We start from the raw sequence: 40,724 nt of genomic DNA, 5'->3' as shown, positions 1-40,724 counted from the left end.
GGTGCTCACGTACGAAAAGTACGCTCCGCTCCGGTTCTCGGAACCCACCATTTTCGACACGGCCTGACCTGAATCTCAACACACCCTAATTCAGATCGACGATCGCCTGCGCCTTGTGCGCCGCCTCGACCACGGCAAGCGCGGTCATGTTGACGACGCCGCGCGAGGTCACCGACGGCGTCAATATGTGCGCCGGCTTGTCGGTGCCGAGCAGGATTGGCCCGACATGCAGCGCGTCCATCATGGCGCGCAGCGCCGTCAGCGTGATGTTGGCCGAATCGAGGTTCGGGAACACCAGCAGGTTGGCTTCGCCCTTCAGCCGCGAATGCGGATAGACGCGCTGGCGCAGATGCTCCGACAGCGCCGTATCGGCATGCATCTCGCCGTCGCATTGCAGGTCGGGCGCGATACGGCCGAGGATTTCCGCGGCGCGGCGCATCTTCAGCGCGCTTGGAGAATCGCGCGAGCCGAAATCCGAATGCGACAGAAGCGCTGCCTTCGGCTCGATGCCGAAGCGCTGGATTTCCTCCGACGCCAGCACCGTCATCTCGGCGATCTCCTCCGCCGTCGGGTCGACCGAGACATGCGTGTCGGTGAGGAAGATGATGCCGCGCTGCGAGATCAGCATCGACAGCGTCGACAGGTCCCGGTCCTTGATGCCCGCGCGGGGACCAATGATGAGGCTGACGTTGCGCAGATGCTTCTCGAAACGGCCTTCGAGGCCGCAGACCATGGCGTCCGCGTCGCCGCGCTTCAGCGCAAGGGCGGCGATCACCGTGTTGTCGGTGCGCACCATCGTGCGGGCGGCTTCCGTCGTCACGCCGCGCCGGCCGGCCAGTTCGATCAGAAGGTCGACATAGTGGCGGTAGCGCGGATCGTCTTCCGGGTTGATCAGAGCGAAATCGACGCCCGGCTTGATGCGCAGCCCGTAGCGCTTCAACCTGACCTCCACCACATGCGGGCGACCGATCAAAGTCGGTTCGGCGATGCCTTCCTCCAGCACAACCTGCGCGGCGCGCAGCACGCGCTCGTCCTCGCCGTCGGCATAGATGACGCGCTTGGCGCTCGAAGCCTTGGCGGACGAGAACACCGGCTTCATCACCAGGCCGGAGCGGAAGACGAAGCGGTTGAGCTTGTCGATATAGGCGGCGAAGTCGGCGATCGGCCGTGTCGCGACACCAGAATCGCAGGCAGCCTTCGCCACCGCCGGCGCGATGCGCAGGATAAGGCGTGGATCGAAGGGCGAGGGGATCAGGAAATCGGGGCCGAACATCGGCGTCTCGCCGGAATAGGCGCGCGCCGCGACATCGGAAGGCTCCTCGCGGGCAAGGGCGGCGATCGCCCGCACGGCCGCCATCTTCATCTCCTCGTTGATGGCGCTGGCGCCGCAATCGAGCGCGCCGCGGAAGATGTAAGGAAAGCAGAGCACGTTATTGACTTGATTGGGAAAATCCGAGCGTCCGGTGCAGATCATGGCATCCGGCCGCGCGGCCCTTGCTGCTTCCGGCATGATCTCGGGATTGGGGTTGGCCAAAGCCAGGATCAGCGGTTTCGGCGCCATGTGCGCCAACAGTTCCGGCTTCAGCACGCCGGCGGCGGAAAGGCCGAGGAAGACGTCGGCGCCCGGAAGGACGTCGGCCAGCGTGCGCGCCTCGGTATCCTTCACATAAGGGTCTTTCCAGCGATCCATCTCCTCGACGCGGCCCTTATGGGCAACGCCGAAACGGTCGGTGACCCAGATGTTTTCGACCCTGGCGCCGAGCGAGACGAGTAGGTTGAGGCAGGCGAGTGCCGCGGCACCCGCGCCGGAAGTGACGATCTTGATGTCGGAAATCGCCTTGCCGGCCAGTTCCAGCCCGTTGAGCACCGCGGCGGCGACGATGATCGCCGTGCCATGCTGGTCGTCGTGGAAGACCGGGATGCCCATGCGAGCCTTCAGCCGCTCCTCGACCTCGAAGCATTCCGGCGCCTTGATGTCCTCGAGATTGATGCCGCCGAAGGTCGGCTCGAGCGCGGCCACCGTCTCGACCATGCGCTCGATTTCCGGCGCGTCGATCTCGATATCGAAGACGTCGATGCCGGCAAATTTCTTGAACAGGACCGCCTTGCCTTCCATCACCGGCTTGGATGCGAGCGGACCGATATTGCCGAGCCCGAGCACGGCGGAGCCGTTGGAGACGACGCCGACCAGATTGGCGCGCGCGGTGTAGTCGGCGGCGGTGGCGGGATCGTCGCGGATCTCGAGGCAGGGCGCGGCCACGCCCGGCGAATACGCAAGCGCGAGATCCCGCTGGTTGCCGAGCGGTTTCGTCGCCTGGATCTCGAGCTTTCCCGGCGTCGGGTGCTTGTGGAAGAAGAGGGCGGCCTCGTCGAGGTCCGACCGGGCCGTTTTCTTGCTCTCGCCGTCCATTGCGGCCCTCCACTGTTCCTTGCTTTCAAGCGTTCTAGCATGCGTCGGCGCGTTTTCGCGACGGCAAATAGCAGGCTCCGGCCTTCACAATGCCGGAGCGAAAATAATCAATTGATTCCAGCCAGTTGGCCTGTGAGGCTCAGGTCTTTTGGATTGCGGGCGGTCAGAATGCGCTGACGTAGAGACCGCCGTCGACGGGGATGTTCTGGCCGGTGAGGTAGCCGGCATGGACCGAACAGAGGAAGGCGCAGATCTGGCCGAATTCCTCCGGCGTGCCGAGACGTTTCGCCGGCACGTCGGCGCTGATGCGGGCCTTGCGCGCGGCGGCCGCGGCCGGGTCTTCCGCGGTGCCGGCCTCATGCGGGCCACGCAGCCGGTCGGTGTCGAGCTTGCCGGGCAGCAGGCTGTTGATGGTGACGTTGCGGTCGATCACCGTGCGCGCCACCCCGGCGAGGAACGAGGTCAGGCCGGCGCGCGCGCCGGACGACAGGTCGAGCCCGGGGATCGGCACATAGACCGAAAGCGAGGTGATGTTGACGATGCGGCCGAAGCCGCGCTTGGCCATGCCGTCGATCACCGCCTGGACGAGCTCGATCGGCGTGACCATGTTCTGCGTCACGCCTTCGAGGATCTTTGTGCGGTCGAGCTCGCGGAAATCGCGCAGCGGCGGGCCGCCATTGTTGTTGACCAGGATGTCGGGATCCGGGCAGGCGGCGAGGATCGCCTTCTGCACCTCGGGCTTCGACACGTCGCCGACGATCTCGGTCACCTTGACCGCGAACCGGTCGCGGATTTCCTTCGCGGTCTTGGCCACGAGCTCGGCGTTGCGGCCATTGACGACGAGATCGACGCCGGCTTCGGCCAGCGCCATGGCGCAACCTTTTCCAAGTCCCTTGCTCGAAGCGCAGACGATGGCCTTCTTGCCGCGAATGCCGAGATCCATGGTGATTTCTCCTGATGAATTGCGGCGCAAGCTAGCGCCTGGGCTGGACCAACCGCAACCGTCATACGGTTGTTGCATGAATCGGGGCATAGGCACGCGAAAGCAAAGGGTAAAATCGTGATGTCGGACCCAGAGCCCCGCACTTTCCGCGCACTGTTCATTTCCGATGTGCATCTCGGCTCGAAAGCGGCCAAGGCCGATTTCCTGATCGACTTCCTGCGTTATCACGACGCCGAAATCATCTATCTGGTCGGCGATATCGTCGATGGCTGGCGGCTGCGGCGCAGCTGGCACTGGCCGCAGAGCCACAACGACGTGGTGCAGAAGCTGCTGCGCAAGGCGCGCAAAGGCGCCTCGATCACCTATATCGCCGGCAATCACGACGAATTCGCCCGCCAGTTCCAGGGTGTGCATTTCGGCGGCATCGTCGTCGCCGACCGCGCCATCCACGAGACCGCCGACGGCCGGCGCCTGCTGGTCATCCATGGCGACCAGTTCGACACGGTGGTGCACAATCAGCGCTGGCTCGCTTATCTCGGCGACTATGCCTATGACACGGCGATGCTGATCAACCGTGCGGTGACCAAGCTGCGCCATCTGCTCGGCCTGCCTTACTGGTCGTTCTCGTCATGGGCCAAGGTAAAGGTCAAGAAGGCGGTGAACTTCATCGGCTCGTTCCAGACCGTGCTTTCGGAAGAAGCGCGGCGCTCGCATGTCGATGGCGTGATCTGCGGCCATATCCATCACGCCGCGATCGAAAGCTATGGCGACGTGCAATACATCAACACCGGCGACTGGGTGGAAAGCTGCACCGCGGTGGTCGAGCATTTCGACGGCCGCATGGAGATCCTGACCTGGGCGCATGTGCTGCCCGAGGCTTCGGCCGGCAACGACGTGCTGGTGCCGGTCGACATCATCGACCTCAAGGGCAGGGCGGCTCAGGCGGCCTGAACGCGGCTGCCTTGTCCCGGTTCAGCCTGCTGCCGCCGTCGCCCTGACATAGGGCGCGCCGCGCTCGCTCCCAGGCATCGTTCGTTCGTCAACAGCTTTGCTCTTGATCGATTGATCCAGCCAGTTCCGCCGCGCTTTGCCGCATGTTAGGGATCGGGACACGTTGCACGGAGTCGAGTGCAGCGAAATTGGATCGATTCATGTCGCTGCCGCCGCTAACGCCCGAACAGCTTGTCAAGCCGAGCCATTTCGAACTGCGCATGAGCCTGATCTTCGCGACCTTGTTCGTGTCGCAGGGCACGCATTTGCCTTACTTTCCGCTCTGGCTGCAGGCGAAAGGGTTCCATGCCGAGCAGATCGCCGTCATCCTGGCGGCGCCGAAGAAGGCGCCGAGCCTGTTCAACGCCTATTTCCTGTATTTCACGCTCGGCGTCGGCATCATCACCGCCAGCCACGCTTTCCTCTACGGCTTCGTGTCGATCTACTGGAAATCGATCGGCATCGGCGATTCCGTCGTCGGCCTGCTATGGGCCTGGGGAGTCGTGTGCGAAGTCGGTATGTTTCTGTTTTTCAATCGTATTTTTGCTTCCATCTCGGTTGCCAGGGTGATGCTGGTGGCCGGCATCGGCGCAATCGTGCGCTGGATCGCCTTTCCGTTGGTCTGGCCGCTCGGCCTGGGTGTAGCCGGCTTCTTCGCCGTTCAGTCGTTGCATGCGGTATCCGTCGCCATGGTGCTGATCGGCTTGCAGAAAATGATCGGCGAGACGGTGTCCGAGGAACGCACCGGCGCCGCGCAAGGCATCGCCTATTTCTTCAACGGCTCCTTCAGCGCGGCGGTGACGCTCGCTTCCGGCCCACTCTATGAGCGGCTCGGCGTGGACGGCTTCCTGGCGATGATCCCGATCGCGGTCATCGGCATGGTGTTGATCGGGCTGGCCTCGCGTTCAGCCCCAAAGCACCCTGTCAGGGGGTGAAACGAGCGATCCCTGGTAGACGAGGCCCGGCTCGCGATCGCGCGCCAGCAGCAGCGGGCCATCCAGGTCGACGAAGTCGGCATCCTGCGCCAAAAGCACCGCCGGCGCCATGGCGAGCGAGGTGCCCACCATGCAGCCCACCATGATCCCGAAGCCGAGATCGCGGGCGCGGTCGCGCAGCTTCAACGCCTCCGTCAGGCCGCCCGATTTGTCGAGCTTGATGTTGACGGCGTCGTAGAGACCGACCAGCGCATCGAGGTCTTTTGCGGCATGCACGCTTTCGTCGGCGCAGATCGGCACCGCATGGGCGATCCGGCGCAGGATGTCGTCCTTGCCGGCCGGCAGCGGCTGCTCGACGAGCGCGATGCCGTGCTGGGCGGCGAAGGCAAGGTTCGTCTCGATAGTCTCGTCGGTCCAGCCCTCATTGGCATCGAGGATGATGCGGCTTTCGGGAGCGGCTTCGGTCACCGCGCGAATCCTCGCCATATCGTTGTCACCGCCGATCTTGACCTTGAGCAAAGGCCGCGTGGCGTTGGCGCGCGCCTGCGCCGCCATGGCCTCCGGTTCGGCGAGCGACAAGGTGTAGGCGGTTTCCAACGGCCTCATCGGAAGGACGCCGATCGCCGCCGCCACCGACATGCCGGTCAGCTTGGCTTCGAGGTCCCAAAGGGCGCAGTCGATGGCGTTTCGGGCGGCGCCCGCGGACATGGCCGCGAGCAAGGCGGTCCGGTCGATGCCGGCGACGATCGGATCGCGCATCGCCTCGATGGCGGCATATACGCCCTCCATGGTCTCGCCGTAGCGCTTGTAAGGCACGCACTCGCCGCGTCCGGAACGTCCCCCGTCAGCGATCGTTACTGTGATGACTTCGGCTTCGGTCTTGGATCCGCGTGAGATGGTAAAGGTGCCGACGATCGGGAATCGCTCCATTTCGACCGAAATGACACGCGCCATGATTTTCTTCTCCAGCTGAGCGACACCGGTCTGCCGGCAAATCGACACGCCAGTCCCGTCACGCTAAACAGGACGCCATGTTGACCATCCGCAAACGCGACGCAAGCGGCGAGGCCGCCAAGGACGCCGAGCACCGGCCGCGCGTCGCCGTGGGCGAGGAAGGCGGCGTGCTGGGCTGTGCCTTTTCCGGTGTATGGACGACGCGCACCGTCGCGCTGGTCGATGCCGACATGCGCAAGATCGAGCAGAAAAGCGGCGCGAAACAGCTGATGCTCGACCTTTCCCACATCGAGAAGATGGATACGGCCGGCGCCTGGCTGATCGACCGGCTGGCCAGCGCCTTCGAGAAGAAAGGCGTCGAGGTCCATTTGCAGGGGCAGAGCGAGATCGCCTCGATCCTGCTCGGCGCGGTCGGCGACGCGGTCCGCCGCGAGCCCGAATCGGGCCCGTCCGGGCCGCCCAACATCGTCCTGCGCGCGCTGGAGCTGGTTGGCCGGCGGGTCTATGAGATGCGCGACGATTTCTTCGCCTCGATGAACATCCTCGGCGCCACGATCCGTGGCGCGCAGATGAAGCTCGGCCGTGGCCATGCGGTCAACCTGGCCGCGATCTTCAACCAGATCGACCGCATGGGCGTAGGCGCGATACCGGTCGTGGTGCTGATGTCGGCCATTGTCGGCGCCATCGTCGCCCAGCAGGGCGCCTACCAGCTCAGCTATTTCGGCGCCAACATCTTCGTCGTCGACCTGGTCGGCGTGCTGATCCTGCGCGAGCTCGGGGTGCTGATGACGGCGATCATGCTTGCCGGACGTTCGGGCAGCGCCATCACCGCCGAGATCGGTTCGATGAAGATGCGCGAGGAGGTCGACGCGCTGAAGGTGATTGGCCTCAATCCGATCGGCGTGCTCGTCTTTCCGCGGCTCGTCGCGCTGGTGATCGGGCTGCCATGCCTTACCATCATCGCCAATTTTGCAGCACTTGCCGGCGGCATCGTCGCCGCCTGGCTCTATTCCGACATCCCGCCGGCCGCGTTCATCGACAGGCTGCGTGTCGCCATCGATCTCAGCACCATCTTTGCCGGTCTGATCAAGGCGCCGTTCATGGCCCTGATCATCGGCATCATCGCGTCGGTCGAGGGCATGAAGGTCGGCGGCAGCGCCGAATCGCTCGGCCTGCACGTCACCGCGTCGGTGGTGAAGTCGATCTTCATCGTCATCATCCTCGATGGGCTTTTCGCCATGTTCTACGCAGCGATCGGGTTCTGAGATGGCGAACGGCAACGGCGCCACGGCAGCGCAGGACGCGAACGACGACGAAATCGTGCTTTCGGTTCGCGACGTCACCGTCGCGATCGAGGACAAGCTGATCCTCGACAAGCTTTCGCTCGACATCAAGCGCGGGGAAATCCTCGGCTTCGTCGGCGCTTCGGGCGCCGGCAAATCGGTGCTGCTGCGCACCATATTGGGATTGATGCCGAAGCAATCGGGAACGATCAGCCTGTTCGGCATCGACGTCGACAAGGCAAGCGACACCGACCGCCTGCGCATCGACATGCGGCTCGGCGTTCTTTTCCAGCACGGCGCGCTGTTTTCGGCGCTGACGGTGCTGGAAAACGTCCAGGTGCCGATGCGTGAGTATCTCGACCTGCCCAGGGCGCTGATGGACGAGCTCGCCATGCTCAAGATCGAGCTGGTCGGATTGCCGGCCGACGCCGCGCAGAAATTCCCCTCCGAGCTGTCCGGCGGCATGATCAAGCGCGCGGCGCTGGCGCGCGCCTTGGCGCTCGATCCGGACATCGTCTTTCTCGACGAGCCGACATCGGGGCTCGATCCGATCAGCGCGGCCGAATTCGACGAGCTTGTCGTCAAGCTGCGCGACACGATGGACCTGACGGTCTACATGGTCACGCACGACCTCGACACGCTGTTCACCGCTTGCGACCACGTCGCGGTGCTCGGCAAGAAGAAGGTACTGGTCGAAGGCACGATCGACGACATGCTGAAAAGCGAGGAGCCGTGGGTGAAATCCTATTTCCGCGGAAAACGCGCCCGGCAACTTGATCTTGCGGCGCGCGCATAGCCATAAGTGGGGCGATGGAAACAAGAGCCAACTACGTAATTGTCGGCATCTTCACGCTAGGTGCGATCCTGGCGGCCTTCGCCTTCGTCTATTGGACCGCGGCGATCGGCGACAGAGGCGAGACGACAATGCTGCGCGTGCGCATTCCGGGTTCGGCCTCAGGTCTCGGCCGCGGCAGCTTCGTGCTGTTCAACGGCGTCAAGGTCGGTGACGTCAAACGGGTTTACATCGACGTCGACAATCCGACGGTGGCCATCGCCGACACCGAGATCGACCGCATGACGCCGATCACCAAGTCGACGCAGGCCGATATCGGCCTCGCCGGCCTGACCGGCCAAGCCAATATCGAACTGCGGGGCGCCGACCCCAAGGAAGTGAAGCTGCTCGACGAGGCGGAGAAGGAGGGCAGGATCCCCGAGATAACCGCCAATCCGTCGGCGGTCACCAACCTGTTGCAAACGGCGCAGAACATCTTCACCCGCGCCGACAAGGTGCTGAGCGAGCTCGAAGGCTTCACCAGGGACGTTCGCGGCCCGCTGACGCAGACGGTCAAGAATGTCGAGACCTTCTCGGACGCGCTGGCCAAGAATTCCGACGGCATCGACAAGTTCCTGACGGCGGTGAGCTCGCTTTCCGATCAGCTGAAGAATGTCTCGGGCCGCCTCGACAGCACGCTGAAGGCCGCCGAAGGCCTGCTCAATTCCGTCGACAAGGACCAGATCAAGAGCATCGTGGCCAATGTCGATACGGTGACGGCGAACCTGAAGGAGACGTCGAAGCAGTTCGATACAGTCATCGGCAACGTCAACACGGCGGTCGGCTCGATCAACGATTTCGCCAAGCAGACGCAAGGCACGTTGGCCAAGGTCAACGGCGTGCTCGACGGCATCGACCCGGCCGACGTCAAGGCCGCCTTGGCGAACATCCAGAAGGCCAGCGCCAGCGCCGACAAGGCGGCCTCCGACATCGCCAAGGTCACCGACAAGATCGCCAACCGTTCCGACGATATCGACCAGACCATCAAGGACGCCCGCCAGCTCGCGCAACGGCTCAACGATGCCTCTGTGCGCGTCGACGGCATCCTGGCCAAGGTCGACAAGATCCTCGGTTCCGGCGAGGCCGACGGCGTGATGGCCGATGCCAGGGCGACGCTGAAATCCTTCAAGCAGGTGGCCGACACGCTGAATGCGCGACTCGGTACCATCACCGACAATCTGGCGCGTTTCTCCGGCCAGGGCCTGCAAAACGTCGAGGCGCTTGTGCAGGACAGCCGGCGCTCGATCAACCGCATCGAGGAAGCGGTGACCGACCTCAGCCGCAATCCGCAGCGCATTCTGTCCGGCGGCGACGGCGAGGTCCGACAGTTCGATGGAAGGACACGGCGTTGACTTCGGCTGCCGCGACCGCCAAGAAAATGGATCGCAAATGCGGGTTGATCGTAAGATCCGGGGACAACGGGGATCACGCGTGAAGTCGGTCAGGGTGGTAGCGGGTCGTTTGAGATTGTCCGCGGCAGCGTTGCTGGTGCTTTCGGTTGCCGGCTGCGCTGCCCTTGGGGGCAAGCCGGCGCCGCTCGACACGTTTGAATTGTCGGCCCCGTCGGTCGACATGCGCGCCCGCAGCCGTCGCCAGATCCTGATCGCCCAGCCGTCGGCGCTCAAGGCACTGGACAGCCAGAACATCGTCATCAGGCCCTCCGACCGGTCGATCCAGTTCCTCAAGGGCGCGCAGTGGGCGGACCGGTTGCCGCTGATCGTACAGGCGAGGCTAGCCGAAACCTTCCAGCGCTCCGGCAGCTTCGCCGGCGTCGGCAAGCCGGGCGAGGGGCTGGCGATCGACTACCAGATCATCGTCGAGGTGCGCTCCTTCGAGGTGCGCGTCGATGGCGGCGAGCATGCCGATGTCGACCTGTTCGTGCGCATCCTCAACGACCGCAATGGCGAGGTGCGCGCCTCGAAGAACTTCACCGCGAGCGCTCCGGTCTCCGGCGGCGGAAATGCGGCTTACGTCGGCGCGCTGGACAACGCCTTTGGCCAGGCGGCGAAGGACATCGTCCGCTGGACGGATTCGACGATCTGAGAATCTGAGCGCGTCGGCCAAGCCGGCAAATCGATCATGGACATGAAAAAGGCGGGCCGAGGCCCGCCTTTTTCGTTCCGACCTGCTTGGCGCGACCTCAGTGCAACCGGCCGCTGGCGTGGGCCAGCATGGTGTAGACCTTGCCGGTGTCGGACGTCAGATAGGTCTGCGCCATGATGTTGTCGCGGTCGTTGCGCGAAACATCCTTGAGCAGCTTCTCGAAATCCTCGCAGTAGCGATCGACCGCGGTGCGGAATTCCACCTCGGCCTGGTACTTGCGGCGGATCTCGTCGAAGGTCTGCTGACCCTTCAGCGTGTAGAGGCGACGCGTAAAGACGTCGCGCTCGCCGCGCCGGTAGCGGTTCCACAGCTCGATCGAAGCGTCATGGTCGATGGCCCGGGCGATGTCGACGGAGAGCGAGTTGAGCGACTCCATGACATGCAGCGGCGAGCGCTGGGCAGGGGTCGCGCGCGGCGCTTCCGCCGGCGCTGCGGGCCGCAGCTCTTCCTCGCGCGAGGCGTTGGTCAGAAGGTCGCGCACCCAGCCGCCCTGCGGCGGCTTGCCGTTCGGGTCGCGGCGCGGCGCTTCGGCGGGACGCTCCAGGTCGAGCGTGCCGCGCAAAGTGGTCTCGGCTAGCGGCGCCTGTGGAGCGCGAGCCGTTGGTTGCGGCTGAGGCTGCGGCTGCGGGGCCGGCGGACGGCGCAGCGGCGGCTCGGCGGCGCGGGCCGGTGCCTGCGGAGCAGGGCGCAGACCGCGTGGTTCGCCCTGTTCGCTGCTGCCGCTGCGGCCGGATTTCGCAACGATATCCGAGAGTTCCTTGAGCGCATTGATCTGTTCGGCGACAGCGCGACGGATGGCCGAGGTGGATTCCTTGGCCTCTTCCGGCATCTCGATGACGCCCTTCTTCAGTTCGGCGCGGGTCAGGTCGAGCTCGCTCTTGATCGAGCCCGCCGTGCGGCGCATCTCCTCGGTGGCGTCGGCAAAGCGACGCGTCGCCGAATCGACGACCTCGGCGATGGCGGTGCGGATCTTTTCCGCCGATTCCATCGTGCGGCCCTCCGCGGTCTGCATCGTCTGGCCTACGAGGCTTTCGAAGGAGCGCATCACCTTCTCGAGGTCTTCCGACTTCTTGACCAGGCCGACGGCGAGGTCTTCCAGCGAGGACTGACGCTCCAGCGTGTGTTCGAGATTGCTCTGCGCGGAGCTGAGCAGGTTAGAGGCGCTGGACAGCAGCCGGCTGTGTTCGTCGAACTTGGTCGCGATCGAAGCCACCTCGCGCAGCGTCGCCGAGGACAGGTCGGTGAGCCGCGTCGTGTTGGAATCGACGAGACGCGCCGAGCTGGCGAAGGTCTGGGCGGCCTTCTCCGTGGTCGTGGCGAAGCTCTGCGTGCTGCCCGAGAGCCGCTCCTCGACCTGGCCGAGGTTGACGGCTGCCTGCTCGATCAACTGGCCGAGCTGCGCGCTGGAGGTCGTCATGCGGCCGATGAGATCGGCCACGCTGTCGGCGAGCGACGAGCGGGCGCCTTCGACGGCCGACAGCGTCTCGGCCGTGCGGCTGGCCAGGGCGTTGACGAGGTTGGTGTTTTCGCTGCGCAGCTTCTCGGCCGCCCGTTCGGTGACCTCTTCCATGCTGCGCTGCAATTCCGAGCCGCCCTGGGCGAAGCGCTCGACCAGCGGCTTGGCCGTCTCGTCGAGGATTTTCGCCATCTCGGCCGAACGTGCCGCAAGCATGGTGTTGAGCTCGCGGGTGTTGGCGCCGATCGTGCGCGCGGCCTCATTGGTGCTCTGGCCGATATGCTGGCCGACCGCCGTGAAGGTCTCCGCGATGACATTGGCGCGCGAGATGAGCTGGGCCTCGGCGCTGGAGACCTGCTCGTTGAGCTTCTGGCCCATGGTCTCGGCGGTGTAGGCTAGGCGGTTTTCCACGCTCGCGACCTGGTCCTCCACGCGTGCGGCGGCGGCCGTGGCACTTGCAGCAAGCCGCTCGTCGGCGCCGGCCAGCGCCTGCTCGATCTCGCGGGCATGCACGGCAAGCTCCTGACCGGTCTGGCGGGCACGGTCGGCGACACGCTGCTCGGTGGCGGTGAAGGCGCCGACGATCGTGTCGGCATGCTCGCCGATGGTCGAGGTGCTCGAGGCGATGCGCGACACCAAGCGGTTGTCGGCGTCGTCGAAGATGCGGCCGATTTCGCCGGCGCGGGCCGAAAGCGCTTCCGAACCCTCGGCGATGCGCGACATAAGCTGCTGGTCGGCGCCGTCGAAGATGCGGCCGAGATCGGAGGCGCGGGCGGCCAGCGCTTCGGCCGATTCCGTGATGCGTACCGACAGCCGCTCGTCGGCACCCTCGAAGTTACGCAGGATGTCTCCGGCGCGGGCGGCCAACGACTGCGCCGTTTCGACGGCGCGGGCAACCAGCTTCTGGTCGGCTGTGTCGAAGGTGTTGGCGATCTCGCCGGCGCGCGTGGCCAGCTTGTCGGCGGTTTCCTCGACGCGGGCCATCATCGCGTTGGACGCATCGTCGGCGCGCGCCATCAGCATGTTGGACGTATCCTGGGCACGCTCGTGCAGGCGGCGGTCCGCTGCCTCGAAGGCCTGGGCAATGTCCTCGGCCCTGGAAAGCAGCGCGGCGGACGTCTGCTCGGCCCGTTCGGCGATCTTGCGATCGGCGTCGCTGAAGGCAGCACCCGCCTGCTCGTGCAGCGTGCTGGTGACCTCCATGACCTTGTCGCGCAGCGCGCCAGCGACGAAGACCGCGGTCTTCTCCAACACGCCGCGGACATTGTCGACACCTGTCGACAGCGCACGTTCCATGGTGCCGGCGCGTTCTTCGATCACACCGGTCTGCCGGCTGAAGGCCTGCTCGATCTTCTCGACGTCGGCGGCAATCGCCGCCGAGATGTCGGTGCTCCTGGCGGCGATCTGGTCGATATGCCCGGAAACCGAACGATCGACGTCCTTGCGCGCGTCGGCGAGCTTGACGAGATCGTCCTCCAGGGCCTTGGCAAGCATGTTGCGGCCCTCGGACAGCTTGCCGACATGGCCGGCGATGACGTCGTCGATCTCCGAGCGGCTCTCGGTCAGCTTCTGGAGGTCGGCTTCGAGGGCGCGCCTGAGGATATCGCGGCCTTCGGCGAGCTTCTCGACCTGGCCGGCGACCAGCCCGTCGATGCCTGAACGGCTTTCGGCAAGCTTGGCGAGGTCGGCTTCAAGAGCACGCGTGAGCACGTCGCGGCCCTCGGCGAGCTTCTCGACCTGGCCGGCGACAAGGCCGTCGATGCCGGAACGGCTTTCGGCGAGCTTGGCGAGGTCGGCTTCCAGCGCGCGCTTGAGGATGTCGCGGCCTTCCGCGAGCTTCTCGACCTGGCCAGACACCAGGCCGTCGATGCCGGAGCGGCTCTCGGCGAGCTTGGCAAGATCGTCCTCGAGCGCCTTGGACAGCGTGGCGCGGTTCTGCAACAGCTGGTCGGCATGGGTCTGCATGAGGCCGTTGGCATTGGCCATATCGGCGTCAAGCGCACGCGAAAGCTCGGCGCGGTGGCCGGTGATCTTCTGCGAATGATCGACGATCGCGCCCTGGATGGTGTTGAGGTCGGCCTCCAGCGCGCGCTTGAGGATATCGCGGCCCTCGGCGAGCTTCTCGACCTGGCCGGCGACCAGCCCATCGATGCTGGAGCGGCTTTCGGCCAGCTTGGCGAGATCGTCCTCCAACGACTTCGACAGCACCGAACGGTCCTGGACGAGCCTATTCTGATGGTCGGCGATAGCGCCGCTTACATTCTGGAGGTCATCCTGCAAGGCCCTCGACAAAGTCGAGCGATCCTGCGCGAGCCTGTTCTGGTGATCGGCGATGGCGCCGCTGACCGTCTGGAGGTCGGCGTCGAGCGCTTTCGAGAGCTGGGCGCGATCCTCCAGCACCTTGTCCGAGTGTCCCGCAATGGCACCCTTGATGGTGTTGAGGTCCGCCTCCAGCGCGCGCTTGAGGATATCGCGGCCTTCGGCGAGCTTCTCGACCTGGCCGGCGACAAGGCCGTCGATCGAGGCTCGGCTTTCGGCGAGCTTGGCGAGGTCGGCCTCCAGCGTCTGCGAGAGCAGGCCGCGGTCGTCCGCGAGCTTGCCTGCGTGGCTGTCGATCAGGCCGCGGATGCCGCTCAGATCGTTTTCGAGCGCGCGGCTGAGTTCGCCGCGATCCTCGGCGAGCTTGGTCGAGTGGGTCTCGATCAGGTTCCTGATGCCGATGATGTCGGTTTCGAGCGCCTTGGCGAGCACGGCACGGCCCTCGGCGATCTTCTCGACCTGACCGGCGACGAGGCCATCGACCGAAGCGCGGCTGTCGGCGAGCTTGCCGAGATCTGCCTCCAGCGCGCGCGCCAGAATGTTGCGGCCCTCGGCCAGCTTCCCGACGTGGCCTGCGACCATTTCATCAATCATCGTACGGGCTTGGACGAGTCTGCCGGAGTCTTCGTTCAAGGCCTGAGACAGGCGATTGCGGCCTTCCTCGAGCTGCTCCAGGTGGCCACCCAGCGACGCATCGATGGCGGCGCGAGACTCGTTGACCTTGCGCAGGTCTTCTTCCAGCGCGCGCGAGATCAGGCCGCGGCCTTCCGCCAGCTTCTGCACCTGGTTGGTGACGGCGGCATCGATCGCCACGCGGCCCTCGGCGAATTTCGCCAGATCCGCCTGCATGGCCGTGGCCATGCGTTCGCGGCTTTCGGAGAGCGCGCGGCTGTGGTTCTCGACGGCTTCCTCGATGCCGACACGGGCATTGGCAAGCCGCTGGATATCGGAATCGAAGGAGCGCGACACCACATGCCGGGCCGCTTCCATGCGGCCGGCGAAGTCGGTGGCGCGGGCTTCGAGCATGGAGGAGGTGGACGAGATGATGTCGGCCATGTCGGCGCCGATCTGGGTCTTGCCCTGATCGATCATCGACGACAGCGTGTCCTTGCTCTCCGCGAAGGCGTGAGCGATTTCCTTCGCGCGCTCCACCATCGTCTCGTTGATCTGGCGCGCGCGCGCCTCGAGGGCGGCGTTGAGCTTCTGCGTGCCGGTGTCGAGCGCCTCGGCGCGGGTCTGGAATTCGCTGATCAGGGCCTGGCCGCGTTCGGCCAGCGTCCGCTCGATGCCGCTAAGGCTCGCCTCGAATTCCGAGCTCAAGGTGCGCGCCGCGCCGCCGAGCAGCGAGACCATGCCATGGGTGCGGTCGTCGAGCAGGTCGGTCAGCGAGCGCGTCAGGCCGTCCGTGGTGTCGGTCAGCTTGGCGATACGGGTGTCGAGCAGGCTTGCGAAAGCCTCGCCGGAGGTCGAAAGCCGGTCGGTGATGTTGTCCAGGCGCGATTCCACGGAATCGAAGATCGACGTCGAGCTTTCATTGATGCGGTCGATCAGCGTGTCGCCGGAATTGTTGATCGTCATCGACAGCTTGGTCGACGCGTTGAGGATGGAGTCGCGGATGATGTCGCTGGCCGAGCCGATCTCGTCGCGCAGCGTCTCGTGCGCGCTGGCAATCGAGGCGCGCACGCGCTCGGCATGCGTGACGACCGCTTCGCGCTCGCTGCCGAGACCATCGACCAGCGAACGGATGCGGGCTTCGTTCTCGGAGTAGGAGCGTTCGATCTGGTTGACTTCGCCGTGGACAAGCGTTTCGAGCTCGACCGCCCGGGCCAGGGTGCGCTCGATGCCTTCGCCCATGGCCGCCACCTCGCGGCGAACGGCCTGGCCGATCATCATGACACGGTCCTGGGCAAGGTTTTCCGGCTCCGCCAGGCGGAAGGCGACCTCGGTCATGGATTGCGCGGCGATGCGCATTTCCTGCGCGCGCCGGATCATGGTGGCGAAGGCCCAGAACAGGATGACGGGAACGATCGCGGCGACCGCCAGGCCGATCAGCTCGGGACGGGCGAAGAACTGGTCGAAGGTGCGAATCTTCCAGATGCCGGGGCCGAACAACAGGTTGGCCAGGCCGCCGGCGCCGGCGATCCAGGCCAGCGAGATAAAGGCGATCACCCAGTAGACGGTGCTCGATGCACGGCGGTTGAGGCTGTGCAGCAGCGTCTTGTAGTCCTTCTGGCGGTCGTCATTGGCGGGGGTGAAGCCGGCGGGAGGCGTGAAGCCGGCCGGCTGTCCGTTGCGCGGTTCGACAGGGCGCAATTCGGCTGGTTTGGCCGCGGGCGCCTTGGGCGGCTGGGGATTGTTTGCCGGCTCCGTCCGCTGGCTGCGACCTTCGCGCGCCAGTTCGTCGGCCGCCGCTGAAATCTGCGCTTCGAGGTCTTCCATCGACGCCGCCATGTCGAGGCCGCCGTCGTCGCCGTTGAGGTCAAGGTCGAGCGCCTTTTCCAGTTCCGCGGCTACGTCGCTGTCGAGAGACTTGGTCGTCGTTGGTTTCTTAGCCATGCCTTCGCTACCCTGTACTAGCTGCCGCGGGACTTATGATTTTGGCCTGATTCTGGCCCGATTTTGGCTTGTCTATCCCGAGCAGGAGGCTGAAAAATGGACCTTCGTATCGTAATGACACACTGGGGTAAAGAAAACATGCATTCCGGGCGATACGTAAAACTTTAAATATAAGGTTAACGCAAGCGTGATGCGGCCGCCTCCGTGACAACATTTTTCCCCTGCAATCGTTAACCCGTTGGCGACTGGAGTCGCCTATTTTCTTGGGCTCGTCTGCCCGCTTGATGGAGTTGCAGTGCGTATGCGTGGCGAAAGTGGTATTGCGTTCTCGATGCCGGGGGGTGACGCCTCCGGAACGGCTGGAGCCCGACCTGTGGATCTCGGCCATCTGGCTCGTCAGACGATGGGGGACCGCGACCTCGAGCGGGAAGTGCTGGCGCTGTTCGTGCACCAGTCGCTCACCGTCCGCGACCAGATCGTCGACGCCGACGCCAGGCAAAGGGTTCTGCTGGCGCATGGCTTGAAGGGCTCGGCCCGCGGCATTGGCGCCTTTGCGGTCGCCGAATGCGCGGCGATCATTGAAAAGCAGCCGGAAGATTTCCGCGCGCTCAAGCGGCTGGGCACGCTGATCGAGGAAGTCCGCGATTTCATCGCCGGCATCAGCCGCTAGAGCGGTTCAGCGTTTCGTGGAATCGCTGGCTCAATCCAGCTCTGTAATTTCTACGCAATTCCGGACGGAAAACCGCTCCGCGCTTTTCCTGGAATTGCTCTAGCATCCACCTTTTTGAAAAACGTCATTTCGTGGCGCTTTCGCGCCGCAGTTGACTTGTCCGGTGGAGTGATTATCTCGGCTGCGACTCCTCAGGTGACTTTAATGACCAAGCTGACTTACATCGCCCATGACGGGACCCGATTTGACGTGGAGGCCGAGAACGGCTCGACCGTCATGGAAAACGCGATCCGCAACGCGGTGCCCGGCATCGAAGCCGAATGCGGCGGCGCCTGCGCCTGCGCGACCTGCCATGTCTATGTCGATGAGGCATGGACGGCCGAGGTCGGCGAACCGGAGGCGATGGAAGAGGACATGCTGGACTTCGCCTACGACGTCCAGCCGAATTCGCGCCTGTCCTGCCAGATCAAGGTGCGCGACGCCCTCGATGGCTTGGTTGTTCGGGTCCCCGAACGCCAGGGTTAAAGCCGACCTCCCAATTTCTTTCACGCTGGCTGCTTGGCAGCAGGCCAGCGCTCATGCAGTCTCGCACCATTTCCCAATGGGGCGCAGCGTATGACCGATACCATCAAAACGGACGTTCTCATTGTCGGGGCAGGGCCGGTCGGCCTGTTCGCCGTGTTCGAGCTCGGTCTGCTCGACATGAAGTGCCATCTCATCGACATTCTCGACCGTCCCGGCGGGCAATGCGCGGAGCTCTACCCGGAGAAGCCGATCTACGACATTCCGGGCTGGCCCACGATCTCGGCCCAGGGTCTTGTCGACAAGCTGATGGAACAGATCCATCCGTTCAAGCCTGAATTCACCTTCAACCGCATGGTGTCGAGCCTGGAAAAGCTCGAGGACGGCACCTTTCGCGTCGCCACCGACGAAGGCGAGCTGTTCGAGGCCAAGGTGGTGGTGATCGCGGCCGGCGGCGGCTCGTTCCAGCCCAAGCGCCCGCCCATTCCGGGCATCGAGGCTTATGAAGGCAAGAGCGTCTTTTATTCCGTCCGGCGCATGGAGGAATTCCGCGGCCACGACCTGGTCATCGTCGGCGGCGGCGATTCGGCGCTCGACTGGACGCTCAACCTGCAGCCGATCGCCAAAAGCGTGACGCTGATCCATCGCCGCCCGGAATTCCGGGCCGCGCCCGACAGCGTCAACAAAATGTACGCCATGCAGGAAATGAAGCAGCTTGAATTCCTGGTCGGTCAGGTCAGCGCCCTTGCCGGCGCCGACGGCCAGCTTGCATCGGCGACCATCAAGGGCGGCCCGGACGGCGACGTCGAGGTGCCATGCACCCGCATGCTGCCATTTTTCGGGCTCACCATGAAGCTCGGGCCGATTGCCGAATGGGGCCTTAACCTCAACGAGAACCTGATTCCGGTGGACACCGAGAAGTTTCAGACCTCGATCCCGGGGATCTTTGCGGTCGGCGACATCAACTGGTATCCCGGCAAGCTGAAGCTGATCCTGTCGGGCTTCCATGAGGCGGCGCTGATGGCCCAGGCAGCCAAGCGCATCGTCAGCCCGGGCGAGCGCATCGTTTTCCAGTACACGACCTCGTCGACGAGCTTGCAGAAGAAGCTCGGCGTCCACGACTGAGGGTATTGAGATTCAAGTGACGCCGGCCTGCGAACGGCAGCTTCCTGCGCTGACCTGAATCTCAACACACCTTCAAGCGATCTACTCCGCGAGCACGGGCGCGGCGTGTTCGTCGGCGCCGCGCAGTTCCTTTTCGGGCATCAGGGCCAGCGTGATCAGCGTCAGGACAAGCGTGATGCCGGCGGTGAGGAAGATCATCACGAACGGCATCGCCGATGTCAGCGGGATATGCGTCTGCGAACCTTCGGCGGCTAAGGGCAGGCCATAGCCAAGCGCAACGGCGCCGAGCATGGCGACGCCCAGCGCGCCGCCCAGCGTGCGCAGAAAGGTCAGCACGCCCGTCGCGACGCCGAGATGCGCGCGGTCGACCGCGTTCTGGACCGAGACCGTGGCGACCGGGAATGTCGTGCCGCTGCCCAGGCCGATCAGCGTCGTTAGGATTTCGACCTCGAGAAGCGAGGCGTGTCCCGCAATGGCACTGAGCACGCCTATGCAGACGATCGCCAGGCTGATGCCGATCATGGCGATGCGCTTGTAGTGGACGAAGCGTGGGATCATGCGGCCGCTGAAGGCGGCGCCGGCAACCGTGCCGAGCAGCAGGCCGAGCATCGCCGTGCCGGATTCGCTCACCGAAAGCCCGACGACCGATTGCAGATAGACCGGCAGATAGACCGACGCGCCGATATTGGCGGCCTGCAGCAGGAACATCGACAGTGTGCCGGCAAGCACGATCGGGTTGCCCAGCACTTCGAGCGAGACCAAAGGCTCGGCCGCCAGCTGCAGTCTCAGCGCGAAGAAGAACCAGAACGCGGCAGAGCAGGCCACCAATCCGAGGATCTGCGATGAGAACCAGGGATAGGTGCTGCCGCCCCAGCTGAGCGCCAGCAGCAGCAGCGCTGTCGCGACGACCAGGAGCACCGCCCCCAACCCGTCGATGCGGTGATGCTTGGCCGCGATCGGCAGCTTCTTCAGCGGGTTGTTGACGATGGCCATGGCCAGGATGCCGATCGGCAGGTTGATCCAGAAGATCAACGACCAGTGCAAATGCTCGGCAAAGACGCCGCCGAGCAGCGGACCGGCGACGCTGGCCACCGCCCAGGTGCCGGAGATCCAGGCCGCGTAGCGGGCGCGCTCGCGCGGCGGCACGAGATCGCCGATGACCGTCTGGGCCAGCGCGAAGAGACCGCCGCCGCCGGCGCCCTGGATGGCGCGGCCGATGACCAGCACCAGCATGTTGGGCGCGAGGGCGCTGACCAGCGACCCGAGCAGGAAGATAAGGATGCCGGCGTGGATGACCGGCCGGCGTCCATAGACATCGGAAATCTTGCCGTAGAGGGGCGCCACCGCCGTCGCGGTCAAAAGATAGCCGGTGACGATCCATGGCAGGTACTCGGCATGGCCGAGCGCGCGCGCGATCGTCGGCAGGGCGGGGGCTACGATGGTCTGGTCAAGCGCCGCCAGCAGCATCGACAACAGCACGCCGCCGATGATGGTATTCTTCTCGCTCTCGCTCATCGGCGCGGCTTTCGGCGCCATCGCCTGGTTCTCGACGGTCTGGTCCATGCGTCATTCTTTCAAAGGCTGATGCTTGGCGCGCCAAGACGGCTCTGGCCGGGCGCGCCTGTCATTTCTCATCGTGGATAGCGGCTCGAGCGTTTCGAACCCGCTATATGTCGTCCGATATAGGCCGATTTCGACCGCGCTTCGAAAGTTTTCCCGGTCTGGCACCATGCTTGGGCGAAATTGGCCTCGGATACGGCTTGCCTCAGGTCAAGGCGGCGGCAGTTGCCCGGCTTCGACGCGCTGCATCCGGTAGCGCATCAGGCGAAGGATACGGCTTTCGAAATTGACGCTCTCGACGCGGTCGAAGCGCACCTGGTCCTGATCGTGCCTGGCGAGCTCGGCTGCCTGGATCGCGGCGGCCTTGGCCTTTGCCTCTTCGCATGTCCTTTGCGCAGGGATGGCTTTCAGCGCATCCTCGAGCAGGCGCGCATGGTTCTTGGCGATCTCGACATGGCGCTCCTCGTGCCGCTTGATGTCGGCCGATAGCGTGTCCCAGAACAGCCTCACGTCGGGATCGGCTTTGCGCGGGCGACGCCATTCGGGGAGGATCACCTTGACCTTCACGGTGACGGCGGCGTCGGCGATACGGCAGGATTGCGCGCTCTGCGCGTAGCTGATGCGGGTCGTGAAGGCCATCTGCGTGGCGCCCGGGTGCCGCGAGCCGGTGCTCTTCACCTCGGGGCCGTTCTTCGAAAGCTGGTTCTGAATGTCGTCGAGCGTGCGGCCGCCGACACTGAAATAGCTGTAGGTCTTCACCAGATTGGCCGCGCCCGCCGGCATGGCGGTGAGCGAGAGCATCAGGGCGCAGAGCAGGGACCGGTTCATCATATTGCCTCTTCACGCACCTTGCTTTAGGGCCGTCGCCAGCGCAACGGAATTGATTTCGCGCGGATCACGCATGGTTGATGGATGATGACGACAAGGCGATGGCAGTTGGCGCATGGACGCTATCTCGACCTCGGTCCGAAGGCGGTCGTCGTCGGCATCCTCAACGTAACGCCCGACAGTTTTTCGGACGGCGGCCTGTTCATCGCGCCTGAGAAGGCGCTGGCGCAGGCGCGCCGGATGGTGGAAGAGGGCGCAGCCGTCATCGATGTCGGCGGGGAATCGACCCGGCCGGGTTTTGCCCCGATCTCCGCCGAGGAAGAGCAGGCGCGCGTGCTGCCGGTCATCGCGGCGCTCGCCGCGTCCGGCGAGGCGCTGATCTCGGTCGACACTTATCGCGAGGACACGGCGCGGCTTGGCGTCGCCGCCGGCGCCCATATCGTCAACGACGTCTGGGGGCTGCAGCGCGAGCCCGGCATTGCGCGCGTCGCCGCCGAGACCGGCGCCGGGCTGGTCATCATGCATACCGGGCGCGAACGGCAGAAGCTGCCCGACGTGATCGAGGACCAGTTGCTGTTCCTGCGCAGATCGCTGGAGATCGCGCGCGCCGGCAAGGTCGCCGACAGCCAGATCGTGCTCGATGCTGGCTTCGGCTTCGCCAAGGAGACGGCGGAGGAGAACCTCGACCTGATGGCGCGGTTTTCCGAACTTCAGGCACTTGGCTATCCACTGATGGCGGGAACCTCGCGCAAGCGCTTCATCGGCAACGCGACGGGGCGCGAGCCCGCCGACCGGGCCGCCGGCACGGCGGCCACCAGCGTCATCCTGCGCTTGAAAGGAGCCGAGCTGTTTCGCGTCCACGATGTCGCAATCAACGTGGATGCGCTGGCGGTGACCGATGCTATGCTGGCGCGCGAAACCGAGCTCCCTCCCGGACACTGATCATGTACGTCATCCGTATGAAGAATTGCGCCTTCTTCGCCCGCCACGGCGTGCTGGACGAGGAGGAGACGCTTGGCCAGCGTTTCTATGTCGATGCCGAACTGACGGTCGAACCCAGCCGGCCGCTGACGGAGGATTCCATCGAGGATACCGTGAACTACGGCGTCGCCTTCGCGGTCATCGAGAAGATCGTGACGGGACATCGCCGCTTCCTGATCGAGGCGCTGGCGCTGGAGGTCGCGAAGGCGCTGACGGCACGGTTCTCGCAGATCAGGAAGGCCGAGATTACCGTGCGCAAACCGAACGCCCCGGTGCCGGGCGTGCTCGATTATGTCGAGGTGACCGTTGTCTGGCCAGAATAGCGCCGTCTATCTCAGTCTCGGCGGCAATCTCGGCGACCCGGCGAAGTCCATGGGCGCGGCATTGCGTTTGCTGGACGGCAACGACGCGACGCGCGTCACCGCCGTCTCCTCGCTTTACCGCACGCCGCCCTGGGGCAAGCTCGACCAGCCCGATTTCCTCAACGCCGCCGCCGCGATCGAGACGGCGCTTTCGCCGCGCGCGCTGCTCGACCTCTGCCTCGATGTCGAGAAGCGATTGAAACGCGTGCGCGAGGAGCGCTGGGGGCCGCGCCTTATCGACATCGACATCCTGGTGTTCGGCGACCGGGTGATCCACGAGACCGGGCTCGAAGTGCCGCATCCGCGCATGCTGGAGCGCGCCTTCGTGCTGGCGCCTCTGGCCGAGATCGCGCCCGGGCTTTCGATCAGTGGCAGGAGCGTGTCGGAACGGCTCGGCGCCGTCGATATTTCGGGTATCGAGCGCCTGCCGTCCGGCCGCGAATGGTGGCTGGGCTGATTTTGGATTTTCCTGGAATTGCTCCAAAGCCTGCTGGTTAGCCGGAAAAGCCGCCTTCGTCCAAAAATGCCCGCTCATCGGCGGTCGTCGCGCGGCCAAGCATCCGGTTGCGATGCGGAAAGCGTCCGAAGCGCCGGATGATCTCCAGGTGTTCCTCGGCATATTTCAGATATTCAGGTGCCTTGGCGGTCGTGAGTTCCACCGACCGTTGCTGGTCCGCGAGCAATTCGGAATGCTCGAAGGGCAAATAGAGAAAGACGCGAACCAGTTCTTCCATTTCCAGGTCATGGCCGGCGGCGATCGCCCTGTCGGCAAAATGCCGGGCGAGCGGATCGGTCGCGAACATGTGGCCGGTGCCGCGGAAGCAGTTGCGCGGGAATTGATCGAGCAGGATCATCAGCGCCAGCGAACCTTCGGCATCAGCGTTCCAGTCGTCGCATTCGCGTCGCGCGGCGGCGTAGTGCAACTCCAGGAAGCGATTGCGGAAATCCGTGTCGAAGGCGTCGCTCTTCTCGAACCAGGCGTCCTCGCCGGCATCGCGCCAGAATTTCGTAACGGAAAGCGCTCGCGGATCGAGTTCTGCCATGCCTTGCCCTTCAGTTCTTGGTCTCTGCGTTGTTCAGCACGACCGCGGTTTCCTGGTTCAACGCCCGGCCGGCGCGGCGTGGCTGCGTGAGCGGCGTCGGGATCGGCGTGCCGATATTGCCTTTGAGGAAGCGCTGGCCGGCGCGCACGCCTTCTGCCAGTTGCGTCTCGAAGCGCGCTTCGTCACGGCGCCGCACATCCTCGATGACTTCGGCGACTTCTTCGGGATCGACGCCCAGCGCCTCCAGCGCGGAGCCGCCGAAAACCAGCGCCGATTCGAAGGTCTCGCGCAGCTGATAGTCGACGCCGGCGCGCACGAGCTGCAGCGCGGTGCCGCGGTCGAAGGCGCGCGCCAGGATGGTGACCAAAGGGAATTCGGCCTTGATCAGCTGCGCGATGCGCACGGCGGCGTCCGGCTTGTCGACGCAGATCAGCACCGCTCGGGCCCGCCCTGCGCCGGCCGCATGCAGGATGTCCAGCCTTGTGCCGTCGCCGTAATAGACCTTGAAGCCGAAATCGGCCGCGGCCTGGATCATCTCCACCTCGTTGTCGATGATCGAGACATCCATCCCGCGCAACAGCAGCGGCTGGCTGGCGATCTGGCCGAAACGGCCGAAGCCGATGATCAGCACGTTGCCGGTGAGGCCGTCGGCGATGTCGACGCCATCGAGCGACTGCTCGTCACGCGGGGTGAGGTAACGCAGCGCTATGATCGCCAGGGGCGTCAGCACCATGGAGATGATGACGATGGCGGTCAGCGTGGCGTTGGCCTGGCCGTCGATGATGCCGACCGCGGCGGCGGACGAGTAAAGCACGAAGGCGAACTCGCCGCCCTGCGCCATGAAGACGGCGCGTTCGAGCGCCTCGCGGTGGCTGCTTTTCAGAATGCGGGCGACGGCGTAGATGCCGACCGCTTTCATGATCATGTAGGCGACGACATAGACGGCGACGAGCCGCCAGTTCTGTGCGACGACGCCGAGGTCGAGCGACATGCCGACGGCGAGGAAGAACAGGCCGAGCAGGATGCCGCGGAACGGCTCGATATCGGCTTCGAGCTGGTGGCGGAAGGTCGATTCCGACAGGAGCACGCCGGCGAGGAAGGCGCCCATCGCCATCGACAGGCCGGAGAGCTGCATGGCCAGGGCCGACCCCAGCACCACGAGCAGCGCGGCGGCGGTCATGACTTCCCGGGCGCGGGCGTCGGCCAGGATGCGGAAGAGCGGATTGAGCAAATAACGGCCGGCCACGACCAGTCCGACGATCGCCGCGATGCCGATGCCGACCTCGGTCAGCCGCTCCGAAAGGCTGGTCTCGGCGCCGCCAGGCGCGAGGAACGCCACCAGCGCGAGCAGCGGCACGATCGTCAGGTCTTCGAGCAGGAGGATGGAGACGATGCGCTGGCCTTTCGGTGTGGCGATCTCGCCGCGCTCTTCGAGCAACTGCATGACGATGGCCGTCGAGGTCAGCACGAAGCCGGCGCCGGCGACGAAGGACTGCGCGATCGGAAAGCCTCCGGCCAATCCGACCAGGGTCAGAAGCACCGCGCAGACGCCGACCTGCAGTGCGCCCAGGCCGAAAATCTCGCGACGCAGCCCCCAGAGCCGCGACGGCTGCATCTCCAGGCCGATGATGAACAGGAACATGACGACGCCGAGCTCTGCGACGTGGAGGATCGCTTCCGATTCGGAAAAGACGCGCAGCCCGAACGGGCCGATGACGACGCCGGCGGCGAGATAGCCGAGGATCGAGCCCAGCCCCATGCGCTTGAAGATCGGCACGGCGACGACGCCCGCGGCGAGCAGCGCCACCACCTGCACCAGATCGCTGCTCGACGCCTCAACTGCCATGCCTGTCGTCATCCCATTGCTCTAAAAGCGCATCGCCTGAAGCTGCACACTTCTGTGCGACATGCATTAGAAGCACTCCTTGCATGCCCCGGGAGCGAGAGGCAAGGGCGCCGAGACTGGCTGGAAGAGCAGGGGCATCCACGAGGTTACGAAGCAACAGGCTCCGCGGCAAACGCTTGTTGCAAGCGCGTTACACAAGTTGACACGGCCCGGTCGTTGCGCGCCGCCACAATCAGAGGTTATGGCACGTTCGGCTTCGGCCATTGGAGGCAGCGGCGATGGGCGGCTGCCTTTTTTGAGGAGATGACTGACATGAAGAAGTTTTTGCTCGTTGCCGTCGGTGTTGCGGCGCTGGCCGGTTCGGCTTGCTCCAAGGGGCCGGAATGCACGCAGGAAATCGCTGCCAAGAAGGCGCAGGACATGGCCACCGCCCTCCAGGAAGCCATCACCAAGGATCCGAGCAAGGCTGCCGATCTGACCGCCAAGGTGCAGGCCGTGACGACGAAGTATCAGGGCGCGACGACGCTCGACGAAGCCTGCAAGGCCTATGACGAGCTGACCGCCACCATCAAAGGTTGAGCGCAGCCGTCGACAAAGGAAAAGGCGGTGGCCAGGCGGCCGCCGCCTTTTTTTGCGCGACGCTTCGGCCGGCACCTTGCCGGGATGCGCTACGCGATACCCATCGTTTGCTTATGGTCGGCGATCTCGGCGAGCAGCCAGTCCTGGAACATGCCGGTGCCGGGCTTGTTTCCGATGCTGCGGCGCTGATGCAGGTAGATTCCGGCCGGATAGGTGTGGCGGGCGCTGAACGGAGCGACAAGCCTGCCTTGCTGCAGAAGGTCCTGCGCCATCATGGTGTCGGCCAAAGCGATCCCCGCGCCGTTTATCACCTCGCGCATGATCAAGGTGCAGTCATCGAGCGTCGTGCTTGATTTCGGCGTGGTGTCCAGAACGCCTTCCTGCTCCAGCCAGCGCCGCCAGCGCATGCTCTCGCATTCGTGGATCAGGTGATGATTGACCAGATCTGCGGGTGTTCTGAGCGGCACCGGGCCTTCGAGCAGCGAGGGCGCGCAGACCGGGGTCAGGACCAGCGGGATCAGCAACGTCAGGGCCGGGCCGGCCTTGTAGACGAACTCGTCGACGATGGCCAAATCGAAGTTGGCCCGCTTGCCGGACGTCGAGATCTCCAGGTCCACCGACGGGTGCAGCTTGCGGAAATTCGGCAGCCGGTCCGCCAGCCAAAGGTTCAGGACCGCCGGCACGCAGAGCACCCTGACGCGCTGGGTCCTGCCATGGCCATGGACGAAGCTGACGTCGTCGGTGGCGCGCCAGATGGCCTCGAACGCCTCGGAAAGACTGCGCGCGTAATATGAGCCCCTGATGGTCGGGGTGATCTGGCGAAAGCCGCGTTCGAACAGGTCCTGGCCAAGGTTCCTCTCGAGCGCGCGGATGTGACGGCTGACGGCCGACGGCGTCAGATGCAGCTCTTCCGCCGCATCCTTGATGCTGCCGAGACGCGCGGCGGCCTCGAAAGCGCGCATGCCATTGAGCGAGGGCAGGGCCATTGGCCGATCATGAATTGTCAGTTGAGTTTTTGTCAATCGACTTGGGCAAAATTGGCGTTTGATCGCCTGGCCGGTTCGGGGATACCCAAATGGCAAGAGCGACTAAGTCGCCGTCAGAAAACAATTATTTGGGTACTCCGATACCATTTCCCCAACGGCGCGAACCGGCCTCTTCGGTTTGTCCGGTGGCGGGAGAAGTTTGCGCGTGACGCAGACGACTTGGCAGGAGCCGCCCCGCAAATGGGAGAACGAGCTTCATGCCTCAGTCGCCGGTGCCGGTCTTTGAAGCGGCGGACGAGATTTCAGCGGAAACCTCCGTCGTCGTGATCCTGCAAACCGCTCAAGGCGGTTTTGGCCCCCGGGCAACGGCGCTCGATGCTGAGATGAACGGGATCTTGTCTCGCGCATGCTCCGACCCGGCTGCGCTTTCCGAATCCGGCACCTGCGTCGACGTCATCGCCCCCAAGGCAATGTCCGCCAGGCGCGTGGTTGTGCTGGCTTTGGGCAGGGCCGAGGCCGTAACCACGCTTTCCCTGGCGCGGGCCGGCGGCCTGCTTGCAGCGCATCTGGAAGGCAAGGGCGAATGCGCGGCAACTGTCGTCTTGGACCCTATCGCGGGCGTGGACCTGTCCGCGGCGGAAATCCTGGCGCGGGTCGCGCTCGGCATGCGGCTGCGGCGCTATCGTTTCGACATGCGCAACCGGCGGCAAGGAGCCGGGGCTGACCGGACCTTGCGGGTGCAATTGATCGGCGCGGCCGGCCCGGGACTGAAGGCGGCGCTGGCGCGGACCAACGCCATCGCCGATGGCGTCGAATATGCGCGCACGCTGGTCAACCTGCCGCCGAACCATCTCCACCCGGACAATTTCCACGACCACCTCGAGCCGCTGCGCGAGGCCGGCATCGATGTCGAGATCCTCGACATGGCGCGGCTGAAGGAATTCGGCATGAATGCGATCCTGGCCGTCGGCTCCGGCTCGGCGCGACCGCCGCGCGTCGCGGTCCTGCGCTACCGGGGCAAGGGCGCTCCTGCGCAGCCGCTGGCTTTCGTCGGCAAGGGCGTCTGCTTCGATTCCGGTGGCTTGTGCATCAAGCGCGGCGAGCAGATGTTCGACATGAAGGCGGATATGGGCGGCGCGGCCGCCGTGGTCGGGCTGTTGATCGCGCTCGCCCGGCAAGGCAGCCCGGTGCATGCCGTCGGCGTGCTCGGCATTGCCGAGAACATGCCGTCCGGCACCGCGCTCAAGCCGCGCGACATCATCACGACGGCGTCGGGGCAGACCGTGGAAGTGTTCGACACGGATGCGGAAGGGCGGCTCATCCTGGCCGACTGCCTCTATTATGCCGCTTCGCGCTTCAACCCTTCGGTGATCGTCGATCTGGCCACGCTGACCTATTCCGTGATGCGCGGCCTCGGCTCGGTCTTCGCCGGTCTTTTCAGCACCGACGACACCATCGCCTCGCGCATGATCGCGGCCGGAGAAAAGGTCGGCGAGCGGTTCTGGCAGCTGCCGCTCGACCGGGCCTATGATGAGGGGCTGCAATCGCCTTTCGCCGACATCCGCCACCACGCCAAGGACATGGAGGACGGCGACGCGCCCTATGCCGCAGCCTTCCTGCGCAATTTCACCGAGGACCGCCCCTGGGTGCATCTCGACATTGCCGGCAAGGAACTGGCCGACAAGGACCGGCCGCTGGGCCGGGAAGGCGCAACGGCCTTCGGCGTGCAGATGCTGGAAGAATGGGTGCAATCCGGCCGGGCGGCGAACTAGGCGACAACGAGAATGTCTTCAACCAAGCAGGGAACCGGGATGCCGTCCGAGATCGTCAGCAAGGAAGGTCGGGCCGGCTTCGGCGCCTATGAAACCTGGTATCGGATCAGCGGCGAACTCGATGCCGGCAAGGCGCCGGTGGTGATCCTGCATGGCGGGCCGGGCGCCGCCCACAACTATGTCGATGCCTACAAGCTTCTTGCCAGGGGCGGCCGGGCCGTCATCCACTACGACCAATTGGGCTGCGGCAATTCCACCTTGCTGCCGGAAAAGGGCGCCGATTTCTGGATGCCCCAGCTCTTCATCGACGAGCTGGAAAACCTCGTCGACCATCTCGGCATCCGCGGCGGCTTCCATGTGCTCGGCCAGAGCTGGGGCGGCATGCTGGGCGCCGAATATGGCGTGACCCGGCCGAAAGGCCTGAAGTCGCTGACCATCGCCAACTCGCCGGCTTCCATGAAGCTTTGGGTCGAGGAGGCCAACCGGCTGCGCGCCGATCTGCCCAAGGACGTGCAGGAGACGCTGACCAAGCACGAACAGGCCGGCACGACGGACGATCCGGCCTACCAGGAAGCGACGATGCGGTTCTACGAACGGCATGTCTGCCGGGTCGTGCCGTTCCCGCCGGAGGTGACGGAGACCTTCGCCCAGATCGTGCGCAATCCGACCGTCTACAATGTGATGAATGGCCCGAACGAGTTCCACGTCATCGGCACGCTGAAGAGCTGGAGCGTCATCGACCGACTGTCGGCCATCGAGGTTCCCACACTTCTCGTCTCCGGCCGTTACGACGAAGCCACGCCCGCGACCGTGCAGCCCTTCAAGGACGGCATCAAGGGATCGCGCTGGCGGATATTCGAGCACTCTAGCCACATGCCGCATGTCGAGGAGCAAGAGGCCTGCATGCGGGTGGTCGGCGACTTCCTGAACGACAACGACAACTGAGAAAAGGGGAATAACCACATGAAGAAACTGCTTTTGGCGGCCTCGGCCGCTTCATTGCTGGCCGGCGCGTGGCTGGCTCCGGCGCAGGCCGAATATCTCAAGGAGCACCGCGGCGGCACCATTCGCCTTCTCGCCCGATCGGCCGCCGGAACGCTCGACCCGCACATCAACTACACCGACCAGGGCTGGCAGATGTACCAGCCGATCTATGACGGCCTGGTCACCTTCCGAAAGGCCGAAGGCGTCGACGGCTTTTCCGTCGTTCCCGATCTGGCCGAGGCTCTGCCCACGGTCAGCAATGACGGCAAGACCTTCACCTTCAAGCTGCGCAAGGGCATCAAGTTCTCCAATGGCCAGGATCTCGGTGTGAAGGACGTCGTTGCCTCCTTCCAGCGCATCTTCAAGGTTTCCGGCCCGACCTCGGGCACCTTCTACGCCGGCATCGTCGGCGCCGACAAATGCCTGGCCGACACCAAGAGCTGCACGCTGGAAGGCGGCGTCGTCGCCGACGAGGCGGCCGGCACGATCACCCTCAATCTCACCAAGCCGGACGCCGAGATCCTCTACAAGCTTGCCTTGCCGCATGCCGTGATCCTGCCGGCGGACACGCCGACGGAGGATATGGGCTCAAAGCCTATCCCCAGCACCGGCCCCTACATGATCTCGGCCTTCGATCCCAACAAGGGCATGACGGTTTCCCGCAATCCCAACTTCAAGCAGTGGAGCGAGGAAGCCCAGCCGGACGGCTATCCGGACGTCGTGCAGTATGATTTCGGCCTGTCGGAAGAGGCGGCCGTGACGGCGATCCAGAACGGCGAAGCGGACTGGATGTTCGACGCGCTGCCCAGCGACCGCCTTGGCGAGCTCGGCAGCAAGTCCATGGACCAGCTGCATATCTCGCCGCTTTCGGCCTGGTGGTACGCGCCGCTCAACACCCGCATGGCTCCGTTCGACAATGAAAAGGCCCGACAGGCCGTCGCCTACGCAGTCGACCGCAACACGCTGGTCAAGCTGTTCGGCGGCAAGGTGCTGGCTTCGCCGGTCTGCCAGGTCCTGCCGCCGGATTTCCCCGGACATGAGGACTATTGCCCGTTCACCAAGAACCCTGGCGCCAAATGGTCGGCTCCGGATGTCGACAAGGCCAAGCAGCTCGTCGAGGAATCGGGCACCAAGGGCCAGAAGGTGACCATCATCGTCGAGGATACCGCCATCTCGCGGTCGATCGGCGTCTATCTGCAGAGCGTGCTGACCAGCATCGGCTACGTCGCCGACGTCAAGCCGATCTCGTCCAACCTGCAGTTCACCTATATCCAGAACACCAACAACAAAGTGCAGATGTCCGTCACCCAGTGGTACAAGGACTACCCTGCGGCCTCGGATTTCCTGAACATCCTGTTCAGCTGCGCTTCCTATCGCGAAGGCTCGGACGCCTCGATCAACATCTCGGGCTTCTGCGACAAGGATATCGACGCCCAGATGCAGAAGGCGCTGGATCTCGGCGTGACCGACCAGAAGGCGGCCGACAAATTGTGGGCGGCAATCGACAAGCAGGTCACCGACAAGGCGCCAGCGGTCGGTCTCTTCACGCCGAAGCGGCTTGATTTCGTCAGCAAGCGCATCGGCAATTTCAAGTTCAACCCGCAGTTCAACTGGATTATCACCCAGTCCTGGGTGCAGTAAGGGGCCTGGGTGCAGTAACGAACCGCGGAAGGCACATATCGTGTCCAGCCAAGTCGCCGCCATGCCGCGCAAGACGCGAGGGCCTTGGGCCGTCGCGTCTGCGAAGCTGGCAACGGACAGGGCCGCCATGGCGTCCCTGGCCGTGTTCCTCATCCTCGTTCTCGCCTGTTTCAGCGCGCCGCTCTACGCGAAATGGGCGGGCACGGACCCGTTCGCCTCGACGCTCGACGCCGTCATCCAGATCGACGGCGCCGACGTTCCGGTGATGGAGCAGTCGACCGAGGGGCTGGGGCTTGGCTATACGCCGATCGGTCCGACCTGGCGGCTCGGCAATTACTTCCTCGGCGCCGACAGCCAGGGGCGGGACGTCATGGCAAGGTTGCTCTATGGCGGCCTGAACTCGCTGCTGATCTCGGGTGCGGCCACCATCTTCACGCTGATCTTCGGGACGATGGCGGGATTGATCGCCGGTTATTTCGGCGGCATCACCGACACCGTGCTGTCGCGCCTGCTGGACGTGCTCTGGGCGTTCCCGATCTATCTGCTGGCGATCTCGCTTTCGATCGTCACCATCGCGCAAGGCATCGCGATCGGACCGATCGAGATCCAATCGGGCAGCCTATGGCTGCCGGTCATCATCATAGGCATCGTCTATATACCCTATGTCGCGCGCCCCATTCGCGGGCAGGTCTTGGCGCTGCGGCACAGCGAGTTCGTGCTTGCAGCGATCAATCTGGGCGTGCCGGGCTGGCGCATCCTGTGGCGTGACATCCTGCCCAACATCACCACCACGCTCATCGTCTTCGTGCCGCTGATGATGGCGCTGAACATGCTGACGGAATCGGCGCTTTCTTTCCTGTCGATTGGCGTGCAGCCGCCGGCCGCAAGCTGGGGCACCATCATCCAGGACGGGCAGGCGCTGCTCTACACGCGGCCACTGGTGGCGCTGGTGCCCGGCCTGGCGATCGCCGTTTCCGTCATGGCGCTCAATGTCTTCGGCGACGGTTTGCGCGATGCGCTCGATCCGCGCTCCAAGGTCCGGCTGGGGCGCGACTGATGTTTTACGCGATCCTTCGCCGTTTCGGTCAGATGCTGTTCGTGATGTTCGGCATCTCGGTCATCGTCTTCCTGATCTTCTTTGCCACGCCCGGCGCCGACCCCGCCGCGCGCATCGCCGGCCGCAACGCTTCGCCGGAAGTGCTGGCGGCCGTGCGCCACAGCTTCGGCTTCGACCAGCCGCTCTATGTGCAGTACACGCGCATGATGGAGAAGATCTTCGTCACCGGCGACCTGACCTCCTTCGTCAATCGCGGCTGGAAGGTTGTGCCGGCAGTCATGGATTCGATCCCCGTCACGCTTTCGCTGGTGTTCGGGGCCGCGGTCCTGTGGGTGGTCGTCTCCATCATCATCGGCGTCGTCGCCGCGGCCACCCGCGACAGTTGGCTGGACAAGCTGCTGATGGCGCTCGGCCTGCTCGGCATTTCCATGCCGGTCTACTGGCTGGGCGAGGTGATGAACCTCATTACCCAGAGCCGTTACCACGACAGCTGGGCGTTCTCCTGGGTGCCGCCGCTTGGTTACAAGAACTTTTCCGACGATCCGAAAGGCTGGTTCCTGACGCTGGTCATCCCATGGATCACGCTGGCCATCCTCTATATCGGCATCTACGGGCGCGTGCTGCGCGCGGCCATCATCGAATCCATGCAGGAAGATTACATCCGCACGGCGCGCGCCAAGGGCCTGTCGGAGACCCGCATCCTGTTTCGCCATGCGCTGCGCACCTCGCTCATCGCCTTCGTCACGCTGTTCGGCCTCGACTTCGGCGCGCTGGTGGGCGGCTCGGCCCTTCTGACCGAGGTCGTCTTCGGCCTGCACGGCATCGGCAAGCTCACCTATGACGCGCTGCAGAATCTCGACCTGCCGATGATCATGGCGACGGTCATGTACGCGTCCATGTTCGTGGTGATCGCCAACGCGGTGGTCGATTTCGTCTACATCCTTCTCGATCCGCGCCTGAGGGCATCATGATCCTGTCGGTGCGCGATCTCAAAGTCTCCTTCCGCACACACGATGGGCCGGTGCGCGCCATCGACGGCGTTTCCTTCGACCTCGAGGAAAGCGAGATCCTCGGTGTCGTCGGTGAATCCGGCTCCGGCAAGACGGTGTCGCTGCTTGCCGTCATGGGCCTCATCACCGACCCGAACGCCACCATCGAAGGCTCAATCCGCTACAAGGGCCGTGAGTTGGTAGGCCTGTCGCGGCGCGAGCTGAGGCGCCTGCGCGGCAACGAAATCGCGATGATCTTCCAGGATCCGATGACGGCGCTGACGCCGGTCTACACGATCGGCTGGCAGATCGCCGAGCAGATCCGGGCGCATCGCGGCGTCAGCAAGGCCAAGGCAATGGCGCGTGTCGAGCAGTTGCTGGCGGAGGTGAATTTCCCCAACCCGCACGAGGCGATGTCGCGCTATCCGCACCAGCTTTCCGGCGGCATGCGGCAGCGGGCGGTGATCGCGATGGCCTTGTCCTGCGATCCGGCGCTGCTAGTGGCCGATGAGCCGACCACCGCGCTCGACGTCACCGTGCAGGCCGGCATTCTCGATCTTGTGCGCAAGCTCCGCGCCAAGCATAAGTCGGCCGTGGTCTTCATCACGCACGACATGGGCGTGGTCTCCGAACTCGCCGACCGCGTCATGGTCATGTATGCCGGCCGCGTGGTGGAGCGCGGCACCCGCACGGAACTATTTTCCGATCCGCGGCACCCTTACACACGCGCGCTGCTCGGCTCGATCCCGCCGCTGACCGGCCAGAAACCGCGCCGCCTGCCGGCCATTCCCGGCTCGCCGCCGTCCTTGCTGCGGCTGCCGCAAGGCTGCGCGTTCGGTCCGCGCTGTCCGGTTCGCTACGAGCCTTGCGAGACCGGCAAGCCGGGTCTCGGCAGCGACGCGCATGCGGCCGCGTGCTTTCGGGTGGCACAGGCATGAGCGAACCGATGACAGATTTGGACCGCCCGATCCTCGAGACGCGTTCGCTGGCGAAACGGTTTTCGATCGGCACCCGCTTTTCCGCCGAAGGCAGGCGGACCGTCCATGCGGTCGACAATGTTTCGCTGACCGTGCGACGCGGCGAGACGGTGGGCCTTGTCGGCGAATCGGGATGCGGCAAGTCCACGCTGGCGCGCTGCCTGGTTCGGCTCTACGACATCACCGATGGCAAGCTTCTGTTCGAAGGCAACGACATCACCTCGAAGTCGCTGTCCGAGCTCAGGCCGCTGCGGCGGCGCCTGCAAATGGTCTTCCAGGATCCCTCGGCCTCGCTCAATCCGCGACGGCGCGTCGGCGACCTCGTCGCCGAGCCGCTGCGCATCCACGGCAAGCTTTCGTCACGTGAGATCACGGCGCGGGTGGCGAAGCTGTTCGAGCTGGTCGGACTGCTGCCGGACCACGTGATGCGCTATCCGCATGAATTCTCCGGCGGCCAGCGCCAGCGCGTCGGCATCGCGCGGGCGATCGCGTTGAACCCGGACCTTGTCGTGCTGGACGAGCCGGTTTCGGCGCTCGACGTGTCCGTGCAGGCCCAGATCGTCAACCTGCTCGCCGACCTGCAGGAGAAGCTGAAGCTCACCTATATCTTCATCGCCCACGACCTCTCGGTGGTGCGACAGGTCTCGACCCGCATCGCCGTCATGTATCTCGGTTCGATCGTCGAGGAAGGACCGGCGGAAGAGGTGTTTGCGACGCCGGCCCATCCTTACAGCCAAGCGCTGATCTCGGCCGTTCCGGTCGTCGAGACGACGCCTACGGGCGCGCGCAAGCGCATCATCCTCACCGGCGACGTGCCAAGCCCGCTGAAGCCTCCATCCGGATGTCGTTTCCACCCTCGATGCCCGATCGCGGTTGACCGCTGCCGTTCCGAGCGGCCGGAACTGAAAGAACATCGCCCTGGCCGCAAGGTGGCCTGCCACTTTCCGACTTTGACCTGAGCCGTCTTCTTTGCGGGTGGCGGGCGCGGCTGCCGGGGCTGCGCCGGATCAGTTCTTGGCGATGGAGCCGACTTCGACCGAGTCGATCCGCTTGAGGCTCATGCCGATCACTGGCACCAGCTGATTGTTGACGCGTACGGCCACCGTCACGGTCATCGAATTGCCGTCTGGGACACGCGCCTGCATGACGCCGTTCAACTGCTTGCGGTTGATGGTGAAGACGACCTTCTGGGCGTCGACGACATTGCCGCCGACGATGTCCATTCCGCTTTCGGTCGAGCCGCCCATGAAGGTGCCCCTGTAACCGTCGCGGCCCTTGCGCTCGACGCTGGCCGACATCTTTTGCGTGAAGACGCCGACCCTGCAGCCGCCGTCAAGCGTCATGCCGAGCTTGCTAGCAGGCGTCGAGCCGTTGAAATCGCAGGTGAATTTGGTGCCCTTGTACTTGCCGGCGATGATCTCGCCGGGGCCGACCCATCTGCCTTCGACCGAGTGGAAGAACTGCTTGTCCGGCTCCGCGCCAAAGGCCTTTTCGACCAGTCCGAGCGGCGCGGCAATCGCAACCGTCGCAGGCAGCACGCAGGACAAGATTACGCTTCTCATGGACGACACCTGGCACGACAGAGTCTGTTCTTGGGACCTGCCTGACCATGGAGAAGATTGGTTAATGCTTCGTCACTGGAGCATGATGCCGAAAAGTGTGAAGCGGTTTTCGGACGACATCATGCTCTACTTCTTTGACTCAGAGCCGGATTCAGATTTCAGGTTGATTCGACCTGAAATCATCCGGCTCTGGCACGGGTTTTCGCGTTTACCCTATTGCTCTGCCTGACCGCCCTTCTTTGCCGCGAACGACGTGAGCGCCGAAAGGAAATCGCCGAGGCCTGGGCGCTTCACGGCGATGAACGGCAGGGGGCGGGCGGTCTCCATCGCGGCGATGCCGATGCGCGCCGTCATCATGCCGTTGACCACGCCTTCGCCGAGTTTTGCCGAAAGTTTCGCGGCAAGCCCGTGGCCGACGATCTGCTGCACGAAACTATCGCCCACCGCGATCGAACCGGTCACCGCCAGATGCGCGAGCACGCCGCGCGCCAGGCGGAAGAAACCGAGCGTGCCTGGACGGCCGCCGTAGAGTTCGGAGAGCCGCCGGATCAGGCGCCCGGCCTCGAACACGACATAGGCGATGTCGACCAGCGCGCGGGGGCTGACCGCTGTGATCAGCGACACGCGCTTCGCCGCCTCCAGGATCATGATCTTGGCGCGGGCATCGAGAGGCGACAGGATTTCGGTCTCGGCCAGCCGCACCAGATTGGCGCCGTCGATGATCTCGCCGCGCAATTCGGCAAGCGAACGGCGGCCAGCGGCGGTTTCGGGTTTTGCCGCGACGAAAGCGGAGAGCTCGTCGACCAGGGCGCGCGCCGCCTTGGGATCGTCGCGCGCCACGGCATCCAGCGCCCGATTCTGCATCTTTTCGACCTCGGCAAGGCGGGCGATGGCGAGGAATTCGCGGACAAGGATGACGAGCAGCGAGAGCAGCGCGATCGCCGCCATGCCGGCCGCCAGCCAGCCGAGCCATTCGGCGCGCGCGAACAGGTCGCGGATCAGCTGGTCGGCCCATAGGCCGACCGCCAGCGAGACGAGCACGCTGAGAGCACCGAAGAACAGCCCGGCAAGCAATGAGCGCTTTCTTGGCGCCGTCGCCGGCGGCGGGGCCGCGGCTTCGATGTCCGGCTCGTCGAAAACGTCGATTTCGGAGGGGATGACCACCGCGACATCCGCCCTGGCCGCGCGCGGCCGGCGCGTCGGTTGCTCCTGCGCGACACGGCTCTGTGACGCTTGCGGCTTCGGTTCGAGCTCGGGCTCGATGCGAAAGGCCGCGGGTTTGCGGGGCGCGGTCATGCCAGATGATCTCCGATCAGGAACTGCAGCGCGCGGTCGAGCCGGATATGCGGCAGGGACAGCGTGACGCCCTCGGCGGTGCGTTCGAGCTTCGGCGGGCGGAAACGCACGAAGCGGATCGCCGGTTCGGCGCTGTCGGGCGGCGATCCGGAATTGTCGAACACCGCATCGACCTTCTCTGGCAAATCGCCCGGGAATATGGCGGTTTCGGTCTTTCCGTCGAATGTCTCGCCGTTGATCTTCTCGCCCTTCAGCGGAGTGCCGATGATGACCGGCAGCATCTCGCGCCCCTGCTTCACCGTGCCTTCGCGGGTCGAGCGAACCGCAGCCATGGCGACGACATCGACGGCGGCGCCGCTGAAATTCGCCCGCGCCACGGCGCGGTCGGTCAGCCGGCGCACGATCGCCTGCAGCCGGTCGTGGCTTTCATGGTGCAGATGGTCGGCCTTGGTCGCCGCAACCAGGATGCGGTCGATGCGGCGCGAGAAGAAGTCGGTGAGGAAATTGCCGCGTCCGGGCCGGAAGCACGACAGGATCTCGGTGACGGCACGCTCAAGATCGGCCATGGCGGCCGGGCCGGCATTCAGCGCCTGCATGGCATCGATCAGCACGATCTGCCGATCGAGGCGGGCGATGTGCTCGCGAAAGAACGGTTTGACGACATGCGTCTTATAGGCCTCGTAGCGGCGTTCCATCATCGCCTGCAGCGATCCGGAGCGCGGCCGGCCTTGCGCCAGCGTCATCAGCGGCGCGAAGGTCAGCGCCGGCGAGCCTTCGAGATCGCCGGGCATCAGGAAACGGCCGGGCGGCAGCGTCGACAGCGCCCGCTCGTCAAGCTTGCAGGCCTTGAGATAGGCGGCGAAGCTTTCGGCCAATCGCCGCGCGGTCATCTCGTCGGCGTCGGCATCGGGATCGATGGCGGAGGCCAGCTCGCGCCAGGCCTGCGACAGGTCGGAGCGGACGGGCAGGGCGGCCAGCTCCAGCGCCTCGCGCGAAAAATCGGCGAAGGATTTGCCCAGCAGCGGCAGGTCGAGCAGCCATTCGCCGGGATAGTCGACGATGTCGACCGATAGTTTTCCGGCTGAAAAAAGCCGGTTCCAGCCCGAAGCCGATTCATATTCGATGGTGAGCCGAAGCTCGGAGATGGCGCGCGTGGAGTCCGGCCAGACGCGGTCGTTCACCAGAGCCGCGACATGATCCTCATACTGGAAGCGCGGAACAGCATCATCCGGCTGCTCCTCGAGGAAGGCGCGGGCGATGCGGCCGGATTTCTGCGCCTCGAACAGCGGCAGGCGTCCGCTATGGATGAGGTTGTGGACGAGAGCCGAGATGAACACCGTCTTGCCGGCACGGGACAGGCCGGTGACGCCAAGACGCAATGATGGAGAGAAGAGCCCGGCGGCGCGGCCCGACAGCGTGTCGAGCGCAATCCTTGCCTCGTCGGTAAAATTGGTCAGCGATGATGCCAAATCAGCCTCTGGTTGCGCGCCAGCGCCCGATATAGGCCTTGGACCGCGGGTTTGAAATGGCCTCAGAGGTCGGCGGGCGTGAGAAAGGCTTCGAGATAGCCGTTGCCCTGCGCCGCTTCGGCGAGGTTGCCCGGAAAGCGCACCACGGCGAGGCCGGAGGTCGGAAAACCGTGGTTCATCATGCCGCGCGCCGCCTCCTCGCCGTCGCCTGACACCGCCATGGCCAGGTCCTCGGTCATCGGATTGTGGCCGATCACCAGAAGCTGGCCAGCGCCGCCATTCTTGCGGATGATGTCGAGGTAGCCGGCCGCATCCTCGCTGTAGAGCGTGTCGAAGAACAGGACCCGGCCGGTGTCGGCGCGCCCCGCCAGGCCTTCCAGCGTCTGCCTCGCCCGCTTGGCGTTGGAGCAAAGCGTGACGTCCGGCACATAGTTGCGGGCCCGCATGGCCTCTCCGATCGCTTCGGCATCGGCCATGCCCGATTCGTCGAGCGGGCGGTCGAAATCGCGCACGCCGGGCAGCGCCCAGCCGGCTTTGGCATGCCGCAACAGATAAAGTCTGCTCAACCGGACCCCCATGGCGCTGCTTTCCCGGCAAAGCGCGATTAGTCACCAGAACCACGTGATGCACAATGGCCGGCGCCAGCAACTGCAACGAATCGTGTGCGAATTCGTTTTGTGCCGTTGAAACAAAGTCGTCGCGCGGGCTGCCGATGCGAGACTAACAATTGCGTGAAACTGTCGCCGATAGCGCTTGTGCGGGCTCTTGTCCCCGAATATATAGGCGCCAAATTTGGGGTTGTTGGGTGAGTCGAATGAACGACATCGTTACCGCCGATTACGTACCCTCCGAAGACGAGCCGTTCATGAATGAACGGCAAAAATCGTACTTCCGTCACAAGCTTATCACTTGGAAGAACGACATTCTCCGCGAAGCACGCGAAACCCTCGAAATCCTGCAGCAGGAAAACGCCAACCACCCCGACCTAGCTGACCGCGCCTCCTCCGAAACCGACCGCGCCATCGAATTGCGCGCCCGCGATCGCCAACGCAAGCTCATCTCGAAAATCGACTCCGCGCTTCAGCGCATCGACGAAGGCACCTACGGCTATTGCGAGGAAACCGGGGAGCCGATCGCACTGAAGCGGCTTGACGCACGTCCGATCGCAACGTTGTCGATCGAGGCGCAGGAGCGCCACGAGCGCCGCGAGAAGGTCTATCGCGACGATTGACGCGAACCGAATAGGCACGGGAACAATGAAAATGGCCGGAAATCCGGCCATTTTTCGTTTCCGGTGCTCAGGCGCGGAGATGTTCGCCAGTGCCGGCAAGCTGCCGTTAGGTCAGCGCTTGTGGTTGCCCAACTCGCCAAGCAGCTTGGTCATCTCGTCGTCGAGCGAAGGTTTGGCCGCGGGCTTGCTGGGTGGCGGCTGGGAGTGCGTTTCGTCGAGAGAGGTCTCGAGTTCGTGCATCAGCGTGTCGTCGATGGAGTCGTTTGAGGGCGGCGGCGCGTATCGGGTGCTGCCATTCGTCGTCGTCCCGTAGCCCGGCAGCGGCATGACCTTCGCCGTCGGCTGGCTCGGCGCTGCCGGCTTGGGTGCGGGAGCCGGCGCGCGCGGGCGCGCGGCAGCAACTGGCTGGGCGGCAGGCGGCGGCGCCGGCCTGGTAGGGGCGGGTGCGGGAGCTGGCACAGGC

Annotated in this window: 35 protein-coding genes; 21 read left to right on the top strand and 14 right to left on the bottom strand. The window is 64.7% G+C overall.

Annotation, left to right across the window (positions count from 1 at the left end; all coding sequences use genetic code 11):
* Window positions 1-85 precede the first annotated feature (85 nt).
* Together FJ471_RS20925 and FJ471_RS20920 are read right to left on the bottom strand one after the other, a co-directional pair.
* Complete coding sequence (locus FJ471_RS20925; protein ID WP_140806647.1) at window positions 86-2,410, bottom strand: NADP-dependent malic enzyme; 2,325 nt, start codon at window positions 2,408-2,410, stop codon at window positions 86-88.
* Between the two features lie 163 nt (window positions 2,411-2,573).
* Window positions 2,574-3,353 (bottom strand): SDR family oxidoreductase, encoded by a 780-nt coding sequence (locus tag FJ471_RS20920; RefSeq protein WP_140806646.1) that lies wholly within the window; start codon window positions 3,351-3,353, stop codon window positions 2,574-2,576.
* A 120-nt stretch (window positions 3,354-3,473) separates the two neighbouring features.
* On the opposite strand from FJ471_RS20920, the gene FJ471_RS20915 reads away from it, so the two are divergent.
* The gene (locus FJ471_RS20915) at window positions 3,474-4,304 is read left to right on the top strand and encodes a UDP-2,3-diacylglucosamine diphosphatase (protein ID WP_140806645.1); all 831 of its coding nucleotides are present in this window, start codon (window positions 3,474-3,476) and stop codon (window positions 4,302-4,304) included.
* Window positions 4,305-4,504: 200 nt separating this feature from the next.
* The gene (locus tag FJ471_RS20910; RefSeq protein WP_140806644.1) at window positions 4,505-5,278 is read left to right on the top strand and encodes an MFS transporter; all 774 of its coding nucleotides are present in this window, start codon (window positions 4,505-4,507) and stop codon (window positions 5,276-5,278) included.
* Here FJ471_RS20910 and dgcA read toward each other — a convergent pair.
* Window positions 5,249-6,232, bottom strand: coding sequence for an N-acetyl-D-Glu racemase DgcA (dgcA, locus tag FJ471_RS20905; RefSeq protein ID WP_140806643.1), 984 nt, complete (start codon window positions 6,230-6,232; stop codon window positions 5,249-5,251). The two genes, FJ471_RS20910 and dgcA, sit on opposite strands and share 30 nt — an antisense overlap.
* Window positions 6,233-6,309: 77 nt before the next feature.
* On the opposite strand from dgcA, the gene FJ471_RS20900 reads away from it, so the two are divergent.
* From FJ471_RS20900 to FJ471_RS20885, 4 genes are read left to right on the top strand one after another with little or no spacing between them, the layout of a single operon-like run.
* A complete protein-coding gene (locus tag FJ471_RS20900; RefSeq protein WP_140806642.1) occupies window positions 6,310-7,497 on the top strand; it encodes an ABC transporter permease in 1,188 nt (395 codons plus the stop codon).
* 1 nt (window position 7,498) lies between these two features.
* Complete coding sequence (locus FJ471_RS20895) at window positions 7,499-8,311, top strand: ABC transporter ATP-binding protein (RefSeq protein ID WP_140806641.1); 813 nt, start codon at window positions 7,499-7,501, stop codon at window positions 8,309-8,311.
* A gap of 14 nt (window positions 8,312-8,325) precedes the next feature.
* Entirely contained in the window at window positions 8,326-9,699 is a 1,374-nt protein-coding gene (locus tag FJ471_RS20890) for an MlaD family protein (protein WP_140806640.1), read from the top strand.
* Between the two features lie 37 nt (window positions 9,700-9,736).
* Entirely contained in the window at window positions 9,737-10,390 is a 654-nt protein-coding gene (locus tag FJ471_RS20885) for an ABC-type transport auxiliary lipoprotein family protein (RefSeq protein WP_181179613.1), read from the top strand.
* A gap of 97 nt (window positions 10,391-10,487) precedes the next feature.
* Here the strand turns inward: FJ471_RS20885 and FJ471_RS20880 are convergent, their stop codons facing one another.
* A complete protein-coding gene (locus FJ471_RS20880) occupies window positions 10,488-16,781 on the bottom strand; it encodes a kinesin (protein WP_140806638.1) in 6,294 nt (2,097 codons plus the stop codon).
* 301 nt (window positions 16,782-17,082) lie between these two features.
* On the opposite strand from FJ471_RS20880, the gene FJ471_RS20875 reads away from it, so the two are divergent.
* The 3 genes from FJ471_RS20875 to FJ471_RS20865 all read left to right on the top strand — a co-directional run bounded on the left by FJ471_RS20875 (window position 17,083) and on the right by FJ471_RS20865 (window position 19,098).
* The gene (locus FJ471_RS20875) at window positions 17,083-17,451 is read left to right on the top strand and encodes an Hpt domain-containing protein (RefSeq protein WP_140806637.1); all 369 of its coding nucleotides are present in this window, start codon (window positions 17,083-17,085) and stop codon (window positions 17,449-17,451) included.
* A gap of 204 nt (window positions 17,452-17,655) precedes the next feature.
* Window positions 17,656-17,976, top strand: coding sequence for a 2Fe-2S iron-sulfur cluster-binding protein (locus FJ471_RS20870; protein ID WP_042647743.1), 321 nt, complete (start codon window positions 17,656-17,658; stop codon window positions 17,974-17,976).
* A gap of 90 nt (window positions 17,977-18,066) precedes the next feature.
* Complete coding sequence (locus FJ471_RS20865; RefSeq protein WP_140806636.1) at window positions 18,067-19,098, top strand: NAD(P)/FAD-dependent oxidoreductase; 1,032 nt, start codon at window positions 18,067-18,069, stop codon at window positions 19,096-19,098.
* An 81-nt stretch (window positions 19,099-19,179) separates the two neighbouring features.
* Here FJ471_RS20865 and FJ471_RS20860 read toward each other — a convergent pair whose 3' ends face one another.
* Together FJ471_RS20860 and FJ471_RS20855 are read right to left on the bottom strand one after the other, a co-directional pair.
* A complete protein-coding gene (locus FJ471_RS20860; RefSeq protein ID WP_140806635.1) occupies window positions 19,180-20,661 on the bottom strand; it encodes an MDR family MFS transporter in 1,482 nt (493 codons plus the stop codon).
* A 207-nt stretch (window positions 20,662-20,868) separates the two neighbouring features.
* The gene (locus FJ471_RS20855; RefSeq protein WP_140806634.1) at window positions 20,869-21,489 is read right to left on the bottom strand and encodes a DUF922 domain-containing protein; all 621 of its coding nucleotides are present in this window, start codon (window positions 21,487-21,489) and stop codon (window positions 20,869-20,871) included.
* Between the two features lie 84 nt (window positions 21,490-21,573).
* On the opposite strand from FJ471_RS20855, the gene folP reads away from it, so the two are divergent.
* Genes folP through folK form a run of 3 tightly spaced genes read left to right on the top strand, consistent with a single transcriptional unit; the run spans window position 21,574 to window position 23,286 of the window.
* Window positions 21,574-22,428 (top strand): dihydropteroate synthase, encoded by an 855-nt coding sequence (gene folP, locus FJ471_RS20850; protein WP_140806633.1) that lies wholly within the window; start codon window positions 21,574-21,576, stop codon window positions 22,426-22,428.
* Window positions 22,429-22,430: 2 nt separating this feature from the next.
* Entirely contained in the window at window positions 22,431-22,790 is a 360-nt protein-coding gene (gene folB / locus FJ471_RS20845) for a dihydroneopterin aldolase (protein WP_140642958.1), read from the top strand.
* Window positions 22,774-23,286, top strand: coding sequence for a 2-amino-4-hydroxy-6-hydroxymethyldihydropteridine diphosphokinase (folK, locus tag FJ471_RS20840; RefSeq protein ID WP_140806632.1), 513 nt, complete (start codon window positions 22,774-22,776; stop codon window positions 23,284-23,286). The genes folB and folK overlap by 17 nt, the downstream gene beginning before the upstream one ends.
* A gap of 37 nt (window positions 23,287-23,323) precedes the next feature.
* Here folK and FJ471_RS20835 read toward each other — a convergent pair whose 3' ends face one another.
* Both FJ471_RS20835 and FJ471_RS20830 read right to left on the bottom strand, forming a co-directional pair.
* Complete coding sequence (locus FJ471_RS20835) at window positions 23,324-23,872, bottom strand: DUF924 family protein (protein ID WP_140806631.1); 549 nt, start codon at window positions 23,870-23,872, stop codon at window positions 23,324-23,326.
* Between the two features lie 10 nt (window positions 23,873-23,882).
* Complete coding sequence (locus tag FJ471_RS20830) at window positions 23,883-25,718, bottom strand: monovalent cation:proton antiporter-2 (CPA2) family protein (RefSeq protein ID WP_140806630.1); 1,836 nt, start codon at window positions 25,716-25,718, stop codon at window positions 23,883-23,885.
* A 312-nt stretch (window positions 25,719-26,030) separates the two neighbouring features.
* On the opposite strand from FJ471_RS20830, the gene FJ471_RS20825 reads away from it, so the two are divergent.
* Window positions 26,031-26,297, top strand: a complete 267-nt coding sequence (locus tag FJ471_RS20825; RefSeq protein ID WP_140806629.1) for a hypothetical protein — start codon at window positions 26,031-26,033, stop codon at window positions 26,295-26,297.
* 89 nt (window positions 26,298-26,386) lie between these two features.
* On the opposite strand, the gene FJ471_RS20820 is transcribed toward FJ471_RS20825, so the two are convergent.
* Window positions 26,387-27,283, bottom strand: coding sequence for a LysR substrate-binding domain-containing protein (locus tag FJ471_RS20820; protein ID WP_140806628.1), 897 nt, complete (start codon window positions 27,281-27,283; stop codon window positions 26,387-26,389).
* Between the two features lie 257 nt (window positions 27,284-27,540).
* On the opposite strand from FJ471_RS20820, the gene FJ471_RS20815 reads away from it, so the two are divergent.
* The 7 genes from FJ471_RS20815 to FJ471_RS20785 are packed head-to-tail and all read left to right on the top strand — an operon-like array spanning window position 27,541 to window position 35,662.
* Entirely contained in the window at window positions 27,541-29,055 is a 1,515-nt protein-coding gene (locus tag FJ471_RS20815; RefSeq protein WP_140806627.1) for a leucyl aminopeptidase, read from the top strand.
* 39 nt (window positions 29,056-29,094) lie between these two features.
* On the top strand, window positions 29,095-30,000 hold the full coding sequence (locus FJ471_RS20810; protein ID WP_140806648.1) for a proline iminopeptidase-family hydrolase: 906 nt from the start codon (window positions 29,095-29,097) through the stop codon (window positions 29,998-30,000).
* Between the two features lie 18 nt (window positions 30,001-30,018).
* The gene (locus FJ471_RS20805) at window positions 30,019-31,680 is read left to right on the top strand and encodes an ABC transporter substrate-binding protein (protein WP_140806626.1); all 1,662 of its coding nucleotides are present in this window, start codon (window positions 30,019-30,021) and stop codon (window positions 31,678-31,680) included.
* A gap of 40 nt (window positions 31,681-31,720) precedes the next feature.
* The gene (locus tag FJ471_RS20800) at window positions 31,721-32,737 is read left to right on the top strand and encodes an ABC transporter permease (protein ID WP_140806625.1); all 1,017 of its coding nucleotides are present in this window, start codon (window positions 31,721-31,723) and stop codon (window positions 32,735-32,737) included.
* Complete coding sequence (locus FJ471_RS20795; RefSeq protein ID WP_140806624.1) at window positions 32,737-33,708, top strand: ABC transporter permease; 972 nt, start codon at window positions 32,737-32,739, stop codon at window positions 33,706-33,708. The genes FJ471_RS20800 and FJ471_RS20795 overlap by 1 nt, the downstream gene beginning before the upstream one ends.
* Window positions 33,705-34,664, top strand: a complete 960-nt coding sequence (locus FJ471_RS20790; protein WP_140806623.1) for an ABC transporter ATP-binding protein — start codon at window positions 33,705-33,707, stop codon at window positions 34,662-34,664. The genes FJ471_RS20795 and FJ471_RS20790 overlap by 4 nt, the downstream gene beginning before the upstream one ends.
* A gap of 8 nt (window positions 34,665-34,672) precedes the next feature.
* The gene (locus FJ471_RS20785) at window positions 34,673-35,662 is read left to right on the top strand and encodes a dipeptide ABC transporter ATP-binding protein (protein WP_140806622.1); all 990 of its coding nucleotides are present in this window, start codon (window positions 34,673-34,675) and stop codon (window positions 35,660-35,662) included.
* A gap of 48 nt (window positions 35,663-35,710) precedes the next feature.
* Here FJ471_RS20785 and FJ471_RS20780 read toward each other — a convergent pair whose 3' ends face one another.
* From FJ471_RS20780 to FJ471_RS20760, 4 genes are all read right to left on the bottom strand, one after another.
* Entirely contained in the window at window positions 35,711-36,265 is a 555-nt protein-coding gene (locus FJ471_RS20780; protein WP_181179611.1) for a hypothetical protein, read from the bottom strand.
* A gap of 213 nt (window positions 36,266-36,478) precedes the next feature.
* Window positions 36,479-37,561 (bottom strand): TIGR01620 family protein, encoded by a 1,083-nt coding sequence (locus FJ471_RS20770; protein ID WP_140806619.1) that lies wholly within the window; start codon window positions 37,559-37,561, stop codon window positions 36,479-36,481.
* Window positions 37,558-39,030 (bottom strand): YcjX family protein, encoded by a 1,473-nt coding sequence (locus tag FJ471_RS20765; protein WP_140806618.1) that lies wholly within the window; start codon window positions 39,028-39,030, stop codon window positions 37,558-37,560. Before FJ471_RS20765 ends, FJ471_RS20770 begins: the two co-directional genes overlap by 4 nt.
* A gap of 62 nt (window positions 39,031-39,092) precedes the next feature.
* Window positions 39,093-39,596 (bottom strand): histidine phosphatase family protein, encoded by a 504-nt coding sequence (locus tag FJ471_RS20760; protein WP_140806617.1) that lies wholly within the window; start codon window positions 39,594-39,596, stop codon window positions 39,093-39,095.
* A 248-nt stretch (window positions 39,597-39,844) separates the two neighbouring features.
* Here FJ471_RS20760 and dksA point away from each other — a divergent pair, with 248 nt between their 5' ends.
* Entirely contained in the window at window positions 39,845-40,261 is a 417-nt protein-coding gene (gene dksA, locus FJ471_RS20755) for an RNA polymerase-binding protein DksA (RefSeq protein WP_128257174.1), read from the top strand.
* Between the two features lie 111 nt (window positions 40,262-40,372).
* On the opposite strand, the gene FJ471_RS35670 is transcribed toward dksA, so the two are convergent.
* Entirely contained in the window at window positions 40,373-40,588 is a 216-nt protein-coding gene (locus tag FJ471_RS35670; protein ID WP_140806616.1) for a hypothetical protein, read from the bottom strand.
* Between the last annotated feature and the right edge of the window lie 136 nt (window positions 40,589-40,724).

Source organism: Mesorhizobium sp. B2-7-1 (assembly GCF_006440735.1).
Lineage (GTDB): Bacteria > Pseudomonadota > Alphaproteobacteria > Rhizobiales > Rhizobiaceae > Mesorhizobium.
The sequence above is the reverse complement of the archived record's forward strand: the minus strand, read 5'-3'. Positions and strand labels throughout refer to the sequence as shown.

Excerpts from the sequence above, each read along its gene's own strand:
- FJ471_RS20925 (WP_140806647.1), bottom strand. The coding sequence starts at position 2,410 with ATGGACGGCGAGAGCAAGAAAACGGCCCGGTCGGACCTCGACGAGGCC.
- FJ471_RS20920 (WP_140806646.1), bottom strand. The coding sequence starts at position 3,353 with ATGGATCTCGGCATTCGCGGCAAGAAGGCCATCGTCTGCGCTTCGAGC.
- FJ471_RS20915 (WP_140806645.1), top strand. The coding sequence starts at position 3,474 with ATGTCGGACCCAGAGCCCCGCACTTTCCGCGCACTGTTCATTTCCGAT.
- FJ471_RS20910 (WP_140806644.1), top strand. The coding sequence starts at position 4,505 with ATGTCGCTGCCGCCGCTAACGCCCGAACAGCTTGTCAAGCCGAGCCAT.
- dgcA (WP_140806643.1), bottom strand. The coding sequence starts at position 6,232 with ATGGCGCGTGTCATTTCGGTCGAAATGGAGCGATTCCCGATCGTCGGC.
- FJ471_RS20900 (WP_140806642.1), top strand. The coding sequence starts at position 6,310 with ATGTTGACCATCCGCAAACGCGACGCAAGCGGCGAGGCCGCCAAGGAC.
- FJ471_RS20895 (WP_140806641.1), top strand. The coding sequence starts at position 7,499 with ATGGCGAACGGCAACGGCGCCACGGCAGCGCAGGACGCGAACGACGAC.
- FJ471_RS20890 (WP_140806640.1), top strand. The coding sequence starts at position 8,326 with ATGGAAACAAGAGCCAACTACGTAATTGTCGGCATCTTCACGCTAGGT.
- FJ471_RS20885 (WP_181179613.1), top strand. The coding sequence starts at position 9,737 with ATGCGGGTTGATCGTAAGATCCGGGGACAACGGGGATCACGCGTGAAG.
- FJ471_RS20880 (WP_140806638.1), bottom strand. The coding sequence starts at position 16,781 with ATGGCTAAGAAACCAACGACGACCAAGTCTCTCGACAGCGACGTAGCC.
- FJ471_RS20875 (WP_140806637.1), top strand. The coding sequence starts at position 17,083 with ATGCGTGGCGAAAGTGGTATTGCGTTCTCGATGCCGGGGGGTGACGCC.
- FJ471_RS20870 (WP_042647743.1), top strand. The coding sequence starts at position 17,656 with ATGACCAAGCTGACTTACATCGCCCATGACGGGACCCGATTTGACGTG.
- FJ471_RS20865 (WP_140806636.1), top strand. The coding sequence starts at position 18,067 with ATGACCGATACCATCAAAACGGACGTTCTCATTGTCGGGGCAGGGCCG.
- FJ471_RS20860 (WP_140806635.1), bottom strand. The coding sequence starts at position 20,661 with ATGGACCAGACCGTCGAGAACCAGGCGATGGCGCCGAAAGCCGCGCCG.
- FJ471_RS20855 (WP_140806634.1), bottom strand. The coding sequence starts at position 21,489 with ATGATGAACCGGTCCCTGCTCTGCGCCCTGATGCTCTCGCTCACCGCC.
- folP (WP_140806633.1), top strand. The coding sequence starts at position 21,574 with ATGACGACAAGGCGATGGCAGTTGGCGCATGGACGCTATCTCGACCTC.
- folB (WP_140642958.1), top strand. The coding sequence starts at position 22,431 with ATGTACGTCATCCGTATGAAGAATTGCGCCTTCTTCGCCCGCCACGGC.
- FJ471_RS20835 (WP_140806631.1), bottom strand. The coding sequence starts at position 23,872 with ATGGCAGAACTCGATCCGCGAGCGCTTTCCGTTACGAAATTCTGGCGC.
- FJ471_RS20830 (WP_140806630.1), bottom strand. The coding sequence starts at position 25,718 with ATGGCAGTTGAGGCGTCGAGCAGCGATCTGGTGCAGGTGGTGGCGCTG.
- FJ471_RS20825 (WP_140806629.1), top strand. The coding sequence starts at position 26,031 with ATGAAGAAGTTTTTGCTCGTTGCCGTCGGTGTTGCGGCGCTGGCCGGT.
- FJ471_RS20820 (WP_140806628.1), bottom strand. The coding sequence starts at position 27,283 with ATGGCCCTGCCCTCGCTCAATGGCATGCGCGCTTTCGAGGCCGCCGCG.
- FJ471_RS20815 (WP_140806627.1), top strand. The coding sequence starts at position 27,541 with ATGCCTCAGTCGCCGGTGCCGGTCTTTGAAGCGGCGGACGAGATTTCA.
- FJ471_RS20810 (WP_140806648.1), top strand. The coding sequence starts at position 29,095 with ATGCCGTCCGAGATCGTCAGCAAGGAAGGTCGGGCCGGCTTCGGCGCC.
- FJ471_RS20805 (WP_140806626.1), top strand. The coding sequence starts at position 30,019 with ATGAAGAAACTGCTTTTGGCGGCCTCGGCCGCTTCATTGCTGGCCGGC.
- FJ471_RS20795 (WP_140806624.1), top strand. The coding sequence starts at position 32,737 with ATGTTTTACGCGATCCTTCGCCGTTTCGGTCAGATGCTGTTCGTGATG.
- FJ471_RS20790 (WP_140806623.1), top strand. The coding sequence starts at position 33,705 with ATGATCCTGTCGGTGCGCGATCTCAAAGTCTCCTTCCGCACACACGAT.
- FJ471_RS20785 (WP_140806622.1), top strand. The coding sequence starts at position 34,673 with ATGACAGATTTGGACCGCCCGATCCTCGAGACGCGTTCGCTGGCGAAA.
- FJ471_RS20780 (WP_181179611.1), bottom strand. The coding sequence starts at position 36,265 with ATGAGAAGCGTAATCTTGTCCTGCGTGCTGCCTGCGACGGTTGCGATT.
- FJ471_RS20770 (WP_140806619.1), bottom strand. The coding sequence starts at position 37,561 with ATGACCGCGCCCCGCAAACCCGCGGCCTTTCGCATCGAGCCCGAGCTC.
- dksA (WP_128257174.1), top strand. The coding sequence starts at position 39,845 with ATGAACGACATCGTTACCGCCGATTACGTACCCTCCGAAGACGAGCCG.
- FJ471_RS35670 (WP_140806616.1), bottom strand. The coding sequence starts at position 40,588 with ATGCCGCTGCCGGGCTACGGGACGACGACGAATGGCAGCACCCGATAC.